The 57,671-nt window shown below is 46.7% G+C and carries 45 protein-coding genes (2 of these 45 running past the window's edge); 5 read left to right on the top strand and 40 right to left on the bottom strand.

The features are described from left to right. Positions 1-1,998 carry the 3' portion of an ABC transporter ATP-binding protein gene (locus IEX62_RS17050; protein WP_188776819.1) on the top strand. It extends 114 nt beyond the left edge of the window, so 1,998 of the gene's 2,112 nt are visible here — the last part of the coding sequence; its start codon lies off the left edge, out of view; it ends in the stop codon at positions 1,996-1,998. Positions 1,999-2,568: 570 nt separating this feature from the next. Here the strand turns inward: IEX62_RS17050 and IEX62_RS17045 are convergent. Next, positions 2,569-3,840 carry a methyl-accepting chemotaxis protein gene (locus IEX62_RS17045; RefSeq protein ID WP_188776734.1) on the bottom strand — a complete coding sequence of 424 codons (1,272 nt, stop codon included), beginning with the start codon at positions 3,838-3,840 and terminating at the stop codon, positions 2,569-2,571. A 386-nt stretch (positions 3,841-4,226) separates the two neighbouring features. Between IEX62_RS17045 and IEX62_RS17040 the strand changes: the two genes are divergently transcribed. Then, positions 4,227-5,426 (top strand): AI-2E family transporter, encoded by a 1,200-nt coding sequence (locus IEX62_RS17040; protein WP_188776733.1) that lies wholly within the window; start codon positions 4,227-4,229, stop codon positions 5,424-5,426. A 329-nt stretch (positions 5,427-5,755) separates the two neighbouring features. On the opposite strand, the gene IEX62_RS17035 is transcribed toward IEX62_RS17040, so the two are convergent. The 4 genes from IEX62_RS17035 to IEX62_RS17020 all read right to left on the bottom strand — a co-directional run bounded on the left by IEX62_RS17035 (position 5,756) and on the right by IEX62_RS17020 (position 11,250). Continuing rightward, positions 5,756-6,682, bottom strand: coding sequence for an S-layer homology domain-containing protein (locus IEX62_RS17035; RefSeq protein ID WP_188776732.1), 927 nt, complete (start codon positions 6,680-6,682; stop codon positions 5,756-5,758). A gap of 135 nt (positions 6,683-6,817) precedes the next feature. Further along, complete coding sequence (argS, locus tag IEX62_RS17030) at positions 6,818-8,536, bottom strand: arginine--tRNA ligase (protein ID WP_188776731.1); 1,719 nt, start codon at positions 8,534-8,536, stop codon at positions 6,818-6,820. A 1,051-nt stretch (positions 8,537-9,587) separates the two neighbouring features. Beyond that, the gene (locus IEX62_RS17025) at positions 9,588-9,935 is read right to left on the bottom strand and encodes a four-helix bundle copper-binding protein (protein WP_188776730.1); all 348 of its coding nucleotides are present in this window, start codon (positions 9,933-9,935) and stop codon (positions 9,588-9,590) included. Positions 9,936-10,086: 151 nt separating this feature from the next. Continuing rightward, positions 10,087-11,250: a CobW family GTP-binding protein gene (locus tag IEX62_RS17020; protein ID WP_188776729.1), complete on the bottom strand. Its 1,164-nt coding sequence runs from the start codon at positions 11,248-11,250 to the stop codon at positions 10,087-10,089. A gap of 354 nt (positions 11,251-11,604) precedes the next feature. On the opposite strand from IEX62_RS17020, the gene IEX62_RS17015 reads away from it, so the two are divergent. Next, on the top strand, positions 11,605-12,117 hold the full coding sequence (locus IEX62_RS17015; RefSeq protein WP_284446215.1) for a MogA/MoaB family molybdenum cofactor biosynthesis protein: 513 nt from the start codon (positions 11,605-11,607) through the stop codon (positions 12,115-12,117). Positions 12,118-12,326: 209 nt separating this feature from the next. On the opposite strand, the gene IEX62_RS17010 is transcribed toward IEX62_RS17015, so the two are convergent. From IEX62_RS17010 to IEX62_RS16970, 9 genes are all read right to left on the bottom strand, one after another. Beyond that, a complete protein-coding gene (locus tag IEX62_RS17010; protein WP_188776728.1) occupies positions 12,327-13,325 on the bottom strand; it encodes an acrylyl-CoA reductase family protein in 999 nt (332 codons plus the stop codon). Positions 13,326-13,416: 91 nt separating this feature from the next. Beyond that, entirely contained in the window at positions 13,417-14,871 is a 1,455-nt protein-coding gene (locus IEX62_RS17005) for a nicotinate phosphoribosyltransferase (protein ID WP_188776727.1), read from the bottom strand. Positions 14,872-14,972: 101 nt separating this feature from the next. After that, on the bottom strand, positions 14,973-15,515 hold the full coding sequence (locus IEX62_RS17000) for a cysteine hydrolase family protein (protein ID WP_188776726.1): 543 nt from the start codon (positions 15,513-15,515) through the stop codon (positions 14,973-14,975). A gap of 149 nt (positions 15,516-15,664) precedes the next feature. Next, on the bottom strand, positions 15,665-16,438 hold the full coding sequence (locus IEX62_RS16995; RefSeq protein WP_188776725.1) for an NUDIX domain-containing protein: 774 nt from the start codon (positions 16,436-16,438) through the stop codon (positions 15,665-15,667). A 139-nt stretch (positions 16,439-16,577) separates the two neighbouring features. Further along, positions 16,578-16,979 (bottom strand): PaaI family thioesterase, encoded by a 402-nt coding sequence (locus IEX62_RS16990; RefSeq protein WP_188776724.1) that lies wholly within the window; start codon positions 16,977-16,979, stop codon positions 16,578-16,580. A 54-nt stretch (positions 16,980-17,033) separates the two neighbouring features. Next, positions 17,034-18,074: a GNAT family N-acetyltransferase gene (locus IEX62_RS16985; RefSeq protein ID WP_188776723.1), complete on the bottom strand. Its 1,041-nt coding sequence runs from the start codon at positions 18,072-18,074 to the stop codon at positions 17,034-17,036. A 171-nt stretch (positions 18,075-18,245) separates the two neighbouring features. Then, positions 18,246-18,689, bottom strand: a complete 444-nt coding sequence (locus IEX62_RS16980) for a YlbF/YmcA family competence regulator (RefSeq protein ID WP_229685890.1) — start codon at positions 18,687-18,689, stop codon at positions 18,246-18,248. A gap of 68 nt (positions 18,690-18,757) precedes the next feature. Beyond that, entirely contained in the window at positions 18,758-20,308 is a 1,551-nt protein-coding gene (gene miaB, locus IEX62_RS16975) for a tRNA (N6-isopentenyl adenosine(37)-C2)-methylthiotransferase MiaB (protein ID WP_188776722.1), read from the bottom strand. A 313-nt stretch (positions 20,309-20,621) separates the two neighbouring features. Continuing rightward, positions 20,622-21,329, bottom strand: a complete 708-nt coding sequence (locus IEX62_RS16970) for a L,D-transpeptidase family protein (RefSeq protein WP_229685871.1) — start codon at positions 21,327-21,329, stop codon at positions 20,622-20,624. 186 nt (positions 21,330-21,515) lie between these two features. On the opposite strand from IEX62_RS16970, the gene IEX62_RS16965 reads away from it, so the two are divergent. Next, positions 21,516-22,691, top strand: a complete 1,176-nt coding sequence (locus IEX62_RS16965; protein ID WP_229685868.1) for an immunity 26/phosphotriesterase HocA family protein — start codon at positions 21,516-21,518, stop codon at positions 22,689-22,691. 344 nt (positions 22,692-23,035) lie between these two features. Here the strand turns inward: IEX62_RS16965 and pduL are convergent, their stop codons facing one another. The 14 genes from pduL to yfmF form a co-directional block, all read right to left on the bottom strand. Next, complete coding sequence (gene pduL, locus IEX62_RS16960; protein WP_188776721.1) at positions 23,036-23,608, bottom strand: phosphate propanoyltransferase; 573 nt, start codon at positions 23,606-23,608, stop codon at positions 23,036-23,038. A gap of 287 nt (positions 23,609-23,895) precedes the next feature. Further along, positions 23,896-24,156 (bottom strand): stage V sporulation protein S, encoded by a 261-nt coding sequence (locus IEX62_RS16955; RefSeq protein WP_017813748.1) that lies wholly within the window; start codon positions 24,154-24,156, stop codon positions 23,896-23,898. Between the two features lie 315 nt (positions 24,157-24,471). Next, entirely contained in the window at positions 24,472-25,266 is a 795-nt protein-coding gene (locus tag IEX62_RS16950) for a TIGR00282 family metallophosphoesterase (protein ID WP_188776814.1), read from the bottom strand. Between the two features lie 64 nt (positions 25,267-25,330). Beyond that, entirely contained in the window at positions 25,331-26,872 is a 1,542-nt protein-coding gene (gene rny / locus IEX62_RS16945) for a ribonuclease Y (RefSeq protein WP_188776720.1), read from the bottom strand. A gap of 478 nt (positions 26,873-27,350) precedes the next feature. Beyond that, positions 27,351-28,178: a regulatory protein RecX gene (locus tag IEX62_RS16940; protein ID WP_188776719.1), complete on the bottom strand. Its 828-nt coding sequence runs from the start codon at positions 28,176-28,178 to the stop codon at positions 27,351-27,353. Between the two features lie 250 nt (positions 28,179-28,428). Next, positions 28,429-29,496, bottom strand: coding sequence for a recombinase RecA (gene recA, locus IEX62_RS16935; RefSeq protein ID WP_188776718.1), 1,068 nt, complete (start codon positions 29,494-29,496; stop codon positions 28,429-28,431). Positions 29,497-29,996: 500 nt separating this feature from the next. Then, complete coding sequence (locus IEX62_RS16930) at positions 29,997-31,286, bottom strand: competence/damage-inducible protein A (RefSeq protein WP_188776717.1); 1,290 nt, start codon at positions 31,284-31,286, stop codon at positions 29,997-29,999. A gap of 167 nt (positions 31,287-31,453) precedes the next feature. After that, positions 31,454-32,044 (bottom strand): CDP-diacylglycerol--glycerol-3-phosphate 3-phosphatidyltransferase, encoded by a 591-nt coding sequence (pgsA, locus tag IEX62_RS16925; RefSeq protein WP_188776716.1) that lies wholly within the window; start codon positions 32,042-32,044, stop codon positions 31,454-31,456. Between the two features lie 132 nt (positions 32,045-32,176). Then, positions 32,177-32,668 carry a YajQ family cyclic di-GMP-binding protein gene (locus IEX62_RS16920; RefSeq protein ID WP_188776715.1) on the bottom strand — a complete coding sequence of 164 codons (492 nt, stop codon included), beginning with the start codon at positions 32,666-32,668 and terminating at the stop codon, positions 32,177-32,179. Between the two features lie 197 nt (positions 32,669-32,865). Continuing rightward, positions 32,866-33,963 carry a helix-turn-helix domain-containing protein gene (locus tag IEX62_RS16915; protein ID WP_188776714.1) on the bottom strand — a complete coding sequence of 366 codons (1,098 nt, stop codon included), beginning with the start codon at positions 33,961-33,963 and terminating at the stop codon, positions 32,866-32,868. A 57-nt stretch (positions 33,964-34,020) separates the two neighbouring features. Then, positions 34,021-34,794 carry a DUF3388 domain-containing protein gene (locus tag IEX62_RS16910; protein ID WP_188776813.1) on the bottom strand — a complete coding sequence of 258 codons (774 nt, stop codon included), beginning with the start codon at positions 34,792-34,794 and terminating at the stop codon, positions 34,021-34,023. 405 nt (positions 34,795-35,199) lie between these two features. Continuing rightward, a complete protein-coding gene (gene ymfI / locus IEX62_RS16905) occupies positions 35,200-35,973 on the bottom strand; it encodes an elongation factor P 5-aminopentanone reductase (protein WP_229685866.1) in 774 nt (257 codons plus the stop codon). Then, positions 35,970-37,253, bottom strand: a complete 1,284-nt coding sequence (yfmH, locus tag IEX62_RS16900) for an EF-P 5-aminopentanol modification-associated protein YfmH (protein ID WP_188776713.1) — start codon at positions 37,251-37,253, stop codon at positions 35,970-35,972. The genes ymfI and yfmH overlap by 4 nt, the downstream gene beginning before the upstream one ends. 3 nt (positions 37,254-37,256) lie before the next feature. Beyond that, positions 37,257-38,537 (bottom strand): EF-P 5-aminopentanol modification-associated protein YfmF, encoded by a 1,281-nt coding sequence (gene yfmF, locus IEX62_RS16895; RefSeq protein ID WP_188776712.1) that lies wholly within the window; start codon positions 38,535-38,537, stop codon positions 37,257-37,259. 462 nt (positions 38,538-38,999) lie between these two features. On the opposite strand from yfmF, the gene IEX62_RS16890 reads away from it, so the two are divergent. After that, positions 39,000-40,082, top strand: a complete 1,083-nt coding sequence (locus IEX62_RS16890; protein WP_188776711.1) for a stalk domain-containing protein — start codon at positions 39,000-39,002, stop codon at positions 40,080-40,082. 191 nt (positions 40,083-40,273) lie between these two features. Here the strand turns inward: IEX62_RS16890 and IEX62_RS24045 are convergent, their stop codons facing one another. The 12 genes from IEX62_RS24045 to IEX62_RS16830 all read right to left on the bottom strand — a co-directional run. Beyond that, a complete protein-coding gene (locus tag IEX62_RS24045; protein WP_188776710.1) occupies positions 40,274-43,219 on the bottom strand; it encodes an FtsK/SpoIIIE family DNA translocase in 2,946 nt (981 codons plus the stop codon). Between the two features lie 250 nt (positions 43,220-43,469). Continuing rightward, positions 43,470-45,152 carry a ribonuclease J gene (locus IEX62_RS16880; RefSeq protein WP_188776709.1) on the bottom strand — a complete coding sequence of 561 codons (1,683 nt, stop codon included), beginning with the start codon at positions 45,150-45,152 and terminating at the stop codon, positions 43,470-43,472. A 591-nt stretch (positions 45,153-45,743) separates the two neighbouring features. Then, the gene (dapA, locus tag IEX62_RS16875) at positions 45,744-46,619 is read right to left on the bottom strand and encodes a 4-hydroxy-tetrahydrodipicolinate synthase (RefSeq protein WP_188776708.1); all 876 of its coding nucleotides are present in this window, start codon (positions 46,617-46,619) and stop codon (positions 45,744-45,746) included. A gap of 48 nt (positions 46,620-46,667) precedes the next feature. Further along, positions 46,668-47,909 (bottom strand): aspartate kinase, encoded by a 1,242-nt coding sequence (gene dapG / locus IEX62_RS16870; protein ID WP_188776707.1) that lies wholly within the window; start codon positions 47,907-47,909, stop codon positions 46,668-46,670. Between the two features lie 16 nt (positions 47,910-47,925). Next, positions 47,926-48,972, bottom strand: coding sequence for an aspartate-semialdehyde dehydrogenase (locus IEX62_RS16865; protein ID WP_188776706.1), 1,047 nt, complete (start codon positions 48,970-48,972; stop codon positions 47,926-47,928). 307 nt (positions 48,973-49,279) lie between these two features. After that, positions 49,280-49,738 (bottom strand): dUTP diphosphatase, encoded by a 459-nt coding sequence (gene dut / locus IEX62_RS16860; protein WP_229685864.1) that lies wholly within the window; start codon positions 49,736-49,738, stop codon positions 49,280-49,282. Beyond that, entirely contained in the window at positions 49,728-50,981 is a 1,254-nt protein-coding gene (locus IEX62_RS16855) for a M16 family metallopeptidase (protein ID WP_188776704.1), read from the bottom strand. The genes dut and IEX62_RS16855 overlap by 11 nt, the downstream gene beginning before the upstream one ends. 615 nt (positions 50,982-51,596) lie before the next feature. After that, positions 51,597-53,705: a polyribonucleotide nucleotidyltransferase gene (pnp, locus tag IEX62_RS16850; protein ID WP_188776703.1), complete on the bottom strand. Its 2,109-nt coding sequence runs from the start codon at positions 53,703-53,705 to the stop codon at positions 51,597-51,599. 173 nt (positions 53,706-53,878) lie between these two features. Next, positions 53,879-54,148, bottom strand: a complete 270-nt coding sequence (rpsO, locus tag IEX62_RS16845; RefSeq protein WP_188776702.1) for a 30S ribosomal protein S15 — start codon at positions 54,146-54,148, stop codon at positions 53,879-53,881. A 153-nt stretch (positions 54,149-54,301) separates the two neighbouring features. Beyond that, entirely contained in the window at positions 54,302-55,240 is a 939-nt protein-coding gene (locus IEX62_RS16840; protein WP_188776701.1) for a bifunctional riboflavin kinase/FAD synthetase, read from the bottom strand. 642 nt (positions 55,241-55,882) lie between these two features. Continuing rightward, a complete protein-coding gene (gene truB, locus IEX62_RS16835; RefSeq protein WP_188776700.1) occupies positions 55,883-56,881 on the bottom strand; it encodes a tRNA pseudouridine(55) synthase TruB in 999 nt (332 codons plus the stop codon). Further along, positions 56,878-57,671, bottom strand: the 3' portion of a protein-coding gene (locus tag IEX62_RS16830) for a DHH family phosphoesterase (protein WP_188776699.1). The gene runs 184 nt beyond the window's last position; 794 of the gene's 978 nt are visible here — the last part of the coding sequence; the start codon falls outside the window, past its right edge — the gene reads right to left on this strand; its stop codon occupies positions 56,878-56,880. The genes truB and IEX62_RS16830 overlap by 4 nt, the downstream gene beginning before the upstream one ends.

Here is a 57,671-nt window from a genome sequence, read left to right as displayed (position 1 = left end):
CTGGCTGGCCCATTTATCGCTAAAAACATTATTGATAATCATATGTTTGCTATTGAGCAGCCTTTTTACGAAACGACTGCTAGCGATACGAATGCGGCTGCCTATAATGGAAAGTTCTATAAGCGTGAAGGCTTGTGGGCAGAAGGTGCTACCAAAGGTACCGAGGCTCATGTCCTGCAAAGTGGAGCCAGCTTCTATTTTGTAGAAGGGCCAATGCAGACGACAACAGGTGAAAAAACATATGCCAACGGTAAGCTGACGATCAGCAGCCCGCAGGGTGAGCAGGCTGTCTACAACGCCGTTCCGCTATCCGCTGGTGAATTGTTTTCCTTTTATAAACCAGAGCTGCCGAGTATTTATAAGCTGATCGGTCTCTACTTTATCTTTTTGATCATCTCGATCATTACAGAGTTTGGTAAAACGTACTGGCTGCAATCCTCTGCCAATAAGGTCATTCAGCAGCTGCGTATCGATCTATACGCTCATATCCAGCGCTTGCCTGTGCCGTTCTTCGATAATCTGCCCGCAGGTAAAGTCGTATCACGGGTAACGAATGATACGGAAGCAGTAAAAGACCTGTTTGTTGCGGTTCTGGCTAACTTTAGCTCAGGTACGGTCTATATGCTCGGCGTGTATGTGGCGCTGTTCATTCTCGATTTCCGACTTGGACTTGTCTGTCTATTCCTTGTACCGGTACTGATCGCATGGGTTATGATCTATCGCAAAATTGCAACCAAGTACAACAAAATTATCCGTTCTCGTCTGAGTGAGATTAATGCGATCATCAATGAATCGATTCAAGGGATGTCGATCATTCGCATCTTCCGTAAGCAAAAGCAGACACAGGATGAATTTGAACAGTTAAACAATGACTATCTGTTTTATCAAAACAAAATGCTGCGTCTGAATGCACTGACCTCGCACAATCTGGTCAATGTGCTGCGTAACCTGACACTAGCTATGGTGCTGTGGTACTTTGGTTCGGCTGCACTCGGTGGCTTTGACAGTGCAATCTCGCTCGGTGTGCTGTATGCGTTCGTCGATGTGCTTGGACGTCTGTTCCAGCCGATGACGGGAATGGTGAATCAGCTGGCTGCACTCGATCTGTCGATGGTATCCGCAGGTCGTGTGTTCGAGCTGATGGACGAGGAAGGCGAAGCCGTAACCGATGGCTCGATGCCTCGCTATAAAGGGGATGTACAGTTCAAGGATGTTACATTTGCCTATAAAAAAGACCCTGTACTGAAAAATATCAACTTTGAAGCGCGTCAAGGTCAGACGGTCGCACTTGTCGGTCATACCGGCTCAGGCAAAAGCTCGATCATCAATCTGCTGTTCCGCTTCTATGATCCACAGCAGGGCAAAATTACCATCGATGGTCAAAATGTTCGCGATCTGCCGAAGCAGTGGATTCGCCAGCATATGGGTATCGTCTTGCAGGACCCGTATCTGTTTACCGGTACGATCGCGTCTAATGTCAGTCTGGACAATGAAAAGATTAGCCGCGAACGACTGGAGCAGGCACTGCGCGATGTAGGCGCGGATACCATTCTGGCGGATCTGCCGAAGGGCTTCGATGAGCCTGTGGTGGAAAAAGGAAGTACACTGTCTGCTGGACAGCGTCAATTAATCTCTTTTGCCCGCGCACTTGCCTATGATCCAGCCATTCTAATTCTGGATGAAGCGACAGCCAATATCGATACCGAGACAGAAGCACTGATCCAATCTGCACTCGAAGTGTTAAAACGCGGACGGACTACCTTTATCGTTGCCCACCGTCTCTCCACCATTCGTAGTGCCGATCAGATTCTGGTGCTGCATCGCGGGGAGATCGTTGAACGCGGTACACATGATGAGCTGATGGAGATCGATGGACGCTATCGTCAAATGTATCGCATGCAAACCGGGATTGGCTCGAATGCTGTTCCAGATGGTACAGAGCGTCCCGAGGATCGCGAAGTTCCTGTACCCGCAGGGCTGGTTGGGCGTACGACATAAGGTAGAGATATGAGATGAGACAAATAAGAATGGAGAAACGATAAGGAGCGTTGGGTTGAACCTACCTCCTTTCACTTTTCACTCTTCAGATGAAAATGTACATTACATTAACGTTATAATCAGGGCAATGCAGGATCGGTTTCTGCAGGAGCATATATTTCGGTGTACATGCGTGGTATCGTGGCGCGTGACATCGTTTCATTTCAATTTACCTTTAGACTTAGCAATGGATAAGCTAGATCGAAGACTTTATATCATAGCTCTCGTGCTCCATAATGGGCGAGAGCAAGTATTGCATATCATAATCGTAGCTTTTTTAGAACGACAATAGCTTTTAGCATGTATAGACTGGCAGTTTAATGCTGCCCGTGCAACTACAACAGGTCAGGCATCATAGACGATTGGGATGCTAATTACGAGAATCTTTATTTACTGCCCTGTTTATAGCTCCTGTAGAATGACCTGCGCAAATGAATTGGTGCCAAAACAAACAGACCGTATACACTTCTTATCGTAGCGATATGGCTACGTATAGCTGTGATACGGTCTGTTTTTGAATTGGAATTAGATTCAGGCGGTGAATACCTTCGTTTTTTCTAATAAACGCGAGGTCATGCTGCTCAGCTCATCGGAGGAGGAAGAGATTTCTTCCATGATCGCTGTTTCTTCATGGGTTGCAATCGAGATCTGGCGTGCGCCTTCATGGAATTTATCCGCCATTTCACGAATTTGCTGCACATGCTGGTATGTTAGCTCAACGCGATCCGTTTGCTCGGAGATGGAGCTTTCCATTAATTGTACAGCCGCCATGAACTCATCGACAACGCTTCCAAACTCATTCAATGTACGCTCCACCTTACTTGTATGCTTCGTCTCGCGCTGTACAAGCTCATTTTGATTGTGGATAAGCTCTACGGTGGCATGAATTTGCGTTTGTACCGCGGTGATCAATGATTGAATGCGCTGTGCGGAATCGTTACTTTGCTCGGCCAGTTTACGAATTTCGGAAGCAACGACAGCGAAGCCTGCGCCGTGCTCACCAGCATGAGCCGCTTCAATGGATGCATTCAGAGCCAGTAGATGCGTTTGCTCGGCTAGCTCTTTTACCGTACCGCTAACTGCGCCGATATCGGAAGCCTGATTGTCCAGCAGTCGCACCGTTTGCTCGGCTTGATTTTGCGAAACAGATAAGGTATCCATGCCTGTCTTCAGCGAAGCGAAAATACCGCGTGTGGATTGAACAGAGTTTTCCATCGTACTGGACAGCTCCAGCATATGATGAGACTTATCACGCATCTGCTGAAAGGAACCGAGCATATTTTCCGCAGTTTGCAGCGAGGTTTCCGCAGATTCCTGTTGCCGCTGTACACCCTGATAGATGCCATCGGCAATCGTCGATAACGATTCAATCTGATGTGCTGCTTCATTAATTGCCCCGCTCAAGGAATCAGCATTGCTGGAGGTTGTACTTGTATTACGAGCAATATCGCCAACGATATCTTTAATATTCATTACCATCATCCGAAATGCATCATTCAACACTTTAATCTCATCTTCTTCACGGCGTTCAGGAATATCAACCGTCAGGTCACCAGCAGATACATGCTCGGCAATCTTCGACAGCTGTACAATCGGACGTGTCAAAAAGCGAGAGATCACGAAACCCAGAATACCACTCCATGTAATACCGAGCAGCAATACAATCGATACATACATCCAATCCGCCATACCAGATGCCAGATAAGACTTCAAATAAAAAATAAAGAAAGCGCTTGTACCATACGTAATGATAGACACGGCAATAAAGCTTGCCACCAGCTTAGAACCAAGAGAGAGTTTCATAGTGCACCTCGCAAATCGTGATTTTGGGTAAGGTTGGATTGGAATAAATACAGAAATGTTGGAGATTCTACGAGCTGCTAGCTGCTCATATACACACTATTGTTCATTCACAATCTTATTAATTTAAATTTTATCAAAAAGCTAAACTAATCGTTGTGATGTAAGTCACAGTTTCCAACTTTTTTTAAGCCTTTTGAACTACAATCCAATTTAGCTCTTTTCTCCTCCTTTGTCTACCTATAAATTGCATTTTTGTTAGTAATATTCATAGCTTTACGGTAGTTTACTTGCTCTATCAGTCGCTTACCGCTATGCTAGAAATATCAAGCGAATGGATCACATTATACATCATAGACAATTAGACTTGGAAGGGAATGAAGCCACTCATGGAACGCGCTAGACTATGGAGCGAACGCTTTAAATTATTTTTTCTAAACAATCGCTTCGTTATTTTTTTGCTTGTGTTATTTTTAATTTCGATTAATATTTTTATGCTTTCCAAAATTCCGTATGTGTTCACCCCATTGATCGTACTGGTTAAAACGGTCATTTTGCCGATCATCTTGAGCGGTATTTTATTTTATCTATTCAATCCGCTCGTCGACTTTTTAGAACGGCATAAAGTCAAACGTATTTATTCCATTATTTTGCTCTATATTCTCATTATCGGCGTACTCGTACTTATTATTAGTCTGGTTATTCCGGTCATCAAAAGTCAGATTCTCGAATTGATCGGTAATATTCCAACACTGTATGATCAGGCGACCGTTCAAATTCAAAAATGGCTTGGCAGCGATGTATTCCTCCAAATTCAGCAATCACTGAATGTGAATCCGCAAGAACTACTGAAAACACTCTCTGCTCGCGGCGAAGCATTGTTCAGTAGCGGATTTTCGGGCTTTGCATCTACATTTTCCGGTATTGGTGGTTTCCTCGGTACGTTGACAGAGGTCATCCTGTCGATCGTAACCGTACCTTTCATCCTGTTCTACCTGCTCAAGGATGGCAAAAATTTACCGTCGTACATCCTGCAATTCATTCCGGTTAATCTGCGCGGACAAACCTCCGAAGTGATGTCAGAAATGAATAATAAAATCAGCTCGTATATTCGCGGTCAGATTATCGTTAGCTTTTGCATCGGTATCCTGCTGTATATCGGCTACAATATTATCGGTCTCGATTATGCGCTTGTACTGGCGATTATCGCTTCGTTTACAAGTATCGTGCCTTATCTTGGGCCTGCGATCGCCATTACGCCTGCTCTGGTCGTTGCACTCGTAACCTCGCCAGTCATGCTGCTCAAAATGATCGTTGTATGGACAGTCGTACAGTTGATTGAAGGTAAACTGATTTCTCCACAAATTATGGGTAAATCGCTGAAGGTTCACCCGATCACCATTATCTTTGTTATTTTGACAGCAGGTAATCTGTTCGGCGTAGTAGGTATTCTGCTAGCTGTACCAGGCTATGCGGTACTCAAGGTCGTCATTACGCATCTGTTCGAATGGCTGAAAAAAAGCTCTGATCTGTATGAAACGAAGAAGGTTACGGAGAAGCCAATCGAAGTCGAGCCGAAGAAGGTTTAAATTAACGATTAGAACAGTTTTAGGAGGCATCCATTACAATCCATTGCATATATAATGGTGGAAATGAATCCTACAATTAGTGGTAGTTGGTACATTTATTTTTCTAAATGTATATGTAGTTCTTACCTCTAACTGCTTCAATCTAAAATTTGCATCAAATAAGCGATCTAATTAATAAATCGTCATAAAAAACAGCCCGCTCGAATACGATCGAGGGGCTGTTTTTCTATATCTATTCTTCATCATAGTCATCCATGATGATGTATTCGTTAAATCACTAACTCATCGTCTGGATCATACGGATGCATGATTCATTGCACCAAATTCCATTACTTCGTTGCCAGCTCCGGAGTATAGCCTGCTGGAATAACCGTCTCTACTTTACCTTCGCTAATCACCTGCGGATACATCATACCTGGCTCAGGCTGAGTCATAGAGTAGGAAATGATCGCACGCTTGTCATCGGTCAGCTTCACATTATCGATCTTCAAGCCATAACCCGGGTTAGGCAGTTCGACAGTTAAGGTAACCTTTTGCTTGCCATCCGCAGTACTGGTTACGTTCAGCAGCGGCTCATCCCCCATCTGCGATCCCTCCGATCCGGTAGCTGGTGGTGTTGTCGTATCATCATTTTGATTCGCATGAGCACGATCAATCATCTTCACTGCACTATCTACCCATACCGCAGCGTCCATACGAGTAATGGCTTCCTTCGGCTCAAACTTCTTGCCTACGCTGGAGCGTGGAATCACATTCATATTCACTAGTGTCTGGATCGCATTGGTCGCATCCTTATTGATCTGATCCTGATCCTCAAACACGACAAACATCTTCGTCGCTGGATACTGCCCCGTTGTATTGATCGCTTCATACAGCCACAGTGCAAAGTCCTCTCGATTTACTTCTGCTGATGGCTTAAATGTGGATGGCAACGACAGCTTGTTCGCCTTAGCTGCTTCCACTGCACCAGAATACCACGGCTGGTTTGCCGCTGGAATCACCTGTGCACCATCCTTTTTCAATTCAAATGCTTTGGCAAGAATCTGAATCGCCTGCGCCTGTGTTAATGAACCATTCGGCTTGAACTGCGTAGCGGTCACCCCATTAATAATTCCCTTGTCCTGAAGCGAGCTCACGATCGCTTGATTATCTGCGCCCTTCACATCTGTAAATGCGGCTGCTGCCGCCGAAGCTCCGCCAGCAATGGCACAGGACAACGCCAGTGTTGCTGCAACCTTTTGTTTTGCATTCCACATTGCATATCCCTCCATCTATTATCGAATTTTCAAATGATACGGGCTTACTATATAGTATTTCATTGCCCATGATCACGGTTCTGTATGAACCTTCACTCTATAAACGATTAGGTATACGCAATTGTTGCACGCGATTTACATCTGTTGTGGAGCTGCCATACCAAGCAATTTTAACGTGCGCTCCAGCGTATGCCCGGTCCATTTTGCCAGCGCGAGACGATCTGCTTTTACCCGAGGGTTAGCGTCGACAATCCGATCTCGACTGTACCACTGATTGAATAGCCTTGCCGTCTGTATTGCATAGCGCGCCATCACTGACGGCTCCTGTAGCTGTACCGCACGCGCCAATGCTTCACGATAGCTACCCAGATGACCTAATAGTTCCCATGCGGCATCACTCCACATCTCCGGCATTGGCGCATTGTGCGCTACGATAGGATCATTTACAAAGCCTTCTGCTTTACTCAATATACTGCAAATCCGTGCATGCGCATATTGTACATACGGTCCTGTTTCCCCTTCAAAACTGAGCGCTTCCTCCAGTGAAAAGTCGATCTCGTTCTGACGTGCATTTTTTAGATCGCTAAAAATAATAGCGCCAATCCCAATCTGCTCGGCAACCTGCTGCCGCTGTGGTAAGGCTGGATTCTTCTCCGCAATGATCTGCGCTGCACGTGCTACCGCTTCATCCATGAGTTGCTCTAGCAGCACGACCTTACCTTTACGCGTAGACATCTTTTTACCGTTAATTCGCATCAAGCCAAATGCGACATGGGTGCAATGATCTGCCCACTCATAGCCCATTTTGCGTAGTACAGCAAATACCTGACGAAAATGAAGCGTCTGCTCGCCGCCCACTACATACACCAGCTGATCACCAGCCATCACCTGCCGCCGATAGACCGCAGTAGCCAGATCACGAGTCGGATAGATCGTGGTTCCGTCTGATTTTAAAATCAAGCATGGCGGAAGCTCCAGCTCATCGAGCCGTACAACCTGTGCGCCCTGGCTTTCCTTCAGTAATCCAAGCGTCTTGAGTTGCTCCACAACTGCTGGCATTTTATCATTGTAAAAGCTCTCTCCCAGCACTTCATCGAACTGCACGCCTAGACGCTCATAGATCCCATTTAACTTCTCCATACTGACCTTTACAAAATAGCGCCATAGCTCCAGCGCTTCTTCGTCACCCTGCTCTAGTCGACGGAACCAATCTCGTGCTTCGTCCTCCAGCTCTGGCATCGTCTCTGCTTCCTGGTGAAACTTGATATATACTCGTAAGGCTTCGCCAATCGGATCAGCAGCTGCCTGCTCTGGATTACTCCAACGCAGATGTGCCACAATCTGCTTGCCAAATTGTGTGCCCCAATCACCAATATGATTAACACTAATCGGCTCATGCCCGGCAGCCGCATAGATGCGATACAGTGCCGCTCCAATCACGGTTGAACGCAAATGCCCAACGCCAAATGGCTTCGCGATATTAGGCGATGACATATCGATAATGATGCGCTCCTTCTGCTCCGGCTGGAGCTGTTCGTAATCTGGCAAAGCAATTGCATTCAGCAGCAGTGGTGCATAATGCTGCCGATTCCAGGATAGATTAACATAACCTCCAGTTGCTGCTGCTGTAGCATAAGGCGATGCAGCGGCACCAAGTTGCTCACTTAGCTCCACTGCAATCTGCTGCGGCGCACGGCGCCAGCTTTTCGCCAGTACAAAACAAGGGAAGGCAAGGTCACCCAGCTCAGATGAAGGCGGAACCTCCAGCATAGAGATCACCTGCTCTACGGGTAGCTCCGTTAATGGCTGGAGCCAATTCGCCGCCTGTTGCTTGAGTGAATAGGTAGTAATCATCGTTTATTCCTCCATATTCTTTATTTTTAATCATTAGTGGATCATCGGGTTGGTGCTTATTTTCTAAATAAATAGTTGCTAATACTTCTGAAAAATCAGAACAGATACGAGCCGATCTCAGACTCTTGCCAATAGATAAAATCTTGTTATAGCCTGACGACTGCAAATCGATGCTGCATCATGCTATATGAATGGGCTAGCATACCGATCAGGTCACTCGCATCAAATACAAAAAAGCTCCCGTCATCCGGTATGCTACTGCATACGCGGAGACGAGAGCTATTCATGCTTTCCCGTGGTGCCACTCCATGTACAATTCAAGAATGCGGAGGATGGGGCTTGTCTATGCTTGTACAGCATGATACGGCGAGGGCTTCTTATCATTGCCCTACGTTTCGCATCCGTTCTGTAACTCAGCACAGATATCGTCCAATCCTATTCTTCGAATTGTCACTCATGAACCTGTAACGAAGGTTAGCCGTGTCTGTCTATGCACATTACACCGCAAGCTTTCGGGCTATAATGGGTTGGACAAACCTTCTCCAGGGTGCGCTTCTGCCAGATGTACTGCTGCCGGCTCTCACCCTCCCGGCTCGCTTGAAGCAGACCATTCCAGACATACTCTCCCCTTCATCGAGGTCAAAATTATGTGGTTTAATCACCATGTGACTTACTTCAGAGTGAGTGCATGGATGCCATACTGAATCATACTCACATGAGCTGTCAAAGATATTAAGCTGTATTATACGGTTGCGTTCAGTAGAAAGCAAGCATTTTTCGAGAAGAATAGATGCTATCATTCTAATTGCAACTCCAGAATTGCCATGTATGTATTGCGATCACAGCCTTTGCGATCCAGTCCATTTTAATTCTAATTCCACTCCAACCGCTCGCTCATCCTGGACATTCTCTTCATATTCATTCACGCAAAAAAAGCCATATTCGCTCTTCCACAGGCATTCGCCCTACACGAGCAGGCAGCAACCTGATCGCTGGAAACACGACAATATGGCTTATCTGTTCGAATATAAGAATACAGAAGTAGTGATGATTACACCAGCGCCAGCGAACCTTCAAGCTCACGGCACATTTCTGCACAACGACGGCATGCCTCTAAGCAATCCTGACAATGCGTCTGCTCGTGCTTAGAGCATTCTGCAATGCATGCTTCACATGCTTTTGCACATAGACCCGCAATCTCTGCTGCAAATGCATTACCTTGACTCAGCGCTTGAATCGTAAAAGAGCACACTTCTGCACAATCGCGATTCACACGAATGCAGTCGCATAGTTTTTCCAGATCATACTGCTTCAGGTTGGATACATAGGACAGATTACAAGCATTCATCGCTTCAACACAAGCTTCGATGTAAGGACGGTATTGATGTGGTGTAGACATCGTATAAACAACCTCCAGTATAGTTCAAATTAAGTACCCTGCATGAACGTCCAGCGTATCCTAGGCGCCTGGGTTCAGGCACCGGGTGATTATTGAACTATTACCCGCGACTTACTCCGGTTGAAACTCTGTCGAATACTTGCTGAACAGCTTATAGACTCGTCTCCTGCTGCTCCAATAGCTGCAATTGTTCCTGAATATGGCGTTTGTCGAAATGCTCGCCGATAAATACCGCGACATCTGGCACTTCCTTTTGCGGTGTAATTTTCATAAAATCACTTTGCTGATACGCATACTGGAACAAAAAGCGACTTTTGGTATCGCTAAATGTTAAGATGCCTTTGGCACGGTACACCTCAGACGGCAAGCTCGCAATCAATCGCTCAAAAGCTTCACTGTTAATCGGCTGTTCAAAATAATGCGTATAGACCATCACATGTTCATGAGAATGATGCAACCCGGCATGCTTATGATCATGATCGTGATTATGTTCATGCTGATGAGCGGATGTCTCGGACGAGGTAGCTTCGGTAGAAGCAGCCATTTCAGCAGTCGTACTATCGTCTTCTATCGCTGCGGAATGACAGCCACAATGCTCATCATGCGTATGATTGTCAGCATGAGAATGGGTAGCATTTGTCCCGGCATTCGGTGTAGTATTCTCCGCTACCATAGCTACTTCAGCCTGTACCGAGCTATCGGCGGCAAGGGATGGATGAGCTTCTTCATATAACGCACGATCCAGTTCACAACGCACTGTCGTATACATTGGTGCGTAAGGATTCCAGCGACGTGCAATCTCCTGTATCTGTGTTAGCTGTTCGGGCTGTACGAGATCACTCTTATTCACGATTAATATCGAAGCGGCACGAATCTGCTCCTGCATCAGTCGATATGTTTTGCCCTGTTGCTGCTCGTACAGCTCCCACAGATGCATTGCATCGACGACAGTGATCAGATTACGCAGCTCCATACGATGGTAGAGCGAGATTTCAGTCACTGCATCGAGAATTTCCACTGGATTTGCTACACCGGAGGCTTCGATTATAATGACATCTGGCTCGCCTGATTGAATGAGATTGTACAGCTCCATGCCCAGATCGGCTCGATTGGAACAGCAAATACAGCCACTGAGCAGCTCTGCCATCGCCACATCACCATCCAGCATCATACCATCCAGATTCACATCTCCAATCTCATTCATTACTACTGCGGGTGTCTTGCCTTCTGCCTTCCAGTTCTCCAGCATTTGCTGAAGCAGCGTCGTCTTTCCGCTCCCTAAAAAGCCAGACAAAATATAAATCGGTACTGTCATCATCATCGCTCCGTTCGTATCATTATGCTACATGTCGTCATAGGACATGATTATTGGCTCATTGATCCATATCCCTTTATTATAAAGGATATAAGGAACGAAGCCTATCCCCTATCGTTTGTAGCATGAGTTTGCATCGTATTTTATACTTGTATTTTTGTACGCCTTATCAGCAACAGCAAGACAGTCACCTACTCGTGATTTCTGACTTGCGGGTATGCTAAAATGAAAGCGAGCATAGATAGATGGATATCTACGAGAGAGCTTGCATGATTCTGCCTGTAGTAGAATGAGCGCATATCCCTGTAGATATTGGATATCGACGATCTCTAAGTCCCAAAGGAGTTGATCAAGATGCGTTCGGTAGATGAACATCGGGCAGAAGCCCCTGATACGGTGAAATGTATGGTCATTACAGTGTCGGACACACGTACACCAGATACAGATACGGGTGGTCAATTGATTCAGTCGCTACTGCTGGAGCATAGCTATGAAATCGCAGGTTATACGATTGTAAAGGATAATTATGAACAGATTCGCGAGCTATTACATGAATATGCGGAGCAGCCCGATGTGGAAGCGATTTTACTAACCGGCGGTACGGGCATTGCGCCACGTGATGTGACGTTTGAAGCCGTACAAAGTTTGCTGACAAAGGAACTTCCTGGCTTTGGGGAAATTTTCCGCTATTTGAGCTTTGCGGAGGATATTGGCTCAGCGGCAATTTTAAGCAGAGCGATTGCTGGTACGATCGGTCGCACTGCGGTGTTCTCTATGCCTGGTTCACGAGGTGCAGTCAAGCTGGCGATGGAACGAATTATTTTGCCAGAGCTTGGTCATGTGATGCGTGAAATTTATAAAAAGTAAATCATCATTCTGCCTACTAAATAGTAGCTCTCAACATATAAAAAAGCCCCTTTCTGCCAGACTTCGACAGAAAGGGGCTTTACTATTATGATATCGCTAGCTGTAGCATTGAAGGTTGCATATACCATCCCAATGTAGACCCAATATCACAACGATTCAATGCTCTGTATGAAGTACTCTGTAGGATCAACCTGCAAACGAGATGCTTTTCAATCCGCAATTCGAATAATCTGTCTACCTACGGCCTGTCCATTCAGCACCGTTTGTAATGCCTTCGGAACATCATTCAGGCTATATTCCGTTATACCCTGACGTAATACCATGTCTGGCTTCCAGTCTGTGGCTAGATGCTTCCAGAGCTTGGAGCGCAGCTCAGCAGGACAGTAAACCGAATCAATACCGATCAGCTGTACACCGCGCAAAATAAACGGAAATACGCTACTTTCGAACTTAACACCAGCTGTATTGCCTGATACCGCGACAGCACCACGATAAGCTACACTTTTCAAGCGTTCACCTAATGCTGCTCCACCGGTTGCGTCGATAATCCCTGCCCATGTCGTTTTACCGAGTGCCCCTTTAATCGGCTGCTCGCTTTCCTGGCGTGAAATGATGTGGGTCGCTCCCAGCTCTTGAAGCCATTGTGCTTGCTCCACCTTACCACTGGATGCGTATACCTCGTAGCCAAGCTTACTCAGGATCGAGATCGCTACCGATCCCACGCCACCTGTAGCCCCCGTAACGAGCACAGGACCTGATGTCGGCTCTACACCGGCATGGATCAGCGCATCGACAGACATCGCTGCGGTAAATCCAGCCGTACCGAGCATCATCGCTTCCTTCGGCTCCAACCCTGTCGGCAAAGGCACAAGCCAATCTCCGGGCACGCGTGCATACTCGCTATATCCGCCATAATGACTAACACCAAGCTTATACCCCGTACAGAGCACCAGATCTCCAGGTTGATAGCGATCATCCTGTGACTCTACCACCTCACCTGCCAGATCTACTCCGGGTACGAATGGATACTGCTGCACTACTTTACCATTGGTCAGGCTCGCCAGACCATCTTTATAATTGACATCCGAGTAGTGTACAGCGATCGTCACACTACCCTCTGGTAATTGCTCCATCGTTAGCTCTTGAATAGAGCCGTGTACTTCCTCATCTTGCTTTTCTAATACATACGCGCGAAATGCTGCCGTCATGCTCATCATCATCCTTTCTATCATGCTGTTTAAGAAAAAGCATAGCGGTTCGCATCGGGTTCAGACTATGCCTTTTTTCATAGCGTGCTGCTCAGGATTCTTCTGCTGGTAAATGGTCGGCGATCAACTTCTGCTTCATTTCCCATGCCTTCGGGCTAATATTCACACGGTAAATCTCTGGATTCAGCTTGCGCAAATATTCCGGCCAGAACTGCTGCAATTGAGCACGATGATATTCGCGAACCTGCTCCAGCTCCGGTAGCTCATATACCTGCTTGCCTTCTACGAAAATCGGCTGTAGCATCGCTACCGCTTCGTAATCCGACACATATTTACGAATATACGGATGCAGCGGGTTAAACAGCTTGAGTCGTTTTCCCTCACGCGGCTCCGATTCATCCGGGAAGCAGATATAATCGGCAATCGCTTTGCCGCTGCCTGTGCTAATAATACGATATACATCCTTGCTTCCCGGTGTCGTCACCTTTTCCGGATTCGCAGAAATTTTAATTACTGGCGTCATCTCGCCATCGATTTCACATTCGACGAGCTTGTACACACCGCCAAGTGACGGCTGATCGGATGCAGTGATCAGCTGTGTACCGACACCCCATGTATCAATGCGAGCACCCTGTGCTTTCAGATCAAGAATTGTATTTTCATCCAGATCATTCGAAGCGACGATCTTCACATAAGGAAGCCCTGCTTCATCCAGCATTTTGCGAGCTTGAATCGATAGATACGATAAGTCACCACTATCCAGACGAATCGCGCTCATCTTTTTACCGCGTGCTTCCAGCTCCTTTGCTGTACGAATCGCATGGGGCACACCGCTACCGAGCGTGTCAAATGTATCCACAAGCAGGGTTACGCCATCTGGCAATGCCGCAGCATAACGGTCAAAGGCTTCCTGCTCGTTGCCAAAGCTCTGTACCCACGCATGCGCATGTGTACCCTTCGCAGGAATACCGAATTTGGCACCAGCAAGTACGTTCGATGTACCGTGGAAGCCTGCAATATACGCAGCACGCGCTCCCCAGATCGCAGCATCAGCTTCCTGAGCACGTCTTGTACCAAACTCCAGCAGCAGATCGTCTCCAGCTACCTGCTTAATACGCGATGCCTTGGTTGCGATTAGCGTCTGATAGTTCATAAAGTTAAGCAACGCCGTCTCGACTAGCTGGGCCTCCATAATCGTGCCTTCGACACGAATCAGCGGCTCATCGGCAAAAACAACTGCTCCTTCCTGCATCGCATACACATTACCGTGAAAACGGAATTGACGCAGCTCATCCAGAAAACGTGGATCATACTGCTCCTCCTGCTCTGCCAGAAAAGCAATCTCATCCTCATGGAAGGTCAGATTGTTAATATAATTCACAATGCGTTCCAGACCTGCAAACACTGCATAACCATTACCGAATGGCAGCTTACGGAAATAAGCTTCAAATACCGCTTGCTTATGGTGCGTACCATTTACCCAGTGTGCATACATCATATTGATCTGATACTTGTCTGTATGTAAAGCTAGGCCATATTGTCTCATCGTCGTTCCACCTCTTTAAGATCGTGATCACGCTGCAATTCTATGTGAATCGCATCACATTAGAGATTGCAGCGTTCGGCAAATGCCGGCTTGATTACCTTTTAACCACTTTTGACTACCTTTGCCCCCATTGTGGTACGAAAATGTTCAAGTGCCCATGTATGCCCTGCCGCATTGAAGCTTGCAACGGCATCCTCATGCACCACAATATTAAAGCCTTTATTATACGCATCGACCGCTGTATGCAGTACACAAATGTCAGTACACACACCGATCAGATGCAGATCCGTAATGCCTCGTGCACGTAAGCGCAGCTCCAGATCCGTGCCGGCAAATGCGCTATAGCGTGTTTTGTCCATCCAGTATATCTGCTCACGATGCTGCTCGTAGACAGACTTCAAGCGACCATACAGCTCGCGACCCTCGGTGCCACGAATATTATGTGGCGGGAACAGATTCGTTTCCGGATGAAACGGGTCCTGTTCCTCATGCAGATCGACTGCCATCACAACCCAGTGACCCATATTCACAAACTGCTCCGTCAGCTCAGCAATTTTCGCTTCAATCGCGATTCCCGGCTCTCCAACAGGTAGCTTCCCATCTACAAAATCATTCGTATAATCAATAACGATCAAGGCTCTCATCCTTGTGCCTCCCTTTAATTAGGACATATACGCAAACTAATCAAGCATGCAGATATAGCTTTCAGCCGATACAAAGTAACATTGTCTATCCATCGATCATATCGTTGATACCACATCATCGCTGCTATAGCGATACCGTTACGATCCGATTACGAATAAATCGATAAACGCGGCACAAGCCCTGTAAAACGGTATAGCTGTGCTGGACGCTGTGAATATTGATTGGAGCTGAGCGGATTACCATCCTCGTCTCGCACTTCCTCAATAATGCCTTTACGACTACGCGTCGACGTAATTTTACGAATAAAATTCGGTTCTTCAAAATCAGGTACAACTGCCTTGATCACCTGATATAGCTCACTGAGTGTGAACTCCGGTGGCAGGAACTTCTTCGCAATCACAGTGCTCAGCATCTGCTCCTGAATCCGCATATATGCATCACGAATAATATCATGATGGTCAAAGCCCAGCTCCAGCTCATCCAGCGCTTCCTCAATCGTAAACAGTCCTACCTCTTCTGCATCATCAGCAGCACGGCGTTTTTCTAATATTTCCTCTTCTACCAGTGCAAAAAAAGCATGTGAGATAATCCAGCCGCGCGGATCACGTCCCGGCTTACTGTATACGCCGAGATATTCCAGGTGACGTGCATCGACGCCAGTCTCTTCCTTAAGCTCACGCTGTGCCGCTTCAAACAGGGATTCATCATCGTGTGAGAAGCCACCTGGAAGCGCCCATTTGCCAGCAAAAGGCCAGGAACGGCGTCGAATAAGCATGACCTTCAATTCGCGCAGCGGTAGTGTTTTCGTGAATGTCTTGCGCTCCTTTTTGGTTAGCGTAAACATGACGATGTCGGCGGGAGCGCCATCCGGGGTGCGGTACTTTTTGACATCGTACGTATGCTGCTTACTATTGTCCGTCATTATGATCACCACTGTTCATTTTATCTTTTTGATAATATCATTATGAACTATTAATGCCGTGAGGTCAATGTTTAATTTGACATCACGGCAAAGGAATCATGCGGGTATTCAATTTATAGGGTATACAAAAATGCTATCATTACTTGCTACGTGTCGCGATAAATGTAGCTGTAGCAATGGCACCTGTCTCTCCTGCTTCATTCGTAATCTCTGCTTGCAATGTCATCGTGCGACCGGATTGATGGATCACTCTAGCGATTGCGTATAGCTCACCTTCACCCATCGATTGTACAAAATGAGTATTCATATTCGTCGTTACACATGGCTGCCCACCCTGTACTGCCATCGAAATCATGCCCATCGCTTGATCCATCATAGACATCATTACCCCACCATGCACAATATGCATATGATTCAGGTGACGCTCTGTTGCAGTTAATGCAATTTTGATATATTCATGGTGACTTTCCACCAGTCTACAGCCAAGCAATCCCCAGTACATTCGCTCACTTGCTTCTAATATCTCTTGCCACTCCGTCATTCTCTATTCCTCCTGTTGATTCCATCGTGCTTTAATCGATTCCGGCTCAAACGTTCATGTCGACAGCAACAAGCTCATCTGAATCAGATCGACATAACTTCCTTCTACGATCAATGCCTGCTTTTGGATGCCCTCGATATGGAAGCCGAGGGAGCGATACAGATGAATACCACGTGCATTCGTAGACTGGACGGTTAGCTCCAATCGCTGAACACCGCGATCCTCTGCCCAGTGCATCATCGTCTGGAATAATCTTCGACCAATGCCGCGATTCGCATATTCCTGTAGTACACCGACCACAATATAGACGCTGTGACGATTACGCGTCACTTTGCCGCCCATCGCTTCCAGATAGCCAATAATCTGACCCTCATATTCTGCTAGGAAAATATTCGAGTTTGCGCTACGCAACGCATATCGTATCACATCTCGCTGCTCGCTTTCACCCATCATGCGCTCACCCGGCTCCAGCAGCATAAAGGTCGTCTGTTCATCAAGCCGCCGCTTCATACGAATTAATGGCCCAGCATCACGAATTTGTGCGATTCGGACAGAGACACTCGCTTGAAAATCAGATAATACGACAGGACGCTTAGCCTTAGGCGCATCGCTAGTCTGTCGCCTGCACAAAATAATGCGATCACGACATAGAATGCCATTTTCCATAATCGGCTCATCATAATGCTGAGTAAAATAATCCGGCTCAATCGCCTCCATCCGAAAGCCATTTTTCTGGTAAAAGGCGAGTGCGCCCAGGCTAGAATTGCCTGTGCATACGATGATCTCGATAGCGCCTTCATGATCCAGATCCGCAAGCACGCCCTTCATCAGCCTGCTCCCGATCCCCTGACCCTCGCAGCGAGTCAACACAGCCATATTCATAATCTCCCAGGCGCCACGGCTACGCTCCAGCACACCGCATACACCAACAATCTCATTCCCATCGTCAGCAAACCACCAGCGGCACAGCGCAGCATAGCGCTCAATCGCTGCGGGCTCCGGATCAGCAAGCAATAGTAAAGGCATAGGTAGCGCTTCATGCTCGGCACGCGGGCGTATGATCACACGAGCATCATTATAGTTGGACGATTCCATGATCAGCTCACTTCTTTCCGCTCAAATTCAATCTGGTGTACTACGAAAGAACATTGTGTGACCATTATATCGTAACGCTGACCCTTTATTGAGATAAAAAAGACGCGGAGATGAATTCCGCGTCCTCTACTTCTGTGTTATTTCTCCATGATCATCGATCTGATCAAAGGCTTAGTCCCCGCAGGACGCCGGGGGAGAATCTTTACCGCTCTCCACATGGATCTTCTCCGATACCGTGCTGTAAATAGCAGATACGACCATTTGCAGTAGATCATTGATCTCTACTTGAGATTCCTGATAATCGCCGACAAGCGGGATATCATCCAGCTCCTGTTGCAGCTCAGCCATCTCCGCTTCAATCTTCGCTACCATCTTCTGATTGCGAAGCGATTCGAAGGCAACGACTTCCTTTTGCTTTTTCTTGATCTGCGAGATCAGGCTTTGCACACGTTCATGCGACTGAATCATCTGCTCTGCCTTTTGAAAATGAATAATTTCCTCGCTGTTGGAGATCAGGCCAGCAAGCTGCCGCGTTTTCTCCATAATATCCTCACGGATGTACAATCCGCTCGTTTCCAGCTCCGGGCTGTCTGCTGCCGTCTGCTGATTATTTATGTTATGCTCCTGTCGGTCCACGGCAATAGCATCCTTTCCGTCAGGTCAAGTCTGGCAGCACCCTATAATCAGCTTATCGCTGCCGGCTCAGCTACCAGCTCGCCTTTAATATAAAACGATTTGGAATCGGTAATCTTCACATATACGAACTCGCCAATCAGCTCTTCCGAGCCTTCAAAATGGACGAGCTTATTCGAGCGTGTGCGTCCAGCCAGCACCTGATCATTGTTTTTGCTGGCACCTTCCACCAGCACCTCAACGACCTGACCAAGAAACTTCTCGCTACCGATTCGGCTATATTGCTTAATCGTAGCATTCAGACGCTGCAAGCGCTCCTTTTTCACTTCCATCGGCACATTATCCTCCATCGTGGCAGCCGGTGTACCTTCACGCGGCGAATAAATAAACGTATACGCCGAATCAAAGCCAACCTGACGCACAAGAGATAATGTTTCTTCAAATTGCTCGTCGGTTTCCCCAGGGAATCCAACAATAATATCGGTTGTGAGTACCGCATTTGGAATAGCACTGTAAATCTGGTCAACCAGCTCCAGATAACGCTCACGGCTATATTTACGGCTCATTTTCTTCAATACTTCCGTGCTACCGGATTGAACAGGCAGATGAATATGCTCCACCAGATTGCCACCCTTAGCCAGAACCTCGATCAGGCGTTCATCAAAATCACGCGGGTGTGAAGTGGTAAAACGTACACGCGGAATATCGATTTTGGAAATATCGTCCATGAGATCGCCAAATGTATAGTTCATGCCTTCCAGGTCTTTACCATAGGCATTCACGTTCTGTCCGAGCAGCGTAATTTCCTTGAAGCCCTGACGTGCCAGCTCGCGAACTTCTGCGATCACATCCTGCGGCAGACGACTGCGTTCTTTGCCCCGTGTATACGGAACGATACAGTAGGTGCAAAATTTATCACAGCCATACATAATATTTACCCAGCCGCGCATACCCTGGCGTTTTTTCGGCAGATTTTCAACGATATCGCCTTCTTTAGACCAGACCTCAACGACCATTTCCTTGCTGAACAGGGCACCCTGTACAAGCTGTGGCAAACGGTGAATATTGTGCGTACCGAAGATCATATCGACAAAATTATGCTTCTGCATAATCCGATTCACGACGCCTTCCTCCTGCGCCATACATCCACATACTCCCAGCAGCAAGCCCGGACGCTCCAGCTTGAGAGTTTTCAGATGACCCAGCTCGCCAAATACACGATCCTCCGCATTTTCACGAATAGCACAGGTGTTGAGCAGAATAATATCAGCTTCCTCACGGCTTTCTGTAGCCGTGTAGCCCATTTGCTCCAATATGCCCTTGATCGTCTCCGAATCATGCTCATTCATCTGACAGCCAAACGTATAGACGAGATAATGCTTGCCTGCACCGATCTCGCGCAGTTCTTCTGGCACCGCGTCTTCGTACATCACCTGTACTTCCTGCTTGCCACGCTTCTTCTCTTCGCGCTGATTCGGCTCGGACATAATGTGGATTTCGCGTCCGCGAATACGGATCTTTTTGCCCGTTTCATCCTCGGATATTACCTTAGCATCCGAAAAATCAAAATATTGAGAATAATCTTTTGTTTGTTTTGACATGCTATGCTGTCACTCCCCCACCATAAACATTTCCTGAACATACCGATCGTATCGCAATATACTAAACAGCCTGCGCTGCTTGATATGGACAACTGCTGCTCTATTCTTTTGCCGATGGATGCGATCCATAGAATGTGAGTTCTTTACGAATCCCTCTCTATTTTGCACCACAATTAACGGAAGCAATCGGTTCAACAAAAAAGCATCACCTGTAATTATAGCATGGCACTATCTATATAAAAAGCAAGGAATCTCCATCCGTGTTCGCTCAGAGCCATGAATCACTTCATTGGCTATAGCCCTCAGCGTTCGATTAGTAAATGCTATCACCAACACCGATCCGAATTTTGGGAGAACGATCCGGATTGATAATCTTCATCACACGTAGCAGATTATCCTTAGACATCGCAATACAGCCTTCAGTAGGCTTATCCGCTGCTCGCCAGATATGCATGAAAATAGCACTGCCTTTACCCGGTATAACCGGATTCGTATTGTAATTGATTACCACGGCATACTGATATAATGGATGATTGAGCCGCTCAAAGGATGACCAGCGTTCCTTGGGATTGCCCTCGTAAGCAACCCAGCTATTATAGTCTGGAGATTGCGGTGTATCAACCCAGTAATCATCAGCTCCTGCGGGACGATAATCGATTTGCAGACCTGCTGGCGGCTGTAGATTGCTACCAAAAGCAGTACCCAGTGTATACGTGCCAAGCGGTGTTTTCCCATCGCCTTCTTTCGTTTTGCCCAGACCGTTATTGCCGAAAACGACAGGAACAGGGCCCAATTGACGCTTCCAGCTCCCCTCCTGCTTCTCATACACATATAATCTACCTGTAATGGAGCTTGAGCGATCAGCAGCTACCAGAATAATCTGTTCACTACTAAGCTGATCCAGCTTCTTAAATAGCTTCGATTCATCGATCGGCCCTCCAGCGTCTGCCTGTGAATAGACAGGCATTGAGCCTATTAATAGCAATAACAGCATTGTCAGTCGAACACGGTATTTCATCATATGACCCCCTATAGTTATGGATGTATTTATAGTTTTATTTATAATGTAGTTATCATTCATTTTTTAATGTAGCTATGGTTCATTTTTTAATTTTAGTTCTGATACTAGTACTCATTTTACTTTAAAAACTAGATCATCTAACATTCCTGGTATGTATAATACATAATTATTCAAGGAGGGTACAAGTTGAAACAGCCTGCACTATGGTTAACGAATGAACTACGCCCTTATTTTGGCTTACAGCAGTTGAATGCGGATTGGGAGCTAATGGAGCTACGCGCAGGCTACTGGATTGCGCTTGAAGGTGATGTGATTCGGAAATGTATGGGCACGTACGAACAAGCCTATTCCGAGACAGATGTACATATTGAAACGCGGGATCGACAGTGGATTCTTCCTCAGACGGCAAAAGGAAAGGAAAAGAAGCTGAATTTTTCGAATATCACAAGCATCAAAGCAGCCAGCATAAAATTTTCAGCGGGTATCCGTGATCAGGATCATAAGGGCTATGTAGCGGTCACGAATCCGAATAATACGATCTCGCTGCCGCTTGGTGAATGCCCACAATGCCATACGCGTGAAGAGCTGCTGGCATGGCTCCAGCAGTATCCCACACAGCTTCCAGCCGATTATGATCAGAAGCTGGAGCGCCTGCTATATGCGAAGCGCACGCGTTATAATGCGATACCAGGCGATATTTTCCGCGTGGAGCTAGATTTGTACTATGATGCTTATGTACTGGTCGTTGGAGATTTGCGCAAAATGCAAAAGGATGGATTATTTAGCGAGTATAGTATCTGGAATCAGGCTATGACGATGCCACTATTCGTGCGTCCTTATTTGTATCGCACAACGAATCGGTCACCTCAGCTTACTGACATTATCTCGGCTCCGCAATCCGATCATGTGATCACAGTCATGGATGATTATTTTCTACGGGGGCACTATGAACATGTCGGTCATAAGCTGCTGGACGAGCAGGATATTGCTTTTCCAATCGGATATGGCAAAACGAATGATAAGCCAGAAAATGGTTATTCCTTATCATGGGGTACCGGAACGGCATTCAAGCCTGAATCAGAGGTTCAATTTACCGCAGCACGTACGTATAGCAATAATGGCGTGTATAGTGGCATTTCACAGTATGAATTCGAGCCGCTGGAGAATCGTGATTGGCCCAAAACGTTGGATCATCCGCTCTACCTTGAAGCACGTCAAAAAGCAATGGCAGAGTTCGGTTTTCCAGTCGATATCTCATATGACGATTTTAATAAACAAACGGATGGTTTGACACGTAGACAGTATATGGAGTATTTACAACGTACGTATGCACGCTATAGGGAGGCTAAAGATCAGAAATAAATAACTACTGCACATACAGCCGCCAGTTGCTGCAAATCTAACTCATACAATTGCAGTCGAGTTCATGCAGTTATGGTGGAGTTCATACCGTTATCGTCTAAAGTTTAAAACAAACTCGCACATGATATAAGATAGGATCAACTATCAGATTACATGAAAAAAAGCCAGAACAGCTCGACACTTCATCCGCGCACAATAGCTGCATGCTATCCAGATGAAGCAGTCCTGTTCTGGCTGTTTGATTATACATAATCACATTACACATCGTTATATCGAAGCACAGGCTAGGAATCATTGAAAGTCAATTGTTCGCTCTCGCTCGATCTATAATTATGCTTTAGCTTTTAGTCGATGATTTCAGCAGTGTCGCCAGTGCGTGCACCAGCAGCATTCGCTTCGTCTGTATCGATGTGCATATCCAGTGCAAAGGAATCGGATACGCGTGCGATTACATTTTCCAGTACCATGCCGCGCTCGCCAGACAGACGAACTTTCAGCTTGTCTTGATCGTTGATGCCCCATTTTTCAGCATCCGAAGTGTGGAAATGAATGTGACGAGCTGCCACGATTACGCCTTCTTGAACTTCAACCTCGCCTGCTGGTCCTTTGATCAGGATGCCTGGCGTACCTTCGATATGACCAGATTCACGAACAGGTGCTTTTACACCGATTGCAAAGGAATCGGTCAGGGAGATTTCCAGCTGAGTTGCCGCACGTGCTGGACCCAGAATACGAACTTTAGGGAAAGAACCTTTAGAACCAACAACCTCTACCGTTTCGTTGGCAGCAAACTGACCTGGTTGGGACAGTGGTTTGAATTCAGTCAATTGATATCCTGCACCAAACAGAATTTCAATATGCTCTTGAGACAGGTGAATATGGCGTGCAGATACGCCTATAGGTACTACTTTACTCATTGATCATTCACTCCTTGGCTATTGTGTACATATATGTTTGTAACAAAATACACGTACTAGATGTAATGAAAACCATACCTTTTTATTATACATCTTTTACTATGAAAATGAAAACCAACTCAGCAAAAAGACCTGCACGCTTTCAGTAAAAAAGCGATACAGGTCACAAAATTTTACGTTTTTTCCGCCATTCCCGTCTGGTATCTACTTGGAGTTGTACAAATACCGCTCCATCTTATGCCGTGAATGGTAGGCTTGCAGGGCGGCTATGCAACGATCAATGCTGCTTATCTTGGCTCCACGATCAGCTTCATCGCAGTTCTGTCTTCTCCATCAATCACAATATCGGTAAAGGCCGGAATGCAAATCAGGTCAACTCCACTTGGCGCTACAAATCCTCTGGCAATAGCTACAGCTTTGATCGCTTGATTCAGTGCACCCGCTCCGATAGCTTGAAGCTCGGCAGCGCCGCGTTCACGCAACACTCCCGCCAGGGCTCCGGCTACTGAATTCGGGTTGGATTTTGCTGACACTTTTAATACTTCCATGTTAGGTACCTCCCCTAGGAATGAATGATGGCTTGGCTTCAAAAATGATCGGAAATGCGTCTAGTTAGTATTCGAGGATTTATCTCAATTTCCTTCTTTTTTTGAACCGCATAGGTGGAATTGTCAAATATATTTTTGAAGGATCAATATACTTGGATCTTCTGCCTACAAACAGGGACGTTGAATCGATGTGGAAATCTGACAAGCCATGATAGCAGTTGTTTGAAGCACTGCCAGCCTGTATAGGTACTACACCATCAAAATGATGATATAGCAAGTCAATAAGCAAAAGTTTGCTTTCGCTTGGCTTACCGCTTAATCCATATGCCACTCGTCTTCATACATGCGGATCTTTTCGATTTTTTTCGCTCTACCGGTCACATCATCAATATCGACATAGACAGCATGAAAATGCCATTTGCCCTCACACACTTGAAAACGTGCAGGAAGCTGTGTCTGGAACTTATACAGCACCGCATCGCGCTGCATGCCCAGCACACCCTCATACGAGCCAACCATACCGACATCGGTCTGATACGCAGTACCACCTGGCAGGATGGTATCATCGTTACTTTGCACATGCGTATGTGTACCAACGACCATCGATGCACGTCCTTCCAGATGCCAGCCCATAGCAATCTTTTCCGACGTTGCCTCCGCATGAAAATCAACTAGAATCGCATTGGTTTTACCCTTGAGCTCATCCAGAATTTCATCCACTTTGCGGAAGGGGCAATCGATTGCCGGCAGGAAGGTACGTCCCTGCAAATTGATAATGGCAAGCTGTTTGCCGCCGTTCTTGATGATTGTGTAGCCACGTCCTGGTGTATCCGGTGGAAAATTCGCCGGACGAACCATGCGCGCTTCATCATCGATAAACTCGAAAATTTCGCGATTATCCCATGTATGATTCCCCATCGTAATCCCATGCACGCCCTGTTCAAATAACTCGTTAGCGATTTTGCGTGTAACACCGCGCCCGGAGGCGGAATTCTCGGCATTCGCGATAATCATGTCCGGGTTATACTTTGATTTTAACCGAGGAAGGCTTGACTTAATCGCTTTCCGTCCTGTACTACCTACAATATCTCCAATAAAAATAACTTTAATGATGTTCTCCTCCGTCCAGTAATACAAAAAGTGACCCGTATCCAGGTCACTTTTCGCATGATCTTTATTTTGCGTAATCAACCGCTCGTGTTTCACGGATAACGGTGACTTTGATATGTCCTGGATAATCCAGTTCATTTTCAATCGTTTTGGTAATATCTCGAGCGAGTCGGAAGCTCTCCGCGTCGTCAATCTTATCCGGCTGTACCATAACGCGAATTTCGCGTCCGGCTTGAATCGCATACGATTTTTCGACTCCATCGAATGATTCCGAGATTTCTTCGAGCTTTTCCAAACGACGGATATACGTTTCCAGCGTTTCACGACGTGCGCCAGGTCGTGCGGCAGACAATGCATCTGCTGCGCCAACGAGCATAGCGATAATCGACGTTGCTTCGGTATCACCGTGGTGAGAAGCAATACTGTTGATTACGACTGGATGCTCCTTGTATTTCTTCGCCAGCTCTACGCCGATCTCCACATGGGAGCCCTCCACTTCGTGGTCAAGCGCTTTACCGATATCATGAAGCAAACCTGCACGCTTCGCCAGTGTAACATCCTGACCAAGCTCCGCAGCCATCAGGCCGGTAAGGTAAGCAACCTCCATCGAGTGCTTGAGTACGTTCTGACCATAGCTCGTACGGAACTTGAGTCGTCCGAGAATTTTGATCAAATCTGGATGCAGTCCGTGTACGCCAACCTCGAATGTAGACTGTTCACCGTATTCGCGGATACGCTCGTCCACCTCGCGGCGAGATTTATCGACCATTTCCTCGATTCGTGCCGGGTGAATACGTCCGTCAGCCACCAATTTTTCCAGTGCAGTACGGGCGATTTCACGACGAATCGGATCAAATCCGGACAGAATAACCGCTTCCGGTGTATCATCGATAATCAGATCAATACCAGTCAATGTTTCCAGTGCGCGGATGTTACGTCCTTCGCGGCCAATAATACGGCCTTTCATTTCTTCATTAGGCAAGGTGACAACAGAAACGGTAGTCTCTGCCACGTGGTCAGCTGCACAACGCTGAATAGCGAGTGTAATGATCTCACGGGAGCGCTTGTCCGCTTCGTTTTTCGCCTGTTGCTCAATGTCTTTAATCATCTGTGCAGTCTCATGACGCACTTCTTGCTCTACATTGCTCAGGATGATGCTGCGTGCATCCTCCATCGTCAGATTGGAGATTCGTTCCAACTCGGATACCTGATTTTGATATAGCTGCTCGATCTGTTGCTGTGTCTCTTCGATACGTTTCTCTTTGTTAACCACTTGTTCTTCTTTGCGTTCCAGTGATTCCAGCTTTTTATCCAGCGACTCTTCCTTTTGCAACAATCGTCTTTCCAGCCGTTGGTTTTCATTCCGACGCTCACGAATGTCTTTTTCAGCTTCAGCTCTGAATTTGTGGATTTCGTCTTTTGCTTCCAGAACTGTTTCTTTTTTCAGTGCTTCTGCTTCCTTTTTCGCATTTTCTACGATCTGAGCGGCAGCCGTTTCAGCACTGGAAATTTTAGCTTCTGCAAGAGATTTGCGAATAAAATATCCGATCACGAACCCAAAGAATAATGCGGCAACAACGAGAATTATGATCCAGAGATAACCCATTCTGTTCACCTCCTCGCTGATTCCTCCAAGGTATTCCTTGGGAACTACCATGTTGATGGTAATGTAATGCTTCGTCCCTTTAAATTCCGTTTCATCGCTCATGCGGGTACATGTGCTAATTCCCCGTTCAAGGGGCTTAAACATTTTCAAAGTTCAAGCACAATTGTAACAGCCCGTCATAACCACAACATTTGAGGTCAATAAGCAAAAAATGACGTAAAAATGACAAACTGTACACATCCATTTTATTATTTGCCAAAAGACATTGTCAAGCAATTGGCATTTCCTGTTGTTTACGCAGAGATCCTCCGCCACACTTCTAGGAAAATGGCTGAGTACGGAATTTCGTTATTGTTGTGTTGTAATTGAATTTATAAACAAAGCGTATCGTATAAAGCTTCGATGATTCGCTGAAGGTTGATCATTTAAATAGGATTAATTATTGCACTCCTAGATCCATAGTTCCGTATTATTATATCTAATCATTTTCCTCTTCCATTTGATTCTGCTCCTCCATTGCAGCTAGTGCACGACGCACAAGATCAGAGGAATACCCACGACGCATCAGGTAGGCCATCGTCTTCCGCTTTTTATCCAGCCATTCACCGGATGTGCTATTCCATTTCTTACGAGCAAGCATGGTCGCACTAACCAGCTCTTCATCTTCATCAATCTCTCCTAGTGCCTGCTCAATATGAGCAGGCTGTACGCCTTTTTGACGCAGTTCCTGACGAATCCATACTTTGCCCTTCTTCTGGGTACGAACGCGCTGTCTAGCCCATTGCTCTGCGAACAGATGGTCATCGATTAGCTTCTCCTGCTCCAATCGTTCCAGCGTCGTCTCAATAACATGCTCATCGTGGCCTTTTTCTTTTAGCTTTCGAGCTACCTCTGTACGTGTACGTGAACGATAGCTCAAATAATTGATCGACGAAGCATAGGCAGCCTGAAGCTTATTGGCAGCCATAATATCGCGTAAGGCATCCTTAGTAAAACTGTACCCTTTGAGCATCCGATACTTGATCATAACATCTTCGTGTACGACTAGCTTTAGCTCGCCAAAAAACAATTTATAATGAAGTCGTGGCCATCTTGCCTGCTCCACGCCTGTAATTTCCAATTCCTCATGCTCAGGAAAATGCTCAAGTGGATCAGCGCGATCCTCTAGTTCCTCTTCCTGCTCCCATTGTTGCTCCTTGGATGTCGTACTATATTCATGGTTCTCATTCGATTCATTTGGTTCATTCGTTGTATTCGATACTTCGCGTTTCTTCTGTTTGCGACCCCAGCTATATCTATTGTTCATGCTTTTTTCCCTTCCACTCTGCCATTAGATTGTCGTATGATGCAGAGCTGTTATCGTTAATCAGCTTGATTTTTAATTTATTACCAGGTTATCACTCTAGCACGAATTCCTTATCCTCTGCCAATATGTGCAAAAAGCGCCTGTACGTGAGACACGTTACAGGCGCTTGCTTCGACGGAATGCTGGCACAAACCGACAAAGGAATGCTTATAAAGTTTGCAGCCCCGGGCATATGGGACCAAACCTGAAATTACTCTGTTGCTTCGGAGAACAGTTCTTGCTCTTCGATCTCTTCTTCACGTTTTTGTGCATCACTCGGAGCTTCAACAAGCGTAGTCAGATTGCTCAGCTCACGAATTTTGTTTTCAATAACAAGCGCAACCTGAGGATTTTCCTTCAGATATTGCTTCGCATTTTCACGACCTTGACCCATACGTTCACCTTCGTAGGAGTACCAAGCACCGCTCTTATTGATAATATCTTTTTCAGTACCGATATCGATCAAGCTACCTTCTTTGGAGATACCTTCACCATACATAATATCGATCTCTGCTTGTCTAAATGGAGGAGCAACTTTGTTTTTAACAACCTTAACACGTGTACGGTTACCAACCACATCATTACCGTTCTTGATAGCTTCAATACGGCGAACATCCAGACGAACAGTCGAGTAGAACTTCAATGCACGACCACCTGGTGTGGTTTCAGGGTTACCGAACATAACGCCAACTTTTTCACGAAGCTGGTTGATGAAGATTGTGATTGTTTTGGATTTGCTGATCGCACCGGAAAGCTTACGCAGCGCCTGAGACATCAGACGTGCTTGCAGACCTACGTGAGAGTCACCCATCTCGCCTTCGATTTCCGCTTTTGGCACGAGTGCTGCTACGGAGTCGATAACGATAATATCAACCGCACCACTACGTACGAGTGCTTCAGCAATTTCCAGACCTTGCTCACCTGTGTCCGGTTGGGACAACAGCAGCTCATCGATATTAACACCCAGGTTTTTCGCATATTGAGGGTCCAATGCGTGTTCAGCATCGATAAATGCTGCTTGTCCGCCCGCTTTTTGAACCTCTGCAATCGCGTGCAGAGCTACTGTCGTTTTACCTGAAGACTCAGGGCCATATATTTCAACGATACGACCTCTTGGCATACCGCCTGTTCCCAGAGCGATATCCAATGCGATAGAACCGCTTGGTACAACTTCTACTTGCATATGCGTGGATTCACCAAGTTTCATAACGGAACCCTTACCGAATTGTTTCTCTATTTGACGAAGCGCCATATCCAGCGCAGCACGACGATCTGACAATCAGCTCACATCCTTCTCAATGTTTATAAGTTAATTATACCTTATTGTTCGCACTTTGCCAAGCTTTTTTCGAACATATATTCGTCTTTTTACCGCTTTGTCACTTATGAATTACAAATAATGGTAATTTAAGAACAGATACATTTTTAACCTAATTTAAAGCTACTTGATAGACAAAACAGCTGCTTGGCTATACAAAAACGATAGTCTATTTCATCGATCATCATACAATTTTGGGCGCCCATGAAACAAAAAACCGCAGCAATACGATTGCTGCGGTTCTTCCGTCTGAAATGATCATAGCACACGGTTTTGTGCTCTGCAAGCACAATAAATATACAGTCTGATGTGCTATCTATAATGCCTGTAACAGGCAATGAATGAAGTGGAATAGGAGCACAAGCTTGCACTACTCTATTCGCTATTTGTGCTTACTCCTGTGAATCGATAAATGATCGTTTAGGGTTAAGCATTTATCGACTCATATCATAGCTATACGATCAGGATTGCTCTGCAAGCTGCTCATTCTCGCGCTGCTTGAGGCGCAACCACAGACGATACATCAAGCTTTTTGCAGAACGAATCCGAATCGCTTCACGATTACCTTTCAGGTTAAGCTGGAAGACTTCAGTTTTGCGATCACGTTCAGCGATCGCGATATAGACAAGACCGACAGGCTTACGTTCGGATGAGCCTGGACCTGCCACACCGGTCACCGAGACCGCGAAATCTGTATCCAGCAGACGACGTGCTTGATCCGCCATCACCTCTGCTACCTCTTCACTTACAGCTCCCGGTGCATTCTCTCCCTCCAGCAGCTCATGCGGAACATTCAAAATCTGCTCCTTCATCTCGTTGGAGTAGGATACAACGCCACCCATGAATACAAGCGCGCTTCCTGGGATCGTCGTCAGATTTTGCATTACCAGTCCGCCTGTGCAGCTTTCGGCTGCGGCTAGCGTAAGCTTCATCCCTGTCATCATCTGAATGATCTGATTTTCAATTGTAATATCTCGATCTGCATACATATATTCTGGCAGGCGCTCGCGGATTTGCGCTTCCATCGCTTTTAGCTTACTCATCGCTTCCTTCTCATCGGGAGCTTTCGTCGTCAGGCGAATCGTGACCTCGCCTTCTTTCGCATAAGGTGCGATTGTAGGATCGGTTTGCGCACTGATCAGATCAAGCAGCGCATCCTCCAGTGCCGATTCTCCAATACCTGCGAACTTGAGCATTTTAGAATAGATTGGGTATTCATCTGTCAGCACATGCTCCAGCAGCCACGGAATCGCTTGATTCTCGAACATTGGCTGCAATTCCTTTGGTGGGCCTGGCAGAACGATATAATGCTTCTCATTTTGCGAGATTGCAACCCCTACGGCTAAGCCAACTTCATTGCGAAGCGGATCGCTATTTTCCAAAATGATCGCCTGACGACGATTGTTTTCTGTCATCGGTTTATCGCGACCCTCGAAAAACTTTTCTACCGCCTGCATTGATTCGGCATGAATGTGCAGGGAGCGCCCCAGCACCTCTCCAAGTGCATCCTTAGTCAGATCGTCCTGGGTTGGCCCGATACCACCGGAAAATACAATCACATCCGCCCGGCTAGAAGCAAGCTCAATCGCTTGCTTGAGACGATTCAAGTTGTCCCCTACTACAGTTTGATAGTATACATCGATTCCCAGATAGGATAACTGCTGGGACAGATAGCGTGCATTCGTATTCGTGATCTGACCGAGCAGCAGCTCGGTGCCTACTGCGATAATTTCTGCTTTTACTGCTTTCATGAATCGTTCTCCTCCTCGCTATGTGTACAACCAACTATTTTAATATGCGCCTGCTCATAGAAAAAGGCAATAGAGAGACCCCTATTGCCTTTAGCGATGCTCTGTCTATCCTGAGTCTCCCTTATATCTTACCGCTCTGTGCATGCACGTGAAACGGTAAGCTCTATTCAGGAATTGGATAGATGAAGCAGATGTTTATTTTTCACAAAATAATCTACACCGGAATACAATGTAATGATCGTAGCCGCCCAGATGGCAATCTCAGCAAGCGGGAAGCCTACGAGTGCAAATGGGAAGTTATTAATCATTAGCAATACAATCGCGATAATCTGTGTAATCGTCTTTGCCTTCCCCCAGTTGCTGGCAGCGACAACCGCACCTTCGAGCAGCGCAATCTGACGCAAACCCGTAATCGCAAACTCACGAAAAATGATAATGATTGCCATCCAGGCTGCACATTTACCAAGCGATACAAGCGAGATCAATGCTGCCGATACGAGTAGCTTGTCTGCGAGCGGATCCAGCAGTTTACCAAGATTCGTGACCAGATTACGCGAGCGTGCAATATGTCCATCAATACCATCCGTAGCGGCTGCGATGATGAAAATAACCGCAGCGATCACATCATTCACATTGACTGCAAATGTACTACCGATATGCAGTATACGTTCACCAAATGAAAAGTTAACCAGTAGGAACAGCATCATGACCGGCACAAGCGCGATCCGAGCAAGTGTAATTTGATTGGGCAGATTCACAGGGCACCTCCTATGCTGATTGCAGCAATATGATGCAGCTGCTGATATGTAACTGCTTCCGATCCCATTTTGTTTCTCAACATCAACTTGCAGCCTCCATCAGCCCTGTAACAAAGCAGTTACATGCAACTATTATTTCATGTTTGTAAATTGCAAATCAACCGTCAGGTCTGCTTTACGAAGCAATTGGATAATTGCTTGCAGATCGTCGCGGCTTTTGCCAGTTACGCGAATCTGATCGCCCTGAATCTGGCTTTTCACCTTGAGCTTGGAGTCACGAATAAGAATGTTGATCTTTTTCGCATTATCCTGGTCGATGCCCTGCTTGAGCTTCAAGCGCTGGCGAACGGTTCCAAGTGAAGCGGATTCGATGCTACCGTATTCAATATTTTTGATCGGCAAGCCGCGTTTGACCATTTTCGTTTGCAAAATATCGATCAATGCATTCAGCTTGTATTCATCATCGGAAATCACAACCAGTGTTTCTTTATCCAGTGTGAGCGAGCTTTTGCTACCTTTAAAGTCAAAACGGCTTACGATTTCCTTTTCCGTTTGGTTAATTGCGTTCGTCATTTCCTGCATGTCCATTTTGGATACAATATCAAAAGAACTTTCAGATGCCACAGAAATTGCCCCCTTTAGTCAAATTATAGGTGATCTTACAGAACAAGTCTAACGGATGGCTATTCTGAAATAAGGGATACACTTCTAGTTCCCTTTGCATCGCGTTGATGCGAGAATAGCCGCAACCGTCTGAACTTGCAAAAGGACATCCTCGTCTGCCCTGAAGCAGAACCAAGGGATGTCCTTTATTGGTCTTGTCAGTTACCGCTAGAAGTCGATTCGGAATCCGTATCTGTCGAACCCGAAGCACTATCCGTTGTTGTACCATCAGTCGTTGTATCGGCACCAGTCGCTGTGTCCGTAGATGGTGCTTCCTTCACCAGTTTCAGTACAATACGGGAAGTTGCTTTACCATCTGTAATCGGCTGACCGTTGATCGTGATATTCGTTGCACGAGAGTTACCCGATTTGATGTACAATCCGGAATCGGTCAGATCATACGACAGACTTTGACCGCTCTCTGTGTTGTTGAAGAACAGACGCTCACCGCTGGAATCCGAAGATTTGTACACTTCCAGCCAGCTTTGGCCCGTCGCTGCGATGTTCACTTTTACAGTATCAGAGCCGGTATAGTTCACGTCAAAGATTGTATTACGTCCTTGTTTGCCAGATTCGCTTACAACCGGTGTGCTGGAAGCATCCGTTGGTGTACCTGTACCACCATCCGTTGTTCCTTCTGTTGTACCCTCAGGCGTACCTGTTGCTTCGCCATCTGTAGTACCTTCAGTCGATTCGCTGTTTGGCTGTGTTCCACCACCATTTGGCTGCGCGGTAGTACCGCCACCTGAGGATTCAGGTGTTGTATTGGTGTTTGCCGGTGGATTAGTTGTACCACCTGTATTCCCTTGCTGCTGTTGCTCGGTTGGCTTGTTTTCCGCAATCTGCGGTGCAGAATTCTGACGAATCACAAATACCCAGACCAGCACAATAATGAGAATAGGAAATGTCCACATCAAGACCGTAGATAGCAGCTTGCCACTACGACCTGTAGCCGCAGCATTACGTCGTGCCGCACGGCGCGGTTGAACGACTGGCTCCATTACTGGCTCCGCTGTTTCCGGCTCAGGTACAACGTCCTGATGCTCCTGTAGCAGCTCATCCGGACTGATTCCGACTGCCTCTGCATAGGTTTTGATAAAAGCCCGAACATAAAAACTTCCGGGAAGCACTTTGAAATCACCCGCTTCGATGGCCTCCAAGTAGCGCTTGCGTATTTTGGTCATTTCCTGCACGTCATCGAGCGATAAGCCTCGTGCAAGGCGGGCGTCCCTTAATTGGCGACCCAGATCTGACATACGATTACCTCCTGATTAGATTGTTTTATGGCATAAAGTCATATTTGAAGTGAGCGATTAAATATCATCGGTATACGTTTCGGTGAACTTATCATAGACGATCTCTTCATCCGGATTATTACGCAATTCGATAATAATGTCAAAATCACTGTAATCATAATCCGACTCACGGACAAAAATATCCGGATGCTCAATGACCTTGGTGCTCGGCATCTGCATAATATCTTGCAGTAGCTGATAATGGCGTTCATTGGAACGGATTGTACTCACAATTCCATCGATAATGAACACATTGCCGGGACTCATTTCCTCCTCCGACAATTGACTGCGTACCGTTTGACGCAGCAAAGTAGACGATACAAAGGTCCAGCGCTTCATCGCACATACACTACCTGCAATGATCGATTCCGTTTTACCTACTCGCGGCATGCCACGAAGTCCGATAATCTGATTACCATCGCGCTTGAACACCTCACCGAGGAAGTCGACCAGCAGACCGAGTTCATCGCGTGTAAAACGAAATGTCTTTTTATCGTCGGAGTCGCGTTCAATGTAGCGTCCGTGGCGTACTGCCAGAATATCAACCAGCTTTGGCTGACGCAGCGCCGTAATGGTAATGTTGGTTACTTTGGCGAGCATATCACCAAGCAGAATGATTTTCTCATCATCATCTGTTTCCAGCAGCATTCCGCGTGTTTTGCCTTCTACCCCGTTAATTGTACGGATGTTAACATTCAGCATACCAAGCAGCGATGCGACATCTCCAAGCAAGCCAGGACGATTCTTATGTATCCTGTACTCCAAGTACCATTGCTTTGCTTCTGTGTTCATCTGTTTTGCTTCCACGTTCACCTCGAACCTTTCCTCCCGTCTGAGCGCGGAACTATCCGCACGGGCATCTGTATCCATATTGTTGGCAAAGGCCTATCTTCGGCTTGCCGCTTCACAGCAGCATATAATAAAAAGAAGCTGATCATCGGGATGACTACAGCCTACTTTTAGCTTCAAGTCCTTAACATGTTAATGATATATAAAATGAAATAGAAAGGCAAGAAGCGAAAGGAAACAACTTTTTCATACCTTTTCATAGCGATAACGATTATCGGCAAAATTAGTAAGCAAATGACAATGTAGCTAACAATGAATAGAAGCTTCAATGTGCAGATCGCATCGAAGCTTCTATCCTTTTATGCCAATACTTATAACTTGCGCTTACGATCGATTGAAGCCTTTACGCTAAGTTAACCAACCTCCATTGGGGCTAACCACCTGTCCGGTCATATAGCCCGACTCGGGTAAGGAGAGAAAGTAAACCATCGATGCGATCTCATCCGGTTCAGCCATACGACCAGCCGGGATATCCTCCTCCAGCATACGAAGCTCATCATCGTGCAAATGCGCCAGCATATCGGTGCGTACTGCACCAGGTGCAACGGCGTTAACCGTCACCCCGGAAGGAGCAAGCTCTTTGGCAAGTGCCTTGGTGAATGCATTGACGCCGCCTTTACTGGCAGAATACAATACTTCGCAAGAAGCACCTGTCATCCCCCATATGCTCGATACATTAATGATTCGTCCATACTGTTGCCGGATCATATAAGGCATAAAGGTCTGACTGCAAAAGAAAACCGCCTTCAGATTTGCCGCAATAATATCGTCAAACTCTGCTTCGCTAAGATCAGCCAGCATCCCGTAATGAGACAGCCCCGCATTATTAACCAGTATATCGGGCTCCATGCCATGCTGCTCCAGCTTGGTCTGCATACGCCGAATTTCTTCCACTTCGCGCAGATCCGCAGCTACGGTGAGCACCCGCACGCCATAATCCAGACAGGTACGAGCAACCTCATTTGCCTGCTCGTGCGAGTTGCGATAATGGATAATGACATTCATACCTGCCATCGCGAATCGTTTCGCAATTGCAGCACCAATTCCGCGGCTGGCACCGGTAACAAGCACATTCATCTCTGCAAATGGCTTGCTGCTACCGTTCGAGCTTATGCCACTCATGGACTAACAACGACTGATACAGCCAACTGCTCCCAGTCGATATGTGCTCGTAAATAGCGATTGACGTCATCAAGAGTCAGTGCTTCATACATGCCCAGAACAGCGAAGAAATCACTATTTTTGAAGCGATAACGCATAAATTCATGAGCAATGCTCTCAGGCGAATTCAGAGAGCGCAGATAACTACCGATACGCTTCCCTACCGCACGATCAAATGCCTCCTGTGTGAAGCCCTTTTCCACGATCGCACCGATCTCTTCTTTTAGACGTTTAACCAGTAGCTCAGGATCCTTCGTATCGCCGCCAATCATCGAATATGCATAGTGCGGTGTTGCCGAATAATCGTAGCCAAAATCATCCGAAATCAGATCCTCATCGTACAGCTTTTGATATAACGCCGTACTATTACCGAGCAGCAGATCAAGCATCAGCTTGGTCGTCAGTGTGTGACGCTGCAATGCTTCGCCATCCAGACCCACTTCTTTTTCCTTAAAGCCCATTAGGAATTTCGGTTGGGATACTGGCAGCTTCACTTCATGCCATGGTTCGCCTACAGCAACAGGCTCCTCTTCAAAATAACGACCAATTCGTCCCTGCGGAGCAATACCTTTGGCATCCTGGTTACGGCGTACCTGCTCAATCACTTCAGCGGCATCTACACCGCCCACAACGAATACCATCATATTGGACGGATGGTAAAAGGTGTTATAGCACGTATACAGTGTGTCTTTGGTAATCGCACTGATCGATTCGATTGTACCTGCAATATCGATGCGGACCGGATGCTTCTGATACATCGCCTCAATCAAGCCATAATACACGCGCCAATCGGGATTATCACTGTACATCTGGATTTCCTGACCAATGATCCCCTTTTCCTTTTCCACATTTTCCTCTGTGAAATATGGATTTTGTACATAGTTTAGCAGCGTGTCCAGATTGTCCTCAATCTGCTCGGTTGCTGAGAACAGATAAACGGTCTGCTCAAAGCTTGTAAATGCATTAGCAGATGCGCCTTTAGCGGAGAACTTGGAAAATACATCTACACCATCGGGTTCTTCAAACATTTTATGCTCAAGAAAGTGGGCGATACCATCAGGAACCTGAATCTCCTCGCCACCCTCTACCTGAAAATGGTTATCGACTGAGCCATACCGTGTCGCAAAGATCGCATATGTCTTTTGAAAGCCTTCCTTCGGCAGCACATACACTTCCAGTCCGTTGTCTAGCTTTTCATGATACAGCGTCTCTTGTAGACGTTCATAGTGTATACTTTCCATCAATTACGCCTCCTTTTCGCCTGTCAGGAAATAGATCGTATCCAGCTCTAGCAGCTGAGCTGCCGCCTGAATCTCATCCGCTGTTACAGCCTCTACCTGCTCCAGCAATTCATCAATCGAACGTTCCTTACCAGCGAATCTGCCATTAAAATCATAGCCAATCATCTGATAGGCTGAATCACGCGATTCCAGTAAATCATTGCGTAGCAGTGCCTTCGTCTGTGCGATCTCGCTTTCGCTAATCTCGCCAGCTTGCAGCAGGGCGAGCTGCTCACGAATAATATCAAGCGCTTTTTGGAAATTTTGCAGCTCGATTCCAGATTGAATTGTCGTGATACCTTTATACGGATCAAAACGAGAGCCAACATAATACGCCAGACTTTCCTTCTCACGTACATTCATAAATAGCTTGGAATGTGGGAAACCACCCAGCACACCATTAGCGACCAGCGCAGCTGCATAACGATCATCCCCATACATAATCGGGTTACGCAGACCCATATTCAGCTTACCCTGGCTAACTTCCATACGTTCAACCACCTGACGTACTTCAGCACTGGCTGGCTTCGCTGCTGCTGGCGTATACGTTAGTGCATCGCCACGCTCCAGATGGAAATGACGCTCTACCAGTCCAATCACCTCATCCAGCGTCGTATCTCCAACGACATACAGGTCAAAGCTACAGGTGGACAGCCACTGGCGATACCATTCATACAATCCACCGCGCTCCAGATCATCCAATGCATCCAGACGACCGAGTGGACTCAGACGATAGGGCTCGTCCTTGCACATTTCCTGAATACAGCGCTCGGCTGCATAGCGGATTTTATCATCGATGATCGATTCAAGACGCTTACGTACATTTTCACGTTCTGCCTGTACATACTTTTGACGGAATGCTCCTTCTTCCAGTGCTGGTCTAGTTAACGTTTCACCCAGAAAACCAAGACTACGTGACAATAGCGGCTCATTGCTACTGACGAAGGCATCGTTGATCGTATCCATACGTAGCTGCACGAGCTGATAATCGCCTTTTTTGTATACATCAAGACCGAATCCTGCTCCATACATATCCTCTAACGCTTCACGGAACTGTGTAGTCTCCGGATACGTTTCATTCCCTCTTCGTAAAATAAAAGGGATCAGCGCTGTTGGTGTTACCGTATCCTCTGCCAGTGGTACTCCGAGATAAAGGGAGATTGCAAAGGTTTTAAACCGCGTTGTTGGCATAACATGCACGCGGATTCCATGAATTTCGCCGTGTTCAAATCCTGTAGTGTTCAATATCAAAACCCCTTTTTCAAGACGAATTTTGTTCGTGATACATCATAACGTTTATTTTATACTACCCTGATCCCGGTAAGCAAACCACTGGCTTACTTCTATCGTCTTGCGTCTATTTTCATACCACCCAATTCGTTCTCGTATTTTTGTGATCAATGATCTGGAAGTTAGCTCGAATGAAATGATCGTTCGCAAATATTTGTTAGAATGCGATCAGACCGTGATCAGATCGCAATTTTCAGCAAAGTGATAACAATCCAGTTACAAAGCTGATTTTATTACGATTGTATTTTATGTTAGAATCAAGTCTCTGGGTCCAATTAGGTCCTCATTATTATACAATTGGTACCTCTGGGAAATTTGTGCGAAACTATTTGCACGCGTAACGCGTCTAATTACATAGGATAATCAGACGAGGTTTGCCCTATCCAAATTTATTATGAAGGAGTCCGATGAACGAACATGAAACTAAACAAAAAACCGATGATCATCGCTGCCGTGTCCGCTCTGGCCGTATCTGGAACGATTTTTGCTAATAGTACATACGCTTCCGATGCTACCAAACAGCTCAAAGCGGTATATGCTAATATTAAAGTGATGTACAACAACCAGGCTGTTACTGTAGATGCAGCACAGGAGCCATTTATGATTAATGGCACCACGTATGTACCACTCCGCGTGCTGGGTGATGCAGTTGGTAAAAAAGTAACATGGAACAACACGGACAAAGCGGTATCGATCACCGATACGCAAACTCAGGTTCCACAATCCACTGTAGACGCTCTGAATGCACAAATTCAAAGTCTACAATTACAGCTGACCAATGCCAATACACAAAGTACGGGTAAAGACACTACCATTTCTCAGCTGCAAGCACAGGTTAATGATCTGAACTCGCAAATCACAAGCCTGAAAAATCAGCTTGCTGACAACTCCAGCTCCTCTGGTAGCGTGAGCAATGCGATGACTAAGCTGCAAACTGCACTGAACAACAGCTATGGCGATTACAGAAGTACAGGAGCGAGCATTGAGCTGACAGGCACACAGTCTGCGGTTAAAGTATCGATTCGTGTTAACGAAACCTCATGGAATGATACATCCAGCAGCAGCCGTAGAACATTGCTGCAAAATATCGTAGATGATATTCATGACAATACAACCTTCAAAAATGCTACAATCAGCGGTACAGTATACAACAAAAACTCTACCAAGCTGATGAGCTTTACCGTAAATAATAACAACAGCGTCGTAATCGGCTCTAATGTCGATCTGACGACTGTACAGAAAAACCTGAACAACGACTACGGTACGTATCGTAATATCAAGCTGAGCATCGAGCTCTCCAATGATAACGATGAAGAAATCGTATTCCGCGTGTATGCGAACAAAAGCGATTGGAATCTGCTGACTGACAATCAAGGCACTAGCCTGATGAGCAGTATCGCTGCCGATATCGATGCTGCCTATAGCAATATGGGCAAAAAGATTTACGGTTTCGTGTACGATAGCAGCAATCGCTCTACAATTCTCAAACGTTATAACTAATCGTTAACGATACCGAAATAAACAAAACCCGCTAGCTCCTTCATTTCAAAAGGAGCTAGCGGGTTTTTTATGATGTTAGGATGAGCCATCGCGATTGATTTCACTCGCATTATCGAGCTACTTCAAGCCTCAAACCTATGCTCGATCTGCTCTAGCTTTGTCTATTCGCATTCGATCTTTAATCTGCTGGATTAGCTACCTGTACTAATCTGATGATATTGCTCAGGGGAAACGAGTACCTCACGCGGCTTACTGCCTTCATAAGGGCCTACAATACCATGTGCCTCTAAGGAATCAATCAAGCGGGCTGCACGCGTATACCCGACACGCATACGGCGCTGTAGTAACGATACCGAAGCCTGCTTCGCCTCTACAACGATCTGCACTGCCTGATCAAATAGCTCGTCCTTCTGTTCCTCTATAGCGGTTACCGAATCATCAATCTCCGGCACAATATCGTCATTATACTCTGCCTCTGCTTGATCGCGGCAATAATTAACGATGGCTTCAACCTCCTGATCGGACATGAATGCGCCCTGTACACGGACAGGCTTGGAGGAACCAACAGGCATAAACAGCATATCTCCACGTCCAAGCAGCTTCTCCGCACCACCCATATCCAGAATCGTACGTGAGTCGATCTGAGACGATACACCAAAGGCAATCCGTGATGGAATATTCGCCTTGATCACACCTGTAATAACGTCAACCGATGGACGCTGGGTTGCGATAATCAGGTGAATACCTGCTGCCCGTGCCATCTGGGCAAGACGTGCAATCGCATCCTCTACATCGCCCGCAGCAACCATCATCAGATCGGCAAGCTCATCGACAATGACGACGATATAAGGCAAAATCGCCGCTGGATTATCCTTCATCAGATTGTTGTAGCCTTCCATATTACGCGTGCCCGATTTGGAAAATAGATCGTAGCGTTTTTCCATCTCGACCACGATCTTTTTTAGAGCGAGCGAAGCACGACGTGGATCGGTTACGACTGGTGCAAGCAGATGGGGAATACCATTATAAATATTCAGTTCGACCATTTTCGGATCGACCATTAGGAATTTCACTTCATCCGGCTTGGCTTTGTATAGAATGCTGGTAATAATGCCATTAATACAAACCGATTTACCTGAACCCGTTGCCCCTGCTACAAGTAAATGGGGCATCTTCGCTAGATTGCCGACAATCGTCTGTCCAGCAATATCTCGTCCAAAAGCAATCGATAAGCGGGCTTCAGATTCCTGGAAGATTTGTGTCTCCATCACTTCACGCATGGTGACCATGGCCACTTCATTGTTCGGTACCTCAATCCCGATTGCCGATTTACCAGGAATCGGAGCTTCCATCCGTATATCCTTTGCCGCTAATGCCAGTGCAATATCATCCGTCAAGCCAACAATCCGGCTTACCTTCACACCGACATCGGGCTGAATCTCATAACGTGTAACCGCAGGACCACGTACCACCTCTAGCACTTTGGCACGCACGCCAAAGCTTTCCAGTGTCGTCTCCAGCTTCCGTGCAATTTGCATATAATCATTCTGATCGGCTGCATTACCAGTTACCTTCGGCTTAGCTAACAGACTAAATGGTGGTAAACGATAAGGCTTCGGTGGAGGCGGTGGGGGTGTAACCATTGCTTGTCCATCTGTTGCTGGTGTATCTCCCTGCCCGGCTCCTATAGATTCTAGAGCATCTGCTCCTGTTGTATCCATGTCCACCGATTGTAATGGTACATTGGAAGCTCCATCAACTGCTGCTGACGATACTTGCTCATTATGCAAATGAGACGGATTCAGCTCTGATCCAGACTGCTGTGGAGCTGTCCACGCATCACTAGCTTGCCAGTCACGATCGGATGTATCCGAAGTAGACTTATCTGCATCATATAAGGCTTCTGCTTCCATTTCAGCACCGTTATGACCAGACTGCTCGGAACGAATTTGCTCAAAAAAGTCGCGGATAATAGGAGTACGATCTCCTTCTACTGTACTTGCCGCCACAGTAGAAGCACCTGCTGCTCCAGCTAATGGTGCTACGCCTGCGCTATTTAGACCAATGCCAGATGCCACAGCTATATCTGCTGCATCGTCCAGCAAATCATCCTCTAGATGACGATCATGCAGGCCGTGTATGCGAATATCTTCGTTCTGTGTCGTCAAATCAGATGATGCTGTGACAATCGAAGCTGCATCTGCTGCCGACTTACGTGACGATTTACTGCGAGTAATCGGCTTTCGCTCCGGTGCAGCAGCATACAACGCTTCCTCTCCATCGACTTCCGTTTCCTGTTCAAGCTCTCCATGTCTTTCTCTACGCAACCAAGCAAGCAGGCCGTTGCTACGTGTTGCCTCAGCATCGTCCTCTTTGCTTGTATGCGATTCATGCACTTCTGCCTCTGCTTCCGCAGCCAGCTCTAGCTCACGCTCCTGTCGGCGCTCTGCTGCTGCTTCACGCGAAGCTTGCCATTGCTGACGAGTCGAAGCACCAATACGAGCAACAATCGCCTGTCCGTACTCCACGATCTGTACAAGCGACATGCGTGTAATCAGCATCAAGCTAATAATTAGCATCACGCCTGTAATTAGCTTCGTTACCGTCACACCGAATAACATCAGGAGCAGCCACATTTGCACGGCTCCCACATAGCCACCTGCTGCCTGTCTTGCAGGTAACGATTCCAGCTGTGGCACTGGAACATGGATCAGAATGCTCATCAATGTTAGTGTACATACAAGCAATACTAACCCTGTCGTACGACTGTTCCAGCCGTTCGCCCAGCGTTGACGCAGCATCGTCATTAAGCCGATGTATATACCGGCAAGTGGCAGTACAAAATATACTTTTCCCAAAATAAACGAACTTATGTAATACAAAAAATGCCCCACGGCTGCTTGCCGTGATAGAGCAATGACCGATAACGTAATGAGCAAAATCCCATAAATTTCATATTTCAACAATCCAAGTGCAGGTGCCTGCGCTTTAGCTTTACGCTTACGCGCTGCTGTGCCTGTCCTTGTTGAGGCTGCTTTTCGTTTCGGTTGCGCCGGCTTCCGCGCAGCAGATGGCGACGGCTTCCGGGTTGTTTTGCTTGCTGCTCGTGTTTTCTGGGTTGCTTTCGGTTTAGCCACCTGTTACCACCTCCGATGTGTAATTATAGCATATTTGCTGACACTTACGTTCGCCTTTTCACGCCATAATGCGAACAGCAACCAGCATCTCCATCATACCATCCAGCCTGCGAAAATACATACCTTTCTAAAAAACAAAACCCCTGTTCCCCGCATGGGACCGTCCAATATACCATGCGGAAAATCAGGGGCGACTGGTTGCCCTTACCTATTATTCAAAAAGCACGTTTCTACGAAAGAGATCATGTGCTTACACTTCCATAATGATTGGCAGAATCATCGGTCTGCGGCGTGTTTGCTCGTACAGGAAACGGCCAAGCGCGTCTTTGACGCTTGTTTTCAGGGAAGCCCACTCGTTAACGTTCTCGCTCATCAAACGCTGCAATGTGCTAGTTACGATGCGATTCGCTTCGTCCAGCAGTCCTTCCGATTCACGAACATAGACAAATCCACGAGAGATAATGTCGGGTCCGGATACGATCTGACCATTTTGCTTGCTCAGTGTAACGACAACGACCATGATACCGTCTTGAGACAGCAGCTTACGGTCGCGCAATACGATGTTACCTACATCACCTACACCCAGACCATCGATCAGCACGTTACCGGAAGTGACTTTACCAGCTTTGCGTGCGGAACCGTTTTGAATTTCAACGGTATCACCGATGTCTACGATGAAGATGTTCTCTGGATCTACACCTGTCGCTTCACCCAGCATCGCGTGTCTGCGTTGCATACGGTATTCACCGTGGATTGGGATGAAGAATTTTGGTTTCATCAGGTTCAGCATCAGCTTCAGCTCTTCCTGTGAACCGTGACCGGATACGTGAACGCCCGGGTTAGCGCCGCTATAGTACACGTTAGCGCCAAGACGGAATAGCTCGTCGATCGTACGGCCAATGTATTTTTCATTACCAGGTACTGGTGTTGCTGCGATAATTACGCTATCGCCTGGCAAAATATCAACCTTACGGTGTGTGGAGCGTGCCATACGTGTCAGTGCAGACATCGGCTCGCCCTGGCTACCTGTCGACAGAATAACAACGCGATCCGCTGCCATTTTGTTGACTTCTTCCGGCTCGATCAGCATGCCGTCTGGAATGTCCAGATAGCCCAGATCACTTGCGATGCTAACGACGTTTACCATACTACGTCCGATAACTGTAATTTTGCGTCCAGTTACTGCCGCTGCATTCACAACCTGTTGAATACGGTGAACGTTGGAAGCGAATGTCGCTACAACAACGCGCTGTGGCGATTTGCGGAAAATATCTTCCAGCACGACACCCACTGTTTTTTCAGAAGGTGTATAGCCCGGACGATCCGCATTTGTACTGTCTGATAACAGAGCAAGTACGCCTTTGGCACCGATTTCAGCCATACGTTGCAGGTTAGCAAATTCGTTATTGACCGGAGTATGGTCAAATTTGAAGTCACCTGTATGAACAACGTTTCCTTCTGGAGTAGCCAGGCAGACACCTACGGAATCTGGAATACTGTGATTGGTACGGAAGAACGTAGCAGTGATGGTGTTACCCAGCTTCACTTCGGAATCCTCATGAATCAGGATTCGTTTCGTTTCGCCAAGCAGGTTGGCTTCTTTCAGCTTATTCTCTACAAGTCCCATAGTCAGGCGTGTGCCATAAATAGGTACATTGAGATGCTTCAACACATAAGGCAGGCCGCCGATGTGGTCTTCGTGACCGTGTGTGAGCAAAATACCGCGAACTTTATCCTGATTTTCCTTGAGGTAGGAAATATCTGGAATGACCATATCAATACCCAGCATATCCTCTTCTGGAAATTTCAAGCCTGAATCCACTACGACGATGTCATTCGCATACTGAATGACGTACATGTTTTTACCAATTTCACCGACGCCGCCCAGTGCAAAGATCGTCAGTTTTTCGTTATTTGTATTTTTCTTGGACAATGTAATCTATACCTCCTGTAATTGTTGGACGTCATTTTAATATTTATAAACAAAATCATTTGGTTTTCTTCTACATATTGGATCATTTATAAAACAAATCGCACACGTTGGCTATAACAATACAAACCGGCGATCACCAGTTGAAGTATGCAAGAAACCAGCATCCGAATGTTTCACATTCTTGCATAATTTGCCGATGTCACGAACACTCTGCCTGACAAAGAATTCTATCAGCAAATTCGTATTACTTTTTTATACCGCACCCAGTCACTTAAGAATATTATACATGATTAAAAAACAAAAACACAAGTCATGTTTGAAACCTCGTCCTACAAGCAAGTAAAACCCTTTCATATCAAGCCAAAATATTGTTTAAAATCCGCTATCACCCGATCCCTAACGCCAATCTATACAGCCCTATACATGCAAAAATGCACCCCTCCATGCTCATTACCCTGCCTATAGGCATTTGAATGTGCATTAAGGGATGCATTCTGTTACGTATATTTTACACAATTGTATTGCATTGAAGCATTGCTACGATGCAGTACCTATGTCTGATAGAAAGCAGCTGTAGCTCTACACCTGCTTTTACAGCAAAGCCTGGATAAATTCACGCTGTGCCTCCGAGGGACCAATTAGCGGCAGTCGTACATCGCCGTTACCGTACCCACGTGTGCATAGCGCATATTTAACCGCTGATGGATTCGGCAATGGATCAGGGCAGGCAAACAAGCCTTTGAACAGCGGCAATAGCTGCTGATTGATGCGTGCAGCTTGCGTCACATCTCCATTCACATACGAATGAATCATATCATGCATCTTCTGACCAACCACATGGCTCGCCACACTGATAATACCGTGTGCACCAACTGTAATCGCAGCGAAGCCTGTTGCGTCCTCACCGGAGTAAATACGGAAGCCCTCTGGCGCACCAGCGGCAATCTCCGTCACCTGATCAATCGACGCACATTCCTTCGTCGCTACGATATTGCTGATCTGTGCCAGTTGCAGCGTTGTTTCAGCTGATAAGCAGGTAACGGTACGTCCTGGTACATTGTACAAAATGACTGGAAGCTCAGTTGCTTCAGCAATCGCTTTGAAATGCTGGTACAGACCTGCCTGGTTCGGCTTATTGTAATACGGTACAACGAGTAGCAGCCCGTCCACCCCCAGCTTGGATGCTTCGCGGGTAAGGTGGATCGAGTGCTTCGTATTGTTACTGCCCGTACCGGCGATGATTTTACATCGACCAGCTGCATGTTTCACTGCAAAACGGAACATTTCGAGCTTCTCTTCATCTGTCAGTGTAGGTGATTCACCGGTTGTACCGCAGATGACGAGTGATTCAGACTTTTGCTCCTCAATCAAATAATCAATTAAACGGGCTGTTACCTCCCAATCGATCTCATCCTGATCGTTAAAGGGTGTGACCATCGCCGTAATCAGTCTTCCGAAGTCTACCAATGTTTTTCCTCCTTCAATACGGGATGCTTCCCGCAGAACTTGGTCAGATTATAGGTGCAGCTCAAACTGGTTATGCAGCGCGCGAACCGCTGGAACCATATCTTCTTTCTTGACGAGCACCCAGATGGTCGTATTGGAGTCAGCAGACTGAAGGATGGTAATTCCCTGTCCGGTCAAGGCAGCTACGATTCGTGCCATAATACCAGGCACACCGTTAATGCCACCACCAACAACAGAAACCTTGGCACAACCGCTCAAGCTGGTTGGCTGTAGTCCCATTGATTGAAGCAGTGCTGTTGCACGCTCTGCTTCGCTATCCAATACGGTATATACCGCGCCATGCGGGGTTACGTTGATAAAATCGACACTGATACGATTGTCCGCCATTGCTTCGAATACTTTCAGCGACAGATTATCGATACCTTCCTGCTCGGTAACGGTAATTTGCGTGACATTGGTCATATAGGTGATCCCTGTAACAAAACGATCAATAACGCCACCAGGTGAATCGACAAATTGATCTGGACGCGTAACGAGGGTTCCTTCGCTTTCAGCAAAGGTAGAACGAACACGTACTGGCACCTGTGCCTGCATCGCAATCTCCACGGCACGCGGATGAATCACCTTTGCACCCTGATGCGCCATATTACAGATTTCGTTATAGCTCACAAAAGCAAGCGGCTTAGCATCTTCAACGATGCGTGGATCAGCGGTTAAAATGCCTTCAACATCTGTATAAATATCTACCATGTTCGCATGCAGTGCAGCACCAAGAGCTGTTGCTGATGTATCACTGCCGCCGCGTCCTAAGGTAGTCAGATCGCCATGTTCAGTTTGCCCCTGGAAGCCGGTTACGATAACCACCTTGCCTTCTTCCAGCTCACGCAATACACGCTCTGGACGAATCGTCAAAATACGTGCATTGCCAAAGTTATCATCCGTAATAAAGCCAGCCTGTGCGCCTGTTAGGGCAACAGCCGGGATACCTTCACGAACGAGCATACCGCTCAAATTCACTGCGGAAATGATCTCTCCACAGCCCATCAGTAGATCGCGCTCACGCGGGGATGGAAGACTGCCATTATTAGCAGTGCTCTCCAGCAATGTATCAGTAGCGTAAGGATCGCCACTGCGACCCATCGCGGATACCACAACAACGAGCTTGACCTGCCGGGCAAGCTCGCGTTTGATATGCCGCAGCACATGCTCACGCGCCTCTGGTGTCGAGAGCGATGTACCGCCAAATTTTTGTACCAGTATGTTAGTTGTTTTTTGCAATAAGGTCGTCATTGACCACACGCCTCCGTTAGCTGTTGACTGCTGTTTTTGCGGCGATGATCTCGGCGATTTGAACAGCGTTCCATGCTGCACCTTTGAGCAGATTATCCGATACGATCCACATGTTAAATGCACGCGGATTGTCCAGATCACGGCGCAAACGACCAACAAATACATCGTTTTGGCCTGCTGCTTCGGTTGCCAGTGGATAAGCCTGGTTGGATGGATCATCCACCAGTGTTACACCTGGCGCATTTTGCAGAAGCTGTTTAACCTCGTCCAGATCAGCATCCTGTTTCAATTCAACGTATACTGACTCCGAATGTCCGTATACAACTGGGATACGTACACATGTTGTGGTGACTTTGATCGAGTCATCTTCCATGATTTTCTTCGTTTCCCGAACCATTTTCATTTCTTCCAGTGTATAGCCGTTATCCTGAAATTTATCGATTTGAGGAATTGCATTGAATGCAATTTGATGCTTCACTGGCAGTGCACCAACCGGCAAAATATCCGGTTGTACGTCTTCACCTGCAAGTACAGCCTTGCTTTGACGCTTCAATTCTTCAATCGCCTGATTACCGGCACCCGATACCGCCTGATAAGTCGATGCGATAATACGATCGATGCCGTAGCGATCTTGAAGTGGCTTGAGTGCAGCAACCATCTGGATCGTAGAGCAGTTTGGATTGGCGATAATACCTTTGTGGTCAGCAATACGATGTGCATTGACCTCAGGTACGACCAGCGGTGTATCCGGGTCCATGCGATACGCATTCGTATTGTCGATACATACAGCGCCATGACGTACTGCATGCGGAGCCAGCGCCTTCGTGATATCGCCGCCTGCACTGAACAGAGCAATATCTACACCAGCAAAGCTATCCGGTGTTGCTTCTTCCACGGTAACTTCCGAACCCTTGAACAGAACCTTCTTACCCGCCGAACGCGCCGACGACAGAAGCTTCAGCGTTTTCACCGGGAAATCGCGCTCCTCCAGCAATCTTACAATCTGTTGACCTACTGCTCCTGTCGCTCCCACGACAGCCACATTAAAGAATTGATTAGACATCTAGCATCTTCTCCCCTTCGATTTTGCAGGGTGCGCCTAAACGCACAAGCGGCGGTCTGGTTCAGACCACCGCAGACCCCCACCGGTCACAGGGACCGGAAATGAATTTCAGTATCCTGCAATAATTGTAGAAATGATATCATTCCCTGTTATTTCTTTCAACTGTTTTGCAGAAAAGTTTTAATGCGGTAATATCCAGCAATGCAGTTTCTGCTGGATCGCTTCGCGGATCACAGCCGTTTCGCTTATATGGATAGTCACCTAAGCGAAGATCGAAGATACAGCGACCGCGATTGGGTCAAGTCGCTTATTTGGTGCCGGTATGACCAAACCCACCTGCACCACGAACGGTCTCAGACAGCTCACTCACCTGCACCAGCTCTGTATCAGGCACAAGCTGGAATACCATTTGAGCAATACGCTCACCACGAGCAATGGCAAATGCTTCACTGCCCAGATTGATAAGTAGCACTTTAATCTCACCGCGATAATCGGCATCGATCGTACCCGGTGTGTTCAAGCAGGTAATCCCATGCTTGAATGCCAGACCACTACGTGGGCGAATCTGCGCTTCCAGGCCAGCTGGCATTGCCAGCGCCAGACCGGTTGGAACGAGCGCGCGCTCACCCGGCTGAAGCACCATTGGCTCCTCTACCGCAGCGTAAAGATCATAGCCAGAAGCCTGCTCCGACATTTTACGTGGCAGCTCCAGACCTTCATGGTTAGGTAATGTTTTGATTTCTACCGAAATGGCATTAGTGGACAAGTTCATCTCTCCTTACATGTGCAATGCTTTTATCTGACGCACCAACCATCGCAAGTGCATAAGGCTCCGCAAACATATCATCAATGACTGAGCGAATATCCTCCATGCTCACCTGCTCAATATAGTCGATCGTCTCGTCCACGGTATCGTGCTGACGAAGCATAATTTCATTTTTGCCCAGACGATTCATCAGGCTGCTCGTGCTTTCCAGACTCAGGATCAGGCTGCCTTTCAGCTGCTGCTTCCCTTGCTCCAGCTCCTGCTCGGTCAAGCCGTTTTGCTTGAGATCATGCAGCAGATTATGAGTCAGCTCAAATACATCCTTCGTCTGCTTCGGTGTTGTCCCCGCATAGATCGTGAACAGACCGCTATCCGCGTGTGCGGTGTAGTAGGAATAGACCGAATAAGCTAAACCGCGCTTTTCGCGAATTTCCTGAAATAGACGCGAGCTCATTCCGCCGCCAAGCGCATTATTGAGTAGTACCATCGCATAATACCTTGGATCATCTATTTTACCACCCGGGAAGTTCAGGCAGATGTGATTTTGTTCTGTTTTCTTTTTGTGGAATACGAGTTCTCCTTTGAACTCCGGGGCAATTAGCTGTTGCTCTGGTCCATGCACGTCGAAGCCACCAAAATATTTTTCCAGCAGTGGCACCATACGCTCATCGATATTACCAGCAACGCTGATAACTGTATTTTCAATCGTATAGCGATCCTTCATAAATAGACGCAGCTGATCCGGCCCCATCGGTTCCAGACGCTCAGCTGTACCTAGAATTGGATAAGCAAGCGGATGGTTGCCATACGAAGCTACAGTTGCCAGATCATGCACCAGATCGTCTGGATCATCCTCGTACATCGCAATTTCTTCCAAAATGACGTTTTTCTCGCGTCCCAGCTCTTCCGGGTCAAGTAACGAGTTGAAGAACATATCGGACAGGATATCCAGCGCGATCTCCAGATGCTCATCCAGCACCTTGGCGTAAAAGCATGTATATTCCTTACTCGTAAATGCGTTCACATTGCCGCCAATACCATCGAAAATTTCGGCAATCTTTTTCGCGTCAAAACGCTTGGTGCCTTTAAATAGCATATGCTCTATAAAATGCGAAATTCCATTTGTCACAAGATTCTCGTTGCGGGAACCGGTTTTGATCCAGATTCCGAATGTGACAGAACGGAAGGTCGGCATTTTTTCCATAACGATTCGCAAACCGTTATCCAATTGTATCCGTTCCATAGACGGGCCCCCTAATTGATAAATGCATTCCTATCCTAACAGAATATGCAACCTTGCTCAAGCATGATAGCGGTTTGACACGGTTTTGTCAGGGAGTATGGATGATGCATTGTAGTTTGGTGCTGCATTTTATAATAGAAGAAAAAACGTCATCGACTGCAAAAACTTGTTTTTATAGTACAAAAAATTAAGCGGTTCGATTAATTCGCTTACTTCATTTACCAGATGTGTTACACCACTCCGTCAAGGAATAAGGGAACGTCCTCAGGTGGAACCCAGGAATCTATGAATGTAGAAGTCAGGGTAGATTCCCGGGTTCCAAAGTCGTCCTTTTCCCTTATTTCCTTGCCTCCGTTCTTTGGGTGTAGCCAACCTTGTTCTCTAAACGTTGTAAGCATTACCATGATCTTCTTAGCTGTATTCCTGCTATTTGAATTGCCCTTGTTAGATCACTTCAATTCATACTTATATGGTACTTGCTTATAATGAATACTGACATTCATTTTGTACACAAAATGAAAAAAGAGACAGAATAAGCTCTGACTCTTTTGCTCATCTTGCTATGAAATTAAGGGCGCAATGCCCTGAAACGATTGCGCTGGCTAGCGCGAACGATCAGGACTTTGCTTGTTCTGCGTTGTCTGCTGTCAGCAATACTTTGCGGGACAGGTTCACGCGACCTTGACCGTCAATCTCTGTTACTTTTACCGTGATCATATCGCCGATCGCTACAACATCCTCCACTTTGGCTACGCGCTCGTTGGAGAGCTGGGAGATGTGTACAAGACCGTCTTTACCTGGGATCAGTTCAACGAATGCGCCGAATTTCTCGATGCGTTTTACTTTACCAAGGTACGTTTCGCCAACAACGACTTCACGTACGAGGTCTTCGATCATTTTTTGTGCTTTTTTGATCATCTCTTCATCCGACGAGCCGATAAATACGCGGCCATCCTGTTCGATGTCGATCTTCACGCCAGTTTCATCAATGATTTTGTTGATGACTTTGCCGCCGGGACCGATAACGTCGCGGATTTTGTCTGGATTGATGTTGATGATAACGATTTTTGGAGCGTATTTGGACAGGCTTGTTCTTGGTTTGTCCAGCAGCTCGTTCATTTTACCAAGGATGTGCAAACGTCCTTCACGTGCCTGAGACAGCGCCTCGGACAGGATCTGACGATCGATACCGTTGATTTTGATGTCCATCTGGATGGCAGTTACACCTTCTGCTGTACCTGCTACCTTGAAGTCCATATCGCCGAGATGGTCTTCCATACCTTGAATATCGCTCAGGATGGATACATGCTCGCCATCTTTGATCAGACCCATTGCAATACCTGCTACAGGTGCTTTGATCGGTACGCCTGCATCCATCATTGCCAGGATACTTGCGCAAATACTTGCTTGAGAAGTCGAACCATTGGATTCGATAACTTCCGATACCACGCGAATCGTGTATGGGAATTCTTTTTCCGAAGGAATAACTTTGGACATTGCACGCTCACCGAGCGCACCGTGACCGATCTCACGACGACCTGGAGGACGCAGTGGACGAGCTTCACCAACACTGAATGGTGGGAAGTTATAGTGGTGCATAAAACGCTTGGATTCTTCAGGTGCAATACCATCCAGAATCTGTACATCGCCAAGTGCGCCAAGCGTACAAATGCTAAGTACCTGTGTTTGACCACGAGTAAACAGACCGGAGCCGTGTGTACGTGGCAGCAGATTCGCATCACATTCGATTGGACGAATCTCTTCGAGCTTACGTCCATCTGGACGTACTTTATCATGGGTGATCAGACGGCGCACTTCTTCTTTAACGATATCGTGCAGCACTTCTTTTACATCATCCATCAGATCAGGTGTTTCTGCATATTGCTCTTCAAAATGAGCGACTGCATCGTTGTTCACCACGTCAATCGCTTCTTGACGAGCTTGCTTCTCCGCAATTTTCAATGCATCCACCAGACGTGCTTCTGCAAATGCACGTACTGCTGTGTTCACATCTGCGTCAACGGTATGCAGCTTCACTGCCATTTTCGGCTTGCCTGCTACAGCAGTCAGCTCTTCGATGGTGGAGATAATATTTTGAATTTCGGAATGACCGAACATGATTGCTTCCAGCATGATTTCTTCCGGCAGCTCATTTGCTTCCGCTTCTACCATCATGATAGCATCGCGTGTACCTGCAACAACGAGGTACATTTCGCTCACTTCTTGTTGTGCCTGTGTTGGGTTAATGATGAACTCACCATCAACGCGACCTACCGCTACGCCACCGATTGGACCATCAAATGGTACATCGGAAATGCTCAGTGCAGCAGAAGTACCGATCATCGCAGCAATTTGCGGCTCGCAGTCCTGCTCTACACTCATTACATAGTTGGCTACCTGTACATCGTTCCGGAAGCCTTCCGGGAACAATGGACGGATTGGACGGTCAGTCAGACGGCTTGCCAGAATCGCCTTTTCACTTGGTCTACCTTCACGCTTGATGAATCCACCAGGAATTTTACCTACGGCATACAGCTTTTCTTCATAGTTTACGGTAAGTGGGAAAAAGTCCAGATCTTTCGGCTCGGAAGAGGCAGTTACGGTACAAAGCACCGCAGTATCGCCATAGCGTACCATTACTGCTGCATTCGCCTGTTTAGCCAGACGGCCAGTTTCCAGTACAAGGGTTCTGCCTCCGAGCTGCATTTCAACTCGCTGTTCCATGAAATTCCTCCTTTTTAGGTCATCCTACTATTCTATAATCAGCTTCCAATTCCCTTCCGAAAATTAAAAGCGAAAAATATGTGTACTTACAAAAAGCAACCCGGCCGCCGCCGTTGGCTCCGAAAAGACCATACGGCTGAACAACCAGGCTGCTTTGGAATTGCATTTTAGTTTTAGCGACGCAGACCGAGTCTTTCGATCAACGTACTGTAACGTTTAACATCGTTCTTTTTCAGGTAAGCAAGAAGCTTACGGCGTTGACCTACCATTTTCAACAGACCACGACGGGAATGATGATCCTTTTTGTGGCTGCGGAAATGATCCTGCAGATTTACGATGTTTTCAGTCAGGATAGCGATTTGTACCTCTGGAGATCCTGTATCGGACTCGTGAGTTCTGTACTCCTCGATCAATTGGTGCTTGCGCTCTTGAGTAAGTGCCATCCTATTCACCTCCTTAATAGTTTCATTAAAAATCGCCATTAGCCTCGTTACCGGCGGTGAAACTCGTGTAACCAAGCTAAGGTTCGGTTACTGAATCTAGGAAACAGCAACGTTGTTCAGTATAGCATAGACGAATATCAAATAGCAATGCCCTTATAAAAGAATCTGTCTTGCCGATTCCGCATCCCGTGTAATCTGTGTTACCAGCTCGTCAATCGAACCAAACTTCTGCTCAGGTCGGATATAATCGATCAGCTCGACAGCCAGCTGCTGTCCATACAGATCGCCCTGGAAGTCCAAAATATGCGCTTCAAAGCTAGGACGCGTCTCGCCCGTCTGAAAGGTTGGCTTAAAGCCGATATTCATCACACCTGCACGCCAAACGCCTTCAGCCAGCACACGAACCGCATACACACCCGGACGTGGCACTACATAGCGCTCGCTCAGCTCCAGATTCGCAGTTGGGAAGCCGATTGTACGTCCGCGCTTATCCCCATCAATAACAACACCGCGAATTTGATACGGTCTACCTAGCAGCTTCGTCGCATGCTTGGCATCCCCCTCGCGCAGAGCTGCACGAATCGCTGAGCTGCTTACTTTGTTATCCTCCAGCAGGAATGCAGGAACAGTCTCCACGAGTAATGAATCCTGACCAAGCTCACGAAGCAGCTCCGGTGTACCTGCACCACGATGTCCAAAATGAAAGTCAAATCCGACCACTGCCGTATGTACATGCAGTGGCACCAGCATTTGCTCATAAAATTGCTCTGGCGTTACCGCTGCAAATGCATGATTAAATTCCGCTACATACAGCGTATCAACGCCCATTCCGCGCAAAATCTCTTCCTTGATCGAAAGCGGCGTCAAATAGCCTTCGTAATCTCCCTTACCCAGCACTTCCTTCGGATTCGGATCAAAGGTCATCACCGAGGCGGTAATGCCCAGGCGACGTGCAAGGCGAATACCATAATCGATCACACTGCTATGACCGAGATGTACGCCGTCAAATTGTCCGATGACCATCACCTGCGGGTCTGCCTCGCGTGGTATGCCGTTTTCCGGCCAGGGATAAGCCAATCTTACTATGTTCACTGTGATATCACCCGCATTTCTACAAATGGATTCATGCATGGCAGGCTGCACGTTTAGTGATGTGCAGGTTGTTGCTGTCGCTGCATGTAATGGTGTGCTTGATGGCTGATTGCTTTGGTTTGCAGTTGAAGCTGAGCTTATACGTTGCACTAAACATCAATTACTCAGATTTTGAGTATTGGAGCTCGAATTATGATGAATCATCAAGCACTCCGGCAAGGAATAAGGGGACGGACTCAGGTGGAGCCGCGGGAATCTACTAGATTAGGAATTAAATGTAGATTCCCGCCCCTCCAAAGTCGTCCTTTCCCCTTATTTCCTTCCCTCCGTTCCGTGCTTATTAGCAACTTTATAAAAACGTCTAATTAGTTTCTTATAGGACATTATTAGGAGTATTTGTTAAGCAAGTTCAATTCACTTGCTACACTAATGTAATTTATCGAAAAACGATATTTTACACTTCAATACTCTGAGTTCTGCCTACATGAAATTGTGTACTTGTCTATTCAGCATAGAGCAGTACCTTCAGTAAAAAGCATTCATATCAGCATAAGCTTTATTTGCTTCGTACTTATTCACTTTAGCTTTGAAGTACTGATAAATATCTGCAAAAGCCCATCCGCTACGCCTATACAAATATAATTACGGCAGGAACACCTTTACAGGCACGATACGATCGCTCGGTTCGTCCTTACGGAAAATTCCGATGAACTCGCCTGCGGGTGCGTACAGTTTGAGTAGTATGTCTGCATCGGCTATAGGCTTTGTAGCTGGCTCTTGTGTATCTGTAGGGTTTACTGATACAGAACCTGTCTCAGCCACCGTAGCGCTCTCAGAAGCGATATATGGGCGAATATACTTGCTGTCTATATGTTTACCTTGCAGGGTGTGCTTGTATACTTCCTCATCTACTGTGAAAGCAGGCAGATTGGACATGGCCTGGTCTGCTGGGATGAGATGTTGTTCTAGCTCGCCCTGTTCAACCAGCTGTTCGATCTGCTCAAAGGTTAGGCATTGTTGCAGGCGGATGCCTGCGGATTCGGTGCGTACGAGCTGCACCATGGTAGATGGTACGCCGAGTGCACGTCCAATATCGACACATAGTGTGCGGATATAGGTGCCTTTAGAGCATAGCACACGGAAGGTGATTTCTGGATGGTCGTCTGGCTTCCAGCCGATCATTTCCAGCTCGTGGATCGTTACCTCACGGGATTTACGTTCTACGGTTTTCCCTTCACGTGCTAGCTCGTACAGGCGTTTGCCATCAACCTTGACCGCAGAATACATCGGAGGCACCTGAGAGATCGTGCCCGTCATCGTGTTCAGTACTTGTTCGACTTGCTCACGACTAATGTTAGCCTGATCGATCTGCTCGATAACTTCGCCGGTTAGATCCTCTGTATCGGTAGCGATACCGAAACGCAAGACCGCTACGTATTCCTTAGGCATTTCTTGCAAATATTCCACGATCCGCGTTGAGCGGCCCAGACACAGTGGCAGTACGCCTGTTACGGCTGGATCGAGCGTACCTGTATGACCGATACGCTTCATCCTCACAATACGCCGAACTTTTGCTACTACATCGTGAGAGGTGAAGCCTGCTGGCTTGTGTACGGCCAGCACGCCATCAAATTCGTTCATAGAAGCTCCTTTATATACGACACTACTTGTTGTTTGACCTGTTCCAGACTGCCTTCCAGACGACAGCCCGCTGCTTTGATATGCCCACCGCCACCAAAATGCTGTGCGACTGCGGCAACATCAATACGTCCTGCCGAACGAAGACTAGCTTTAACAGCATTTTCGTCGATTACCTTGAAAAAGATACCAACCTCTACGCCCTGAATGTTGCGCGGATAGTTGACAATGCCCTCAAGGTCTTCATTTTCTGCTCCGGTTTGAATCATATGCTCTGGAGTCACATAGACATGTGCAATTCTACCATGGGCTTCAAGTTCTAACGTGGACAACGCCAGCGCCAGCACCTTAACCTGTGGCAATGTCACTTCTTCAAGCAGCGTTTCTGCCAGCTCAGGCCCGTTTACACCCAGTTCAAGCAAACGTGAAGAGATTTCCATCACTTTGGGTGACGTACTGGAATAACGGAATCCACCTGTATCTGTCAAAAGACCGGTATAGATCGCCTCGGCTGCTTCACATGTCCATTTTACATCAAACAGATTGATCCAATCATACAGCACTTCCGCAGTGGCTGCTGCGTCGTCTTTAACGACATTGACAGCTCCATAGCGATCATTGGTCGGATGATGGTCAATATTCAAAATGGCTGCCGTTTCCGACATCCAGTTTTTGACCAGACCGACACGCTTGAAATCCGCACAATCCACGCAAATCACATGCTCATATTGACGTTGTCCACCGTCCTCCAACAGATTCATAATCTCGCCGGATAGCGTAAGATAGCTCATAC

The sequence above is a fragment of the Paenibacillus hunanensis genome (assembly GCF_014645615.1).
Lineage (GTDB): Bacteria > Bacillota > Bacilli > Paenibacillales > Paenibacillaceae > Saccharibacillus > Saccharibacillus hunanensis.
This window is presented reverse-complemented; position numbering and strand designations above follow the sequence as displayed.

Excerpts from the sequence above, each read along its gene's own strand:
- IEX62_RS17045 (WP_188776734.1), bottom strand. The coding sequence starts at position 3,840 with ATGAAACTCTCTCTTGGTTCTAAGCTGGTGGCAAGCTTTATTGCCGTG.
- IEX62_RS17040 (WP_188776733.1), top strand. The coding sequence starts at position 4,227 with ATGGAACGCGCTAGACTATGGAGCGAACGCTTTAAATTATTTTTTCTA.
- IEX62_RS17035 (WP_188776732.1), bottom strand. The coding sequence starts at position 6,682 with ATGTGGAATGCAAAACAAAAGGTTGCAGCAACACTGGCGTTGTCCTGT.
- argS (WP_188776731.1), bottom strand. The coding sequence starts at position 8,536 with ATGATTACTACCTATTCACTCAAGCAACAGGCGGCGAATTGGCTCCAG.
- IEX62_RS17025 (WP_188776730.1), bottom strand. The coding sequence starts at position 9,935 with ATGTCTACACCACATCAATACCGTCCTTACATCGAAGCTTGTGTTGAA.
- IEX62_RS17020 (WP_188776729.1), bottom strand. The coding sequence starts at position 11,250 with ATGACAGTACCGATTTATATTTTGTCTGGCTTTTTAGGGAGCGGAAAG.
- IEX62_RS17015 (WP_284446215.1), top strand. The coding sequence starts at position 11,605 with ATGCGTTCGGTAGATGAACATCGGGCAGAAGCCCCTGATACGGTGAAA.
- IEX62_RS17010 (WP_188776728.1), bottom strand. The coding sequence starts at position 13,325 with ATGACGGCAGCATTTCGCGCGTATGTATTAGAAAAGCAAGATGAGGAA.
- IEX62_RS17005 (WP_188776727.1), bottom strand. The coding sequence starts at position 14,871 with ATGAGACAATATGGCCTAGCTTTACATACAGACAAGTATCAGATCAAT.
- IEX62_RS17000 (WP_188776726.1), bottom strand. The coding sequence starts at position 15,515 with ATGAGAGCCTTGATCGTTATTGATTATACGAATGATTTTGTAGATGGG.
- IEX62_RS16995 (WP_188776725.1), bottom strand. The coding sequence starts at position 16,438 with ATGACGGACAATAGTAAGCAGCATACGTACGATGTCAAAAAGTACCGC.
- IEX62_RS16990 (WP_188776724.1), bottom strand. The coding sequence starts at position 16,979 with ATGACGGAGTGGCAAGAGATATTAGAAGCAAGTGAGCGAATGTACTGG.
- IEX62_RS16985 (WP_188776723.1), bottom strand. The coding sequence starts at position 18,074 with ATGGAATCGTCCAACTATAATGATGCTCGTGTGATCATACGCCCGCGT.
- miaB (WP_188776722.1), bottom strand. The coding sequence starts at position 20,308 with ATGTCAAAACAAACAAAAGATTATTCTCAATATTTTGATTTTTCGGAT.
- IEX62_RS16970 (WP_229685871.1), bottom strand. The coding sequence starts at position 21,329 with ATGATGAAATACCGTGTTCGACTGACAATGCTGTTATTGCTATTAATA.
- pduL (WP_188776721.1), bottom strand. The coding sequence starts at position 23,608 with ATGAGTAAAGTAGTACCTATAGGCGTATCTGCACGCCATATTCACCTG.
- IEX62_RS16955 (WP_017813748.1), bottom strand. The coding sequence starts at position 24,156 with ATGGAAGTATTAAAAGTGTCAGCAAAATCCAACCCGAATTCAGTAGCC.
- rny (WP_188776720.1), bottom strand. The coding sequence starts at position 26,872 with ATGGGTTATCTCTGGATCATAATTCTCGTTGTTGCCGCATTATTCTTT.
- IEX62_RS16940 (WP_188776719.1), bottom strand. The coding sequence starts at position 28,178 with ATGAACAATAGATATAGCTGGGGTCGCAAACAGAAGAAACGCGAAGTA.
- IEX62_RS16930 (WP_188776717.1), bottom strand. The coding sequence starts at position 31,286 with ATGAAAGCAGTAAAAGCAGAAATTATCGCAGTAGGCACCGAGCTGCTG.
- IEX62_RS16915 (WP_188776714.1), bottom strand. The coding sequence starts at position 33,963 with ATGTCAGATCTGGGTCGCCAATTAAGGGACGCCCGCCTTGCACGAGGC.
- IEX62_RS16910 (WP_188776813.1), bottom strand. The coding sequence starts at position 34,794 with ATGAACACAGAAGCAAAGCAATGGTACTTGGAGTACAGGATACATAAG.
- ymfI (WP_229685866.1), bottom strand. The coding sequence starts at position 35,973 with ATGAGTGGCATAAGCTCGAACGGTAGCAGCAAGCCATTTGCAGAGATG.
- yfmH (WP_188776713.1), bottom strand. The coding sequence starts at position 37,253 with ATGGAAAGTATACACTATGAACGTCTACAAGAGACGCTGTATCATGAA.
- IEX62_RS16890 (WP_188776711.1), top strand. The coding sequence starts at position 39,000 with ATGAAACTAAACAAAAAACCGATGATCATCGCTGCCGTGTCCGCTCTG.
- dapG (WP_188776707.1), bottom strand. The coding sequence starts at position 47,909 with ATGACGACCTTATTGCAAAAAACAACTAACATACTGGTACAAAAATTT.
- IEX62_RS16865 (WP_188776706.1), bottom strand. The coding sequence starts at position 48,972 with ATGTCTAATCAATTCTTTAATGTGGCTGTCGTGGGAGCGACAGGAGCA.
- IEX62_RS16855 (WP_188776704.1), bottom strand. The coding sequence starts at position 50,981 with ATGGAACGGATACAATTGGATAACGGTTTGCGAATCGTTATGGAAAAA.
- pnp (WP_188776703.1), bottom strand. The coding sequence starts at position 53,705 with ATGGAACAGCGAGTTGAAATGCAGCTCGGAGGCAGAACCCTTGTACTG.
- rpsO (WP_188776702.1), bottom strand. The coding sequence starts at position 54,148 with ATGGCACTTACTCAAGAGCGCAAGCACCAATTGATCGAGGAGTACAGA.
- truB (WP_188776700.1), bottom strand. The coding sequence starts at position 56,881 with ATGAACGAATTTGATGGCGTGCTGGCCGTACACAAGCCAGCAGGCTTC.